We start from the raw sequence: 57,671 nt of genomic DNA on the forward strand, positions 1-57,671 counted from the left end.
TGTGTATATATTGCTCACGCACCGCCGCTCCCCGCCCCGGGGGGGCGGCTGTAGCCCCTCCGCCCCGCTGGGGCAGGGCGGGGCCGCCCCCCCAACCGCGGGGGGCGGCCGGGGCCCCGGCCCCGCCACAGTCGTGTGGTGCCGTCAGCGACGGCATCGTCGTCTCAGGCCGCCTCGCGCCAGGCCCCGTGTAGCCGTGGCCCGGCCGCCCGGGCCGCGCTCAGGCTGGCCCAGGCGGCGAGTTCCAGCAGACGGCGGTCGGCCGGGTCGGACCGCCGGTAGCCCGCCACCATCGAGTCGGTGACCCGGTACGAGCAGAGTGCGATGGTCAGGGCGAGCCGACCGGCCGGCCGGTCCCGTACCGGGAGCCGGTCCACCGCCACGTCGACCTCCGGCAGACCGGCCGGCCGTCGCCCGGCGAGCAACTCGGGCAGCAGCCGACGGACGGAGGCGGGCACCGCCGACTCGGCGGCGTCGTCGACGGCCGCGTAGGCCCGGGTGAAGGCCGTGTGCAGGGCCGTGCCCGGCTGAGCCCAGGCCAGGTCGGACGGCGGCGACGCCGGTGGCAGCAGGTGGAGCTGCTGTCCCGGGACGCCGCCGCGACGAGCCAGCCGGCCCATCGTGACCGCGGCCGACCAGCGGACCGCACCGGCGGCCGGTGACGGCACGGCCGGCAACGGCGACGGCGCGAGGAAGACGTTCACCATCCGGTTGAGGTAGTGGAACAGCACCGCCACGCCGACCAGGTGAGCCAGCTCGGCGGCGTCCAGCCGGGCAGCGGTCGCCGGTGGGCCGACGCCGTCGTGCCGGAAGAAGGTCACGAGGTCCCGCAGCCTCGGTTCGGTCATCTCACCGAGCCGGTCGTCGGCGACCACGGTGGCGTCCGGCCCCCGAAGCAGCCCCCGCAGCGCGCTCACGTGCACCTGGACGCAGTACGGACAGCGATTGGCCAGAGAGACCGCCGCCGCCACCGCCTCCCTGGTGCCCCGGTCGGCCGGACCGTCGACGAGCAGGGCCTCACGCAGCATCAACCAGCAGGCAGCCAGCACCGGTGGTGCGGCGGCGTGCAGGGTCACCGGCGGGGCGAACAGCCCGAACTCGCGGGCGAGCTGGCGATAGACGTGGCGCACCAGCGGGGACGCCCCCCGGGCCGCGACAGGGCGCAGATGTGTGATGTGGCGTTGGGTGATCCGGCTGGTCAGCCGAGCGAACAGGATTCCCATGATGTCTCCCGTGGCAGCCGTACCGCACTCACGCGGCCAGCGGCGGCGGTACCGCCGGTGTGCGGACGCCGTCGGGACCGGGCGCACCGTACACCACGGCGACGCCCCGCTGCCGGGCTGCGCTCACCACCCCGGGTACGGCGCGCTCGGCCAACGCGGCGATGGTCAGAGCGGGATTGACGGTCAACGCACCAGGCACCGCCGAGCCGTCGGTGACGAAGACGCCGGGATGACCGCGTAACTCGTGGCGGTCGTCCAGAGCAGAGGTCTCCGGATCGTCGCCCATCCGGCAGGACGACAGCGGATGCACGGTGTAGGCGCCCACCAGGTCGTTGGTCCATGGCCTGACCCGGGCCAGACCGTCGCGTTCCAGGATCTCCCGCACCTCGGCGTCGGACTCGGCCCAGCCACGCAGCGTGTTCTCGGTCGGGTCGTACCGCAGTGAACCTCGGCCGAGCATCTGCTGGGTCATCCGCTCGGCGTTGCCTCGTTGCGGTGGCGCGCCGAACACCCCCTCGTTGTCGTCCTCGCTCATGGTGAAGACGGTCAGCCAGGAACGCCACCGGCGCAGCATCTCCTTCTTCTCCCGGCCGAACCAGCTCGGGCCGGTGGCACCGGGCACCTGGGCCAGGACGGTGCCCAGCCCGGGTGGGAAGTACAACTGCTCCAGGGAGAACCGGCGGTACTCGGGCAGTGAGTCGTCGAGCCGGTCCCAGGTGGCCACACACGGGCCCCGGCCGATCTGGTACGCCTCGTACGCCGTGCCGTCGCCCCGGTCGAGCCCGAGCAGGTCGCGAGCCCGCTCCTCGTCCACCACGGCGGTGTTCAGACGTTCGCCGTTGCCGGAGAAGTAGCGACCCACCGCCGCCGGCATGGCGCCCAGCGCTGCCGCCGACCGTTGCAGGATGACCGGAGTCGCCCCGGCACCGGCCGCCAACACCACGATCTTCGCCTCGATGACACCCGAACCCTGGGTGAGGCGGTAGTCGCCGTCGTCGACGATGTCGTAGTGGACCCGGTAGGCGCCGGTCGGAGTCCGTGTCAGCCGCTGCACCTCGTGCAGCGGCCGGATCCGCGCACCGTGGGCGAGCGCGGCAGGCAGATAGTTGAGCAGCAGTGACCGTTTGGCGTCGAACCGGCACCCGGCCATCATCCAGTTGCAGTTGGTGCAGCGCGGCTTGTCGATCGCCGAGGGAACGGGATTGGCGGTGCGCCCGGCACGAGCGCAGGCCGCGGCGAAGAGGCCACCGGCGAAGGGCACGTCGTCCCAGGACTGCTCGGTCACCGGCAACGCGTCGCTGACGACGTCGTACCACGGGTCCAACGTGTCCCGACTGATCGCGGTCGGCCACATCCGACGCCCGAGACCGCCGGTGCGGTCGAAGACGAACCGGGGGGCACGCGGCATGGTGGCGAAGTAGACGACGCTGCCGCCGCCGACGCAGTTGCCGGCGAGCACGCTCATCCCGTCGCCGACGGTGAAGTCGAAGATCCGGGTGTACGACGAGCCGAGGAGGAAGTCGTGCTGGAACTCCTCGCTGGCGAGCCACGGGCCCCGCTCCAGCACCACCACCCGCGCGCCACCGGCGGCGAGGTGGTACGCCGGGATCGCGCCGCCGAAGCCGCTGCCGACGATCACGACGTCGGTCTGCTCGATGCTGGTCATGCCGGACTTCCCGTCGCCGTGGTGTGCGGGTGGACGCAGGCCAGCCGCCGCTGGTAGGAGAAGTGCGGAAAACGCCAGAACCCGTCCGGATCCGGTCTGCGCAGACCGAGCAGCGACAGCCCGGGATGCCCCTGTTCCAGCGCCTCGCCGGTGGGCAGGTGTGGGGCACTGTCGAAGGCCATCGTGCAGAACAGGGCGACGCCGAACCACACCTCCCGCTCCGGATGTGCCGGGTCGGTCAGTTCCTGCACCAGAGCGGTGCGGGCGTCGAAGTCCAGGGCGACGAACGGCGGCACGGCCGGGTCCAGGGCGAACCGCCCGACCCGTGCATGCTGCTGCGCGTGCATGTTGAGCAGACCGGCCATCCCGTCCAGCGCCTCGGTGAGCCCCAGGGCGGGATGCGCGAGGACCGCCAGCGCTCCCGCCTGCACCGCGCCCGGATCGTCCTCGACACCGGCGATCGCCCGGTCGTCGGGTGAGCGCTTGACACCCGGGACGATCGTGTCGGCGAACGCCTCCAGCGTCACCGTCGTCGCCGGATCGGCCGGCGTGGTCGCGGCCATCACCGGTCCCGCCGGGGGCAGTCCGGCGCCTCTGCCGTCCGCACCGAGGCGAACTGTCCCGGGCGGCGGCCCGGCCCCGCCGGCCCACGATAGGCCTGGGCGATGTCCAGCCAGTGCTCGGCGTCCGCGCCGGACGCCCGCAGGTCCAGGTCGTCACGGTGCCGTCGCCGGGTGACCAGCAGACACAGGTCGACGGCGGAACCCTGGACGAGTTCGGCGCCCTGCGGCCCGAGTGCCCAGAACTCGCCGGAGGGCGCGGTCAGTTCGTACCGGAAGCCTTCACCCGGAGGCGTCAGGCCCCGGCTGTGGTAGCCGAAGTCCCAGGTGCGGACGGCGAAGTCGACGACGTGCCGGATCCGGTCGGTGCGCTCGGGCACCCGGCCCAGCGCATCGGCGACGTCCTGACCGTGCGCGAACAGTTCCATCATCCCGGCGGCGGCCAGAACCGGGGCGGGCAGCGGACGCACGAGCCAGGGCACGACGTGCCCGGCCGGCACCCCGGCGAGCGCCTCCACCGCGAAGGTCCACTCCTCGCGCCAGCGCCCCCGCAGCGCCGCCGTGCCGCCGTCGAGGTAGCGCGACAACGCGGCGGCCACGTTGGCGTCGAAGTCGTCGCTGAGCCGTGCCGTGAGCGCACGGAACGCCTCGGCGTCGGAGGCGGCCACCGCCGCCATCCGGAAGACCGCGCTGAGATGCGCGACCTGGTGTCGGATCTCCCAGCCGGGCGCCGGGGTCGGCCGAGCCCAGTCGTCGGGGCCCAGGGTGTCCAGCAGCTCGTCGAACTCCACACAGTCGTCCGCCAGGTCGGCGAACACGTTTGACTTGTCCATCTTGGCCCTTCGCTGGTCGACGTGGCCCCGTGCATCCCGCCGGCCCCGTGGTCACGCTGACGTACGGCCGGAGGCGTCGGGGGAGTGCGCGAGGTTCAGCCTGCCCACGGCGCGGTACGTCGTCCTCTCCCGCTGTGCGCACCTGCCCGGCGACGAGGTCGTCTCGCCCACCGGCCGCCGGACTCCTCGTGGCCTGCTCGTACGCGGGCACTGGGCACGGCGGAAGAAGATTCACCCGCAGCGGTGGCCCACGATGGAACGGCCGTCGATAGCTGACGGTCACCGGTCGACCTCGGTAGGAGAGCGGGAGCCATGCCCACCATCGTCGGTTCGCTACGTCGTCACCTCCTGGCTCCATCGTGGCGGGAGGTGAGCTTCGCCGCGCGGGGCTTCCCCGCCGCCGCGTCCGCGACGACGCGAGCACTGGAGGCGATCCCGCGGGCGGTCGTGTGTGGATTCGAGAGCGGCATCGACTCGGGTGACCTGCACGAGATCGAGCAGCGGCTCGCGCTGGTCGACCCCCACCTACGGGGCTTCGCCTACGAGGGCGCCACGATGGCGTTCACCGTCCGCGACGCGATGTCGATGTTCCGCAGCCGTCGTACCCGCGACCTGCTCCTCGGGCCGGGACGACCACACGTGTTCCTCAACTACATCGGCATCGGGTTCGCCATGGCGCGGCTGCCCCGGGCGACCTGGCGGCGGATCCTGCCGGACCTCTCCGGCCTGCCGTACCACCCGACGATGAGTTGGCTCGCCGTCGACGGATACGGCTTCGACCTGGCCTACTTCGACGTCGACCGGTGGGTGGGCAGGGGCGAACGCCCCCGGCCGTATCCGTGGGCCGGAGCCCCGGACTACTTCCTGCGCGCCGTGGACCAGGGCGTCGGCCGTGCGCTCTGGTTCGTCCACGGCGCTCGGCCCGACGACGTGGCGACCTCGATCGGACGCTTCGCCGTCGCACGCCGGGCCGACCTCTGGGCCGGCGCCGGCCTGGCGGCCGTCTTCGCCGGCGGCTGCGACCCGGCCGGGCTGGCGACACTGCGCCGGCAGGCCGGTGGGTACCGGCCGCACCTGGCGCAGGGTGCGGTCTTCGCGGCCCGGGCCCGGACGTTCTCCGGTGCGGTGCCGCCGCACACCGGGCAGACCGTCGCGGCGCTGACCGGCCTGTCGGTCGACGCCGCGTCGGCACTGGCCGACGAGGTCGCGGTCGACGGTCTCTCGGCCGAGCGTGCCGAACCGCCGTACGAGGTGTGGCGCCAGCGGGTCCGCTCGCGCCTGGCCACCGACGGGGCCGTCGCACCGGAGTCCTGACCATCCCGGCGGGTCGACGGCCCGCCGCCATCCACGTCGCGCAGGCGGACCGAGGGCATACCCGGTCCGTCCGGTCGACGCTGACCACACGAGGGGTAACTGTGGCTTTCATCGGTTCGCTGCGCCGAGCCGTCCTGACGCCGGACCCAGCCGAGACGCAGATGAGCGTGCGCGGCTTCCACACGCGGTCCGAACCGGCACGCGACCTGCTCGAAACGATCGGTCGGACCTTCCTCGAAGGGTACGGCGACGCGGCCGAGGCCCGCCGGGTCGCCGAGGTCGGGCCCGCGCTGGAACGGGTGCCGACCCGGTTCCGTGGCTTCGCCTACGAGGGCGCGGCGATGGCCCTGGCCGTCCGCGACGGCCTGCCGTTCGGTGGCGGGCTGGTGCGTCAGTTCCTCGCCGGCGCCGGCAGCCCGCACGTCTACATGGCCTACGTCGGCATCGGCTGGGCGATGGCCCGCCTGCCCCGGATGCGGTGGTCCCGGCTGTACGCACCGGACCCGTTGCTGCGTTGGCTCGTGCTCGACGGGTACGGCTTCCACCAGGCGTACTTCCACACCCACAAGTACGTGATCGAGCAGTACCGGCACGACCGGTTCCCGTGGCCGGTCGACGACGACTCCGGGTACGCCACCCGGGTCATCGACCAGGGGATCGGACGTGCCCTCTGGTTCGTCGGTGGCACCGACGTGGTCCAGATCAGCCGGCTCATCGAAGGGTTCGCCGAACACCGCCGGGCCGACCTGTACAGCGGCGTCGGGTTGGCCGCCACCTACGCCGGCGGTGCCGACGGGGCCGAACTACGCGAGTTGTGGCGGCGTGCCGCCACGTACCGTCCGCACCTCGCCCAGGGCGCGGCGTTCGCTGCGGCGGCCCGAGTCCGCGCCGGGCTCGTGGTGCCGCACGTGGAGTTGGCCACCCGGCTGTTCTGCGGCCTCTCACCGGCCGGCGCGGCGGCCGTCACCGACCGGGTCCGGCCGGGCCTGTCGCTGCCCGGCGAACCACCGACGTACGAGATCTGGCGGAACTGGATTCGGGACACCTTCGTCGTCGGCCAGCGCGATCACGTCGCGGACAGCCGCTAGCACTGCGGTCGCGGCCGCGACCAGATCGGAGACACCGCCACCATGACAAGGATCGCCATCGTCGGAATGGCCTGCCGGTACCCGGACGCGTCCTCGCCGACCGAGTTGTGGGAGAACGGCCTCGCCGGCCGGCGCGCCTTCCGCCGGCTCCCCGACGGTCGGATGCGTCTGGACGACTACTGGTCGGCCGACCCGGCCACGCCGGACCGCTTCTATGCCCGCAACGCCGCCGTGTTGCAGGACTGGGAGTTCGACCGGGTCGCCTTCAAGGTGGCCGGCAGCACCTACCGGTCCACCGACCTGACCCACTGGTTGGCGCTGGAGGTCGCCGCCGCCGCGCTGGCCGACGCCGGTTTCCCCATGGGCGCGGGACTGCCCGCCGAGCGGACCGGTGTCGTGGTCGGCAACAGCCTGACCGGCGAGTTCAGCCGCGCCAACCAGCTACGACTGCGCTGGCCGTTCGTGCGCCGGGTCCTCGCCCCGGTCCTGTCCGAGCTGCCCTGGACGGAGGATCGGGTCCGGGACTTCCTCGACCGTGTCGAGGCCGACTACAAGCGCCCCTTCCCGCCCGTCGACGAGGACACGCTCGCCGGCGCCCTGTCGAACACCATCGCCGGCCGCATCTGCAACCACTTCGACCTGCGCGGCGGCGGCTACACGGTGGACGGCGCCTGCTCGTCGTCGCTGCTCTCGGTGACCACGGCATGCCGATCCCTGGTCGACGGAGACGTGGACGTCATGGTGGCCGGTGGGGTGGACCTGTCCATCGACCCGCTCGAGACCATCGGATTCGCCCGAACGGGTGCCCTCGCCACCGGTGAGATGCGGGTGTACGACCGTGGCGCCAACGGGTTCTGGCCCGGCGAGGGCTGCGGCATGGTCGTGTTGATGCGCGAGCCGGACGCGCGGCGCGCCGGGCACCGGATCTACGCCACGGTGGCCGGGTGGGGCATCTCCTCCGACGGTCGTGGCGGCATCACCCGGCCGGAGATCGGCGGTTACCGGCTGGCGTTGCGACGGGCGTACGCACGGGCCGGGTTCGGGCTGGAGACGGTGGCGCTCTTCGAGGGGCACGGCACCGGTACCCAGGTCGGCGACGACACCGAACTGTCCGCGCTGTCCCAGGCCCGCCGGGCGGCCGACCCCACCGCGCCGCCCGCGGTGATCAGCTCGATCAAGGCGATGATCGGGCACACCAAGGCCGCAGCCGGAGTCGCCGGCCTGATCAAGGCGGTCCTGGCGGTGCACCACCAGGTGCTGCCCCCGGCGCTCGGCTGTCCCGAGCCCCATGAACTGCTCACCGGCACCACACGCGCCCTGCGGGTGCTGCGAGCCGCCGAGCCCTGGCCGGCCGGCGCCCCGCTGCGGGCCGGCGTCACGGCCATGGGCTTCGGCGGCATCAACACCCACGTCGTGGTGGAGAACTCCCGGGCCCGTCGGCCGGGTGGGCTCGATCCGCGCGCCGCCACGCTGGCCGTCGGAGCCCAGGACGCCGAACTGCTGGTACTCGACGGGGTCTCCTGGGCGGCGTTGCGGGACCGCGCGGAGCACCTCGCCGCGTTCGCCGGTGCCGCCACGTACGCCCAGTTGACCGACCTCGCCGTGACGTTGCGACACGAGCTGCGCGACCTGCCCTACCGGGCCGCGGTCGTGGTGGTCGACCCCGAGGACGCCGAACGCCGGCTCCGCCAGGTGGTGGACGCGCTCGACCGGGGCCAGGAGTCGCCGCCGTTCGACGAGGGCCGGGTGTTCCTGGGCCGGGTCGCCGGCCGGGGCCGCATCGGCTATCTCTTTCCCGGCCAGGGTTCCGGTCGGCGTAGCGCCGGTGGCGCGCTGCGGCGGAGGTTCCCGGTGGTGGACTCGATCTACCGGCAGGCGGCGCAGCCGGGTGACGCCGATCCCGTCGCCACCGAGAACGCCCAACCGCGCATCGTCACCGGCTCGCTCGCCGGCCTGTCCGCGCTGACGCTGCTCGGCATCGAGGCCACTCTGGCCGTCGGGCACAGCCTCGGCGAGCTGACCGCACTGCACTGGGCCGGTGTGATGGACGAGGCCGAGCTGCTGCGGATAGCCACCGTGCGGGGGGCGGCCATGGCACGGCACAGCGCGCCGGGATCCATGGCGGGCATCGCCGCCCCACCGACCATCGTCGACCGTCTCGTCGACGGGCTGCCGGTGGTGCTCAGCGGGTACAACGGCCCCACGCAGACGGTCGTCTCCGGCGAGGTCGCCGCAGTGCGTGAGGTCTGTCGCCGGGCGACCGCCGACGGCATCGCCGCCACCCCCCTCGCCGTCTCCCACGCCTTCCACTCGCCACTGGTCGCGCCGGCCGCCGACGTGTTCGCCGCCGCGCTGCACGGTGCCGGCCTCGGCCCGGTCGGCCGGCGGGTCGTCTCCACCGTCACCGGCGAGCCGCTGATGGCGGGCGCCGACGTGCCGTCGTTGCTCCGCCGACAGATCACCGAGCCGGTGCGGTTCAGTCAGGCCGTCACGGTGGCCGCCGACGAGGTCGATCTCTTCGTGGAGGTGGGGCCCGGACGGGTGCTGTCCCGCCTCGCGGCCGAGACCGGCGCCATCCCCTCGGTGTCACTCGACACCGATGACGAGTCACTGGTGAGCCTGCTGCGGGTGGTCGGGGCGGCGTACGTCGCCGGTACGGCCGGGATGTCCGCCGCGCTCTTCGACGATCGACTGGCCCGCCCGATCGACGTCACCGCGCCCGCGGCGGTGCTGACCAGCCCGTGCGAGGTGGTGCCCGTGGCGACCGTGGCAGGGGGCGAGGGCGACGCGCTCGGTCCGGTCGGCCCTGCGCAGACCGCGACGCCGCCGGAGCCGGTCGACCGATCCGGGCCGGCTGCACTCGATCTGCTTCGGCAACTGGCCGCGAGTCGCGCGGAACTCCCCCTCGAGATGGTGGGCGCGGAGAGTCGGCTCCTGGACGACCTGCACCTGAGCTCGATCACCGTCGGCCGTCTCGTCAACGAGGTGGCCGAGCGGATGGGCCTGGGGGCGGTGACCATGCCGCTGAACTTCGCGGCGGCCTCGGTGCGGGAACTCGCGACCGCACTGGAGGAACTACAGGCGACCGGGGGAACCGCCGCCACCGTGTCCGCCCCGCCGATCCTCGGCGCGGAGAGCTGGGCACGGGCCTGGGCGGTCGTCCTGGATCCGAGTCCGCTGCCGGGCCCGGTCGTCCCGCCCGAGTCGGGTGGCTGGCGACTGCACGCCCCGGCGGACCATCCCTTCGCCGCAGCCCTCCTGGACCGACTCGTGGCGGGGCGTACCGGATCCGGTGTCCTGGTCTGCCTGCCGCCGGACTGTACGGAGACCGACCTGGACCGGGCGCTGCACGGTGCCCAGGAGGCGATGACCGATGCCGGCGTCGACCGGTTCGTGCTCGTCCAGCACGATCGCGGCGCTGCGGGCCTGGCGAAGACCCTGCGCATGGAACATCCCCGGTTACGGGTGACGGTCGTTCATGTCCCGGCCACCGCCGACGCGGTCGACCACGTCGTCGGCGAGGTGCGGGCGACCGAACGGTACGTCGAGGCGTACTACGACCCCGACGGGACACGGCGGGTACCGACGTTACGGGCCATGCCCCTGCAACCGGAGCGGACCACGGCGCCCCTCGACGAGTCGGACGTCCTGCTGGTCACCGGGGGCGGCAAGGGCATCACGGCCGAGTGCGCGTTCGCCCTGGCCGTGGAGACCGGTGCCCGTCTCGCCCTGCTCGGCAGATCGGACCCGGCGACGGACTCGGAGCTGGCGGCGAACCTGGAGCGGCTGGCCCATCACGGCGTCGCCGCCCACTACGTACGGGCCGACGTCACCCAACCGGCACAGGTGAGTGCCGCCGTCGCCGAGGCCGTCCGGACGTTCGGTCCGGTCACCGCGGTGCTGCACGGCGCCGGCACCAATGAACCGGCGGCGCTGGGCAACCTCGACGCGGCGGCGCTGCGACGCGCCTTCGCCGCCAAGGTGGGCGGGCTACGAACGGTGCTGGACGCCGTCGGCCCCGGCCACCTGCGCCTGCTGGTCACCCTCGGCAGCATCATCGGCCGAGCCGGTCTGCGCGGTGAGGCCCACTACGCGACCGCCAACGAGTGGTTGGCCGACCTGACCCGGTCGTACGGGCAGCGGCACCCGAACTGTCGATCGGTCTGCCTGGAGTGGTCGGTGTGGTCCGGGGTGGGGATGGGCGAGCGCCTCTCCGTCGTGGACACGCTGGCGCGCGAGGGCGTCACACCGATCACCCCCACCCAGGGCGTCGAACTGCTGCGCCGGCTGGTGAGCGACCCGCAGGTGCCGCCGGTGGTGGTGATCAGCGGACGCACCTCCGGCATCGACACCGTGCGCTACGAGCAGGTGGAACTGCCGTTGCTGCGGTTCCTGGAACGGCCGCTGGTGCACTACCCCCGGGTCGAGCTGGTGACCGAGGCGGAACTGAGCATCGGCAGCGACCTCTACCTGCCGGACCATCACCTCGACGGTGACCTGTTGTTCCCGGCGGTACTCGGCATGGAGGCGATGGCCCAGGTCGCGTACGCCCTGACCGGGCGGCCCTCGACGCCGCTGGTGGAGGACGCGCAGTTCCTCCGCCCGATCGTCGTGACGCAGGACGGAGCGACCCGCATCCGTGTCGCGGCGGTCGCCACCGCGCCCGGAGTGGTGCAGGTGGCCGTCCACAGCAGCGAGACGCGGTTCGGGGCCGAACACTTCCGGGCCCGCCTGCGGTACGAGGAACTCGCCGTGCCCGACGGCCCGCCCCGGCCGGTGCCGGCGGACGTGCCGGAGGTGCCCCTGCGTCCGGCGACGGAACTCTACGGCGACCTCCTGTTCCAGGGCCACCGGTTCCAGCGCGTGGCGCGGTACCACCACGTCGCGGCCCGCGAGGTCGACGCCGACCTGCTGCCCGCCGAACACGACTGGTTCGCCGCCTTCCATCCCCCCGCCCTGCTGCTGGGCGACCCCGGCATCCGGGACGCGATGATGCACGGCATCCAGGTGTGCGTACCGCACGCCACCCTCCTGCCGACCGGTGTCGCGCGAGTCTGGGTGTCGCCGGGCGTCAGCGGACCGGGACCCTACCGGTACCAGGCGGTCGAGCGGTCCCGCGACGGCGACACCTACGTCTATGACGTGGTGCTGCGTACCGCCGACGGTGTGGCGGTCGAACGGTGGGAGGGGCTGAGCCTACGGGCGGTACGCCAGGGTGACGGGCGCGGCCCGTGGCTCGCGCCGCTGCTCGGGCCGTTCCTGCAACGGGTGGTCGGTGAACTGACCGGCGCCGAGATCGCGGTGGGGGTCGAACCCGACGACGCGGGGTCGGGGGACACCGGCGACCGGATCGCGATCCGCCGGTCCCGGTCGGCCCGGGCGTTGGCCCGCGCCGTCGGGCGGAGACGGCCGGTGCGGTACCGCGCCGACGGTCGGCCGGAGATCGACGGCGGTAGAGAGGTCTCCTTCGCGCACGGCGCAGGTGTGACGGTGTGCACGGTGGCGGGCCAGACGACGGCCTGCGACGTGGAGGCGGTGGTGCCCCGTACGCCGGTGGAGTGGCGTGGGCTGCTCGGCGCGCACGCGGAGCTGCTGCCGCTGTTGACCGGTCCGGACGGCGGCGATGACCGGGACGTGGCGGCCACGCGTGTCTGGGTGGCCATGGAATGTCTACAGAAGGCGGGCGAACCGCTGGTGGGAACGCTGACGGTCCGTCCTGCTGCGCGGCCCGGTTGGGTCGTGCTCAGCGCGGGGGCGATCACCGTGGCGACGTTCGTGACGGCGCTGCGGGACGTGTCCGAGCCGGTGGTGTTCGGCCTATTGACCCGGGAGGGCTGATGTCCCGCTACTTCGAGTACCGGCACGTGGTCGGGTTCGAGGAGACCAACCTCGTCGGCAACGTGTACTACGTGCATTACCTGCGATGGCAGGGCCGATGTCGGGAGTTGTTCCTGCGCGAGCGCGCCCCCGAGGTGCTCGACGACCTGCGGGTGGATCTCAAGCTGTTCACCCTGCGGGTGGACTGCGAGTTCTTCGCCGAACTGGCCGCCCTGGACGAGGTCTGCGTCCGGATGCGACTGGTCGAGCTGGCGCAGACCCAGGTGGAGTTCGGGTTCGACTACCTGCGTCTCGCCGGCTCCGACGGCGAGCGGCTGGTGGCGCGGGGGGCGCAGCGGGTGGCCTGTATGCGAGGTCCGAACAACCGCACCGCACCCACCCGGGTGCCGGAGGCACTGGCCCAGGCGCTGGCACCGTACGTCCGGGCGGAGGCATCGTGACGGGCCGCCCGGACGGCTCCCTTCCCACCGGTCGTGAGCTGCGGCGGGTGCTGGGCAGCTTCGCCACCGGTGTGACCGTGCTGACGGTGGGCGGTATGCACCCGCACGGGATGACGGTGAACTCCTTCACGTCGGTCTCCCTGGACCCGCCGCTGGTGCTCGTCTGCGTCGGTCGGTCCACGGTGACGCACACCCTGCTGGAGGACGCCTCGGGCTTCGGCCTCTCGGTGTTGGCGGCCGGTCATGCCGGCATCGCGCGGTTCTTCGCCGATCCCCGGCGTCCGGTGGGTCCCGGCGAGTTCGCGGGGATCCCGACCGTGCCGGGGGCGCGCAGCGGAGTACCGCTGATCGCCGACGCCCTGGCGTGGTTCGAGTGCGAGCCGTGGCGGCACTACGACGGCGGCGACCACACGATCGTGGTGGGCCGGCTGCGTACCGCCGTCCGGCGCGCGACCACCGGCGCTCTGCTGTTCCACGACGGGGTGTTGGGCACGACGGACCACGAGCGGAGGACACGGGCATGACGGCACGGGAACGACGGCCGGCGGCACCGCCGGGACCACCTCGGCGAGCGGCACTGCGGATGCTGGCGGTGATGACCCGCGATCGACTGGGGATGATCAGCGATTCGGTGCAGCGGTACGGCGACGCGGTGCGGATACCGGTGGGCCACAAGAGCCTGCACGTGTTCAACCATCCGGACCACGCGCAGCACGTACTGGCCGACAACGCGGGCAACTACCAGAAGGGCATCGGCCTGGTGCACGCCCGGCGGGCGCTCGGCGACGGCCTGCTGACCAGCGAGGGCGAGCTGTGGCGCAAGCAGCGCAAGGTGATCCAGCCGGTGTTCCATCCGCGTCGGCTGGCCCACCACGCCGGTCTCATCGCGGCCGAGGCGCAGAGACTTGTTCACCGGCTTCGGCAGTGCGTGGGCGGGGTCCCGGTGGACGTGGTCACCGAGTTCACCGGTCTCACCCTGGGCGTGCTGGGCCGTACCCTGCTCGATGCCGACCTCAGTCCGTTCGGGACCGTCGGCGAGGAGTTCGCTGCGGTCCAGGACCAGGCCATGTTCGAACTGGCCACGTTGGGAATGGTGCCCGCCTGGTTGCCGTTGCCCCGCCAGATGCGCTTCCGGCGGGCCCGCCGCGAGTTGCAACGGGTGGTGGACCAGTTGGTGGCGGCCCGGGCCGAGTCCACCGACGGTCGGGACGACGTGCTCTCACGCCTCATCGTGTCCACGCGTGCCGAGACCGATCCCCGGGTGGCCCGCGGTCGGCTCCGCGACGAACTGGTCACGCTGTTGTTGGCCGGTCACGAGACCACCGCCAGCACCCTCGGTTGGACGCTGTACCGCGTCGATCGGGAACCGGCGGTGCGGCACCGGTTGCGGGAGGAGGCACAGACGGTGCTGGGCGGGCGGTTACCCGGTTACGAGGATCTGCATCGGTTGCGCTACACCACGATGGTGGTCAAGGAGGCGATGCGGTTGCACCCGCCGGTCTGGCTGCTGCCCCGGATCGCCACGGGCGCCGACGTGGTGGGCGGGTATGCGGTGCCGGCCGGGGCCGACGTGGTCGTCCTGCCGTACACCCTGCACCGGCACCGGGAGTTCTGGACACGGCCGGAGCGGTTCGACCCGGAGCGGTTCGACCCGGCCAGGGCGCCGGACCGTCCCCGGTACGCCTACATCCCCTTCGGTGCAGGTCCGCGCATCTGCGTCGGCAGCAACCTCGGTCTGATGGAGGCGGTGTTCGTGCTGGCGATGATCGCTCGGGAGTTCCGGCTGTCGACGGCACCCGGACACCAGGTCGTCGCGGAGCCGATGCTGTCGTTGAGGATCCGCGGCGGGTTGCCGATGCTGGTGCGTGCGGTGGACGCGGTCGACTGACGACGGTCGCCCTCCTGCCCGCGTCGGAACCTGAGTACCGTCTCGGGAGGCAGGTCGAGCAGGGAGAGCAGGGCCGGCGGGTCGAGGTCACGGTGCGGACGGACGAGCACCGTCGTGCCCGACAGGTGACCACCGTCGGTGACCCGGAGCGGTCCGTACCGGGCCACCCCGGCGTGGTCGGTCGGATGCTCGCCGTCGGGCGGGCACGGGCCTCTTCCCAGCGAGTGCGCGACGAGGTACCAGTCGCCGGCGCTGACCTCGGTGAGTCGGTAGGGTCCCGGGCGGCTCAGGATGGCCCAGCTCACCGGGGGGCCCTCGGCGATGGCGTCCGGGAAGAGCCCGATGAAGATCGGTCTGGTGAAGCGCGGGCAGAAGGTGCTGACCTCCCCGCTGACCACGGCGCTGCCCGGCGGCGACCCGCCCTGTCCGATCGGTGGCAGGGGATCGAGGAACCGCCGTCGGTACGCCATGGGTGACACTCCGACGCTGCGATGAAATCGCGTGCTGAAGGTTCCGAGGCTCGTGTACCCGACGGTGGTGCTGATGCTCGCCACGGTCATCGACGTGCTGGCGAGCAGCCGCTTGGCCTCCTGAATGCGGATCGCGGCCAGAAACCGGCCGGGCGAAATTCCCGTCATTCTGCGGAACAGGCGCGAGAAATGGAATCTGCTGAACATCGCCGCGCTGGCTATCTCGTCGATTGTCAGCGGCTCTCCCAGTCTCTCACGCATGGTCCACAACGCGCGTCGGACGGCTATTTCGTCCACCAGCATCAGATCACCCGGGGAGCCGGTCGAATGTCTGTCTGGAGCGTGCGTGGTCGTTCGCCGCCCCTAATCGTAAGTGCATGGTGTATTCTTTCGGGTTTTCTATATTTATTGGCGTCTTGTGGAACTTAGATGCTATCGCTCGCCATTCGAATGGGCAACTGCCGATTTTCTGCGGTTGTGGCGGTGCGCTCGAATGCGTTACGGCGAGTAACAGATAGTGGCACTAAATGCAGTTTCCGGAGAGGTGCTGCCAAAAGCGTCGCAAGTGGACGCTCGCATGGCCTCTGGAGTGCGGGGACCTGGCCGCACCCGTGCGGTCGGAGTGTTGTCTCTTAACCACGCTCCGTGATCGGGGTGTCGGTGCGCGGGTTTGGAGTCCCGGCGGGACGGGAGCCGCAATCGGCATGACATAGCGGGCGAAAGAGCAAATTAACCGGGAATCCGACAAATGCTGTGGACGTGGCTCAGTGCGGCCGTCGCCCAGACCGGCGGTACGTGAACGAGCGGAACCGCCGCGGTTAATCGGCGAATCCTACCCGAGGGCGAGCCTGCCATCGACCGGCCACGACATGCCACCGCTCACCGGCAGCCGCGGTGGGCGGATCGCGGACGCGGATGCGGATGCGGTCATTCGGAAACGTGTCGAGGCCCGTCACGCCCGGACTGGTCGCCACCGCAACGTGCGAGAAGAACTGCATCACGCGCGTCGGCCATGATGTTGGTGGTTCGGGGCCACTCCGATGATGCGGTTGTCGTCACCAGGTCGACACATTCGTGGCCACGTCGTATTCGCGGGGGAACGGAAACCTCGACGGATCCTTCGGGCCCTGTGGCAGCTCTCGTCACCGGTCGGCGGCTACGCATAACGGCGGACGCTCAGGAGAGGTGAGGCGGATCGACCGTCGAATGCCCCGGGCCGACACATTCCAGCGCGGCACGCGACGTTGTCGTGACGACGCTGCCTACCTTCGAGGGGGAGCTGTTGGTATCGCACCCGGTCGGCGTTCTACGCCGGCTCATTCCCGTACTCACGGTCATCGTCCTGGTGATCGCCACCTACCTCGTGGCGCGGCTGCCACTGGCATCGCCGACCGAACGCGCGCGCCTGGCGGAGCGGTTCGACTTCACCGAACTACCGATCATCCTGCCGGACGGGCTGCCGGAGCGCAGCGTCCGGACGGTCAACCCCGAGTACCAGCACATCCGGTCCTGGGTGTCGTCGGTCGGCGCCGCGGTCGCCATCAACGACCTCGACGGCGGCGGCGTGCCCAACGACATGTGCCTGGTGGACACCCGCAGTGACAGCGTGATCATCACTCCGGCACCGGGCAGCGCAAACGTGTACCAGCCGTTCGTCCTGACCCCGGACCCGCTGCCCACCCACCGTGCGATGGCGCCGATGGGCTGCGTGCCCGGGGACTTCAACGAGGACGGCTGGACCGACCTGCTCGTCTACTACTGGGGCCGCACCCCGGTGCTCTTCATGAACCGTGGCGGCCGGGCACCACTCGTCGCGGAGCGTTTCCGGCCGACCGAGCTGGTGCCCACCCGGGACCGTGGTGACGGGGTGTACGACGGCAAGCTCTGGAACACCAACGCCGTGGCCATCGCGGACTTCGACGGTGACGGACACGCCGACATCGGCGTGTTCAACTACTTCCCCGACTCCCAGGTGCTCGATCCGGACGGGCGTGCCGGGATGCAGATGAACCACTCGATGTCCCGGGCCCGCAACGCCGGCGGTGCGCACATCCTGCGCCGAACCGCGGCCCAGGGCGGCGACGAGCCCTCGGTCACCTACACCGAACAGGCCGCGATCGCACCGGCGGTGGCCAGCGGATGGACCCTCGGTGCGGCCTCGGCCGACCTGGACGGCGACCTGCTGCCGGAGCTGTACCTCGCCAACGACTTCGGCAACGACCGCCTGTTCCACAACCGTTCGGAGCCCGGCAGGATCCGCTTCGAGCTGGTCGAGGGCAAGCGGGACGCGTTCACGCCGAAGTCACTGGTCCTCGGTCACGACTCGTTCAAGGGTATGTCGATCGAGTTCGGCGACCTGCACGGCAGCGGGCGTTTCGACGCCTTCGTCAGCAACATCACCACGTCCTGGGGGCTCGAGGAGAGCACCTTCGTCTGGCGCAACATCGCGTCGAGCCCGGAGTCGGCCGGCGAGATGCTGCGTGCCGGACGAGCGCCGTACGTCAACGAGGCGGCCGAGCGCAATCTCGCCTGGTCGGGCTGGGGCTGGGACACCAAGATGGCGGACTTCGACAACGACGGCGAGGTCGAGATCGTGCAGACCAACGGCTTCATCCGGGGCACCCTGAACCGGTGGGCCTGGCTACAGGAGCTGGCCATGGCCAACGACCTCATGTTGCGCAACCCCCAGATGTGGCCGAACTCGCGGCCGGGCGACGACATCGCCGGCTCCCAGCCGATCGCCTTCTGGACGCCGGAGGGCAACGGGCGCTACGCCGATCTGGCCCGGGAACTCGGCATGACCGACGACACGCCGAGTCGTGGTGTCGCGGTCGCCGATGTCGACGGCAACGGCAGTCAGGACTTCGCCGTGGCTCGTCAGTGGGGCCGGCCGAGCTTCTACCGCAACACCGCCGACAGTCTCGGTGACTTCCTGGGCCTGCGGCTGTACCGGCCCGCCAGCTCACCGGACGCGATCGGTACGCCGGCCTACAACGCCCAGGTGCGGGTCCGTACGCCGGACGGACGTGTCCGGCTGGCCCAGCTCGACGGCGGCGGCGGCCACTCCGGCAAGCGCAGCTTCGACGTGGTGTTCGGGCTCGGTGAGATCGGCGACCAGCCCGTCTCGGTCGAACTCGCCTGGCGCGACCTCGACGGTGTGCGGCACACCCGGACGCAGCAGATGACCCGCGGTTGGCACAGCCTGATGCTGACCGACCAGGTCAGGGAGGTGAAGGCGTCATGAGCGCCCCGTCCATCCACCGCACCGACCGATCAGCCGTTCCCGCGCGCGTCGGTGGCGACCCTCCACCGGTGCCGAAGGAGACCGGGTCGGCGGCGAAGGACCCCCGCTACCTCGCGTTGCGGAACTTCGCCATCTCGATGACCGTGTTCAACATCCTCGGCTACACGGTCCTCGGCTTCGAGCAGCCCTGGGCGTGGCCGATCTTCGCGTTGCTGATCGGCTATGCGGCGGAGATCGGGATCGAGCTGATCACGGCTGCCGCGTACCGTCGTTCGCCGGAATTCGCCGGGCGTGGCGCCCGAGGCATGTTCGAGTTCCTGCTGCCGACCCACATCACCGCTCTCGCCGTGAACATGTTGTTGTACGCCAACGACCGGTTCTGGCCGATCGCGTTCGCGGTGGTCGTGGCCATCGGCCAGAAGGCCGTGCTCCGGGCGCCGGTCAACGGGCGGATGCGGCACTTCATGAATCCGTCCAACCTCGGCATCACCGTTGCCCTGCTGATGTTCCCCTGGGTCAACGTCGCGCCGCCGTACCATTTCACCGAACACGTTCCGGACGTGATCAGCATCGTCGTGCCACTGGTCATCATCACCTCCGGCACCGTCCTGAACGCGATGCTGACCAAGAAGGTCCCACTCATCCTGGGCTGGGTCGGCGGCTTCGTGATCCAGGCGCTGGTCCGGCACTGGACGCTGGACGTGGCGTTGTGGGGGGCGTTGGTGCCGATGACCGGAGTGGCGTTCGTCCTGTTCACCAATTACATGATCACGGACCCGGGGACCACGCCGACCAGGGGTTGGAACCAGTTCGCGTTCGGATCCGGGGTGGCCGCCGTCTACGGAATCCTGATCGCCCTCAACGTCGTGTACACGACGTTCTTCGCACTGACCTTCGTCTGTCTCGTGCGGGGACTCATGTGGTGGGTCGCCTGGCTGCGCCGACCGCAGGAGGGCGGGCCGGTCGACGCGGGTCGCCCGCCGGAGCCGTCACGTAGGTGAGGGGAGGCCGGCCGGGGCGACGGATGCCGTCCCGGCCGGACCCGGGCACGTGCTGACCCCGCAGCTCGGCGCGGCGAGGAGTACGCGGCGGCCGACGGTGGCGATCGACGTTCGTGTGCTGTCTAATGGGATGTTCGTCTCCGTGCACGTCCCGCGCGCCGATGGTCACCGTACGTGGATATCCCGTACGCGTGCAGCGTCCGGAGGGCACCCCACTCCGCCCGCACGGTGCGTCACATCCCGTGCGCGTCAGGCCGACCAGCCGCGCATCCTGTTAACAGGTCCGTCACGAGCCGCAGTGGGCTTAACATCAGCGACCCCTCGGAAACGTGGCCTGCTCCATGACGCGTTGTGACGGTAGCGGGTCGTTTCCCTTTCTGCGCCGGCCTTCGTTCACGTGAGTTGCGACACCTGGCGCTTCTTCGAGCGTGCGGAATTGACCGCACTTTTCAAGATGCCTGGTTCTTCTCCGCAACGCGAGGATTACCGCAATCGCAGGCTCAGGGCGTGCCGATTTCAAGGGAAGCGGATGATGTCAGCTGTCAATGTGGGCGTTCGACATACGGCGACTGCCCCTCTCGATCGGGTCGCAGGCGAGGCGGCGGCTGATCCGGTCGGCGGCCGGACGGGCCGCGAAGCCGGCGGCGGCCGGTGAGAAGGGCAGAAGTCGGTCCAGCTCCAATTGCATTGCACCAGCGCCGAGATTTGTGGCCGGTGCGGAGCACTCTTTCGAACGTGCGCCCGGCTGACTGCCGGCGGTGACGCGTTCCGGGGCGCAATTTCTTTTCGTCCCCACAAACCGTCGCCAAAGGCCTGCCGTGGCAGGGGAGGCGTAGTGAGCAGCCATTTCGTTGATGCGGTCGAGCGGTCGATCGCGTTGATGCGGGACAATCTCGGTGAGCAGTTGACCGTGGACGATATGGCGCGCGCCGCCATGTTCAGCAAGTTCCACTACACCCGGGTGTTCCAGCGCGTGACCGGCGTGTCGCCGGGCCGGTTCCTGTCGGCGCTGCGCCTGCAGCGCGCGAAGTCGTTGCTGCTGTCGACGACGATGAACGTCGCCGACATCAGCGTGCACGTGGGATACAACAGCGTCGGCACCTTCAGTTCGCGATTCACCCGCAGCGTCGGGCTCTCACCCACCGAGTACCGCCGGCGCGGGGGAGTTCTGCGGTCGATCGTGCGGGCCGAGCCGGACGGTGCCGTCCCGGCCGACGGCGTCGTCTCGGGCGTCGTCTCGGGCCACTCCTCGACACCGCTCGACGCGGTGTTCATGGGGCTGTTCAAGAGTCGGATCCCGGAGGGGCGTCCGGTGAGCTGCGTGGCCCTGACCGGCCCCGGCCGCTTCACGCTGGACGGCGTTCCGGAGGGTATGTGGTACCTGCTCTGCCACGGCCTCGGCACCGTGCCGGACGGAGGCGGCGGCTCGCTGCCCGACCCGGCCGCCATGTTCGGCTGCCACGGACCCTTCCGGGTCGGCCCGCAGCAGTCCGTCGATCTCGTCGTGCGGCTCCGGCCGGCACGTCTGTGTGATCCGCCGATGCTGGTGGCGCTGCCCGACATCCGCACCGTCGCCACCGTCCGCCAGGCGCGCTGGACCGGTGTCGCCCGCGCTGCCTGAGCACAAGCTCGGCCGGGCGGTCTGCGCCCGGTGTTGCGGCCGATCTCAGTGTCGCCCGCCGTCGACGTGGCGATCGCGTCGCGCGACGGCGGGTGTGTCGTCGCGGCTCAGTCGAGCCGAATGTCCATGGGAGGCATATGTGAACAACGATCCCGCCGGTCGGGCCGAACTGGTGCGACGCGCGGCCGACCTCGCGCCGACGTTGCGGGGCTTCGCCGCGTGGCACGAGGAGCACCGTCGACTGCATGACGAGTCCATCGCCGCGTTGGCCGGTGCCGGCATGTTCCGGCTGCGGACTCCGTTGCGCTTCGGCGGCTACGAGTCCGACACCCGTACCCTCGTCGACGTCGCCACCGAACTGGCCCGGGGCGACGGGTCGGCCGCCTGGACCGCCTCGGTCTACTGGATCCCCACCTGGATGGCGTCCCACTTCCCGGACCACGTCCAGAACGCCGTCTTCACCGGCCCGGACTCGCTGATCTGTGGGACGTTGAGCCCCAGCGCCACGGCGACTCTCGCCGAGGGGGGCATCGTGGTGAACGGCAAGTGGGGCTTTATCACCGGCGCCCGACACAGCGCCTGGCAGGTCGTCATCGCCGTCCTGCTCGCCCCGCAAGCCGAGCCGATGCCGGTCATCGCGTTGGTGCCCACCGGCGAACTGTTCATCGTCGACGACTGGCACAGCGCGGGACTGCGGGGCACCGGCAGCGTCAGCACCGTCGCCCAGGACCTCTTCGTGCCTGCGGACCGGTACCTCCCACTGGGCGCGGTGCTGCAGGGCCAGGGTGCCTCGCGGGCCAACCGGACCAGCCGGATCTACCAGGCGCCGCTGCTGCCGGTGGCCGCCGCTTCCTCGGTCGGGGTCGCGCTCGGACTGGCGAAGGGAGCGCTGGAGTCGTTCGTCCAGCGTCTCGGAGATCGCAAGATCACCTACACCGACTACGCGAGCCAGCGCGAGGCGCCGATCACCCACCTGCGACTCGCCGACGCGGCCACCCGAATCGACGAGGCCGAGTTCCACGCCCACCGCCTGGCCGCCACCGTCGACCGCAAGGCTGCCGAGCAGGAGACCTGGACGACGCGTGAGCGGGTGCTCGCCCGTGCCGACATGGGTGCGGCCGTCGAGCGCGCCCGGGAGGCGGTCGCTCTGCTCGCCGACGCCAGCGGCGGGTCCTCCGTCTATCTCGACGTACCCGTTCAACGCATCCAGCGCGACATCCAGGCACTCGGCCTGCACGCGCTGATGCACCCCGACACCAACGCCGAGCTGCACGGTCGTCTGCTCAGCGGACTCGAACCGAACAGCATGTACGTCTGACCGGATCCCGGTCCCGATCCTGAGGAGCACCATCGTGTCCGCAACCAGTGCCAGCTTCCGGCCCAGCCCGGTCGACCAGGCCGGCGTCGCCGCGCTCCCGGGCCGCATCGTGGCGGCGTGGGCCCAGCACGACGCCGACGCCTTCGGCGCGGTCTTCGCCGAGGACGGCACCATGATCCTGCCGAACCTCTACCTCAAGGGCCGTGACGCCATCGTCGCCTACATGCGCGACGCCTTCGCCGGGCCCTACCGGGGCACGAGCGTCACCGGCCAGCCCATCGACGTCCGCTTTCTCAGCGCGGAGGTCGCGGTCGTGCTCACCGAGGGCGGGGTCCTTCTGCCCGGCGACGACGCGGTCGCGCCCGAGCGGGCGATCCGGGCCTGTTGGCTGATGGTCCGGCGGGACGGCGCCTGGCGCCTCGCCGCGTACCAGAACAGCCCCGGCGGCGCCTAACCTGCTGTCACCACGGCCACCGCGCTGACCTCGGACGACCGGGGCGCGCGGTGGCCGTGTGTCGTTCCCGCAGCCCTCCGAACAGTGGGCGCGGTGCCGACCCGGGCGGGCACAGCGTAAGGGGGCGGCTGTCCCGCCCGCCCCCTCGTGCACCTGCCAGCACCAGTCATCTACTACCAGCAGGGCGTAACCCAATTGCATTACATCGATCTACGGTATTCACCTTCGACGATGCGCATCCGGGTGTGCCCGACCGCACAGGGCACAGCGAGAGGTGCCCGTGGACGAGACCCGAATGAATGATTGCCCCACGGCGCTGACCAGGGGTGGACGGCCCGACCAACGGCGAGAGGCGGGATCCGATGGGTGAGATGCGGCGGGTGCCTGGTGGGGCGTTCCAGCAGGGCAGCCCGGACTGGGTCCTCGACTGGCTCACCGAGGCCGACCAGCCGCTGCCCCGCTTCTGGTTCGCCGACGAGACGCCTCAGTTCACCACCGTGGTGGCGCCCTTCCGCATCGACCGGTTCCCGGTGACCGTCGCCGCGTACGCCCGGTTCGTGCGCGACACCGGGTACCGCACGGAGGCCGAACGACGGGGCTTCGGCCTCGTCTACACCGCACAGGGCTGGGTGGAACTCGACGGGGTCAGTTGGAGGTCACCCGGAGGTCCGGGCACCGGCGGTACCGAGTTCGACGACCACCCCGTCGTCCACGTCTCCTTCACCGACGCGCAGGAGTTCGCCGCCTGGTGCGGCAAGCGCCTGCCGACCGAGACGGAGTGGGAGCTCGCGGCACGTGGACCCGATTTCCGGATCTGGCCCTGGGGCGACGAGTGGGACGTCCAGGCCGCCAACACGGCCGAGTCGCACGCCGGTCCGCTGACCTCGCTGGCCGCCTGGCAGCGGTGGTGGCGCGGCGAGTGTGCGCGCGCGGGACCGGTGCCCAGGACATCACCGGTCGGCGCCTTCTCCGAGCGGGGCGACAGCCCCTTCGGCTGCGCCGACATGGCCGGCAACGTCTACGAGTGGACCTCGACGTCGTCCCGGCTCTACGCGGACGGCGTCCGCTGCGACCCCACGGTGCGCATGGCGATGGGCCGCTACCGCGTGATCCGGGGCGGCTCGTGGATGAACTTCCGTTACCAGGTCCGCTGTAGCGAACGGATGCATGGCGACCCCGATGGGTGGTCCAGCTTCGCACACGGGTTCCGCTGCGCGGCCGACCTCTGAGACCGAGGAGAGACATGGTCAGGATCGTGGTACCCGCCGTGTGGACGCCCCAGGGCAGGACCGACTTCGAGGGCACGACCGGCCCACTGGACGCCGTCATCCAGGACTTCGCGGCCCGCCACCCGGAGTTCGGCCGGCGACTGCTCGACGCCGAGGGGGTTCCGCTGCGCTACGTCAACATCTGCGTCGACGACGAGATGATCCCGCGGCACCAGCGCGCCGCCGCGACCGTCGGCCCCGAGGCGGTCGTCACCATCCTCTCGCCGATGGCCGGCGGCTGATGACCGGCGACCCGCCACTCGCCGACTCCGCCGACCCGGCCCGGCAGGTGGTGATGAACACGTACGGCCCACCCGAGGTCCTCGCCCTCCGCGAGGCGCGACTGCCCCCGCTGGCGGCCGGCGAGTGTCTCGTCCGGGTCGCTGCGGCCGGCGTCAACGTCGTCGACCTCTACCAGCGCGTCGGCACGTACCAGGTGGACCTGCCGTTCACCCCGGGCATCGAGGGCAGCGGCACGGTGCTCCGGGTCGGTACCGACGTGACGGACGTCGCCCCGGGGGACCGGGTCGCCTGGATGGGACGACCCGGGGCCTACGCCACGCACTGCGTCGTGCCCGCTGCCCGCCTGCTGCCGGTGCCCGAGGGCGTGAGCCTGGCGGGCGCGGCCGCCGTCCTCATCCACGGCATGACCGCACATCTCCTCGTCACCGAGGTGTATCCGCTGGGTGACGGCGTCGTCTGCGTGGTGCACTCCGCAGCCGGCGGAGTCGGCGGTCTGCTCTGCCAGCTCGCCGCCCGCCTGGGCGCCACGGTGATCGGGACGGTGTCCCGCGACGACAAGGCCGCCGCCGCGCTGGCCGCCGGAGCGCATCACGTCGTCAACCGCCGCACGACCTCCTTCGCCGTCCGCGTCCGGGAACTGACCGGTGGCCGAGGTGCGGACGTGGTGTACGACGCGATCGGTCGCGACACCGTCACCGACGGCCTGGCCTGCCTGCGCCCAGGCGGTGCGATGGTCCTCTACGGCCAGACCAGCGGGCCGGTCGACCCGGTCGACCCGGGCCTGCTGAACTCGTTCGGCTCGCTCTTCCTGACGAAGGCGTCGTTGAGCCACTACGACCGGACTCCCGATCAGACCCGCCGACGCGCCGCCACCGTCTTCGACGAGGTGCTGGCCGGTCGGCTGCGGATCCGTACCCACGCCGCCCTGCCGCTCTCCGCCGCCCCGGCGGCCCACGTGGCGCTGGAGTCGCGTCGCACGCTCGGCAAGATCCTGCTCCTGCCCTGACCGACCGCCGGGTCGGCCGTCGCGGCCGACCCGGCGGGTCGACGTCCCGGGGGCCGCGACGCTACCCGGTTCACCGGTACGCCTCGGCCCGCCGCCCGAACCGTTGGGAGAACTCGTGAAGGCCCTGGTGTTGTCCGGAGGATCGGGTACCCGCCTTCGACCGGTCAGCCACTCGCTGCCCAAGCAACTCGTCCCGCTGGCCAACCAGCCGCTGCTCGCACACGTGCTGCGGGGCGTGCGTGATCTCGGCATCACGGAGGTGGGCATGGTCGTGCCGGCCGGGACGGCGCAGATCGAGAAGACGCTGGGCGACGGCTCCCGGCACGGCGTGACCATCACCTATCTACCGCAGGACGCGCCGCGCGGGCTCGCCCATGCGGTGGCCATCGCCCGGGTGTACCTCGACGACGAGGACTTCCTGCTTCACCTGGGCGACAACCTGCTGCCCGACGGGCTCGGCGACCCGGCGGCGGAGTTCCGTCGCCGACGAGCCGCGGCCCACCTGCTCGTGCAGAAGGTGACCGACCCCCGGCCGTACGGCGTGGTGGAGCTGGACCGGATCGGCCGGGTCACCCGCCTGGTGGAGAAGCCGCGTCGCCCGCGCAGCGATCTCGCCCTCGTCGGCGCCTGCTTCCTCACGCCCGTCGTGCACCAGGCGATCGAGGCGATCCGTCCCGGTCCACGCGGTGAGTTGGAGTTGACCGACGCCGTGCAGTGGCTGGTGGACCAGGGCGTCGTCGTCCATGCCAGCGAGTACGCCGGCTACTGGCGGGACATCGCCGACAGCGATGACGTCCTCGCCGCCAACCGGCACCTGCTGGCCGGGGTCGAGCCGGTCCGGGACGGTGACGTCGACCCGTTCAGCGTGCTCGGTCCCCGAGTCCGGGTGGAACATGGCGCCCGGGTCGTCCGCAGCCGGGTCGACGGGCCGGCGATCATCGGCGCCGGGTCGGTGATCGACGGCAGCCATCTGGGGCCCTACACCTCGATCGGCCCGGGCTGCGTCGTCCGTGACAGTGACGTGTCCAGCACCGTCGTGTTGGACGAGGCCCGGATCTGCGGGGTGCGCCGGCTGGTGGACTCGCTCGTCGGGCGGGCCGTGACGATCGAGCGGGGCGACCCCCGCCGCGGCTGCCGCGTCGTCTGCGGCGACGACGCCCGTGTCGAGATCCCCGGATGACCCCCTGCCGGGTCCCCGCCCCGGGCGCCCGCGGTGGACCGGACGGGAGCCGGCCGGTCCGGCGACGACGGACGGCCGCGCCCGGACACCGGGCGCGGCCGTGCGTCGGCGGGCGTTCAGCGCGACCGGCTGCCCCCGGCGGCGTCGGGCTGCGGCCGGACCGCCACGTCGACCCGCCGTCGGGGGCGCGACCAGCGACGCATCGCCGGCTGCTCGACCAACTCGTACAGGACCGACGCCAGGACCAGACAGAGCAGATACGTCGCGACCAGCACCACGATCCCGGTGCCCAGGCCGAACGTCGCCCGGCTGTACATGCCGGTGACGCCGTTCTCACCGGTGAAGGCCGCGTGGACCATGAACATCACGGTGATGTGGATGACGAAGAAGGCGTACATCCGGTCCCCCATCCACACCATCAGCCTGCTGTTCACCAGCGTCCGCCGTCCCCGCACGTCGGCCATCGCGAAGGCGGGGATCAACAGCGCCATCGGGATGAGCGGAACGAAGGTGTAGCCGTAGAAGACCGGCACGTCCAGGGTCACCAGGTAGAAGCCGAGAGTGAGAAGGGACGCGGGCAGGGCGCGCAGGCCGATCCACCGACCGGTGAGGACGATGCGCGCCATGATGATGCCGACCACGAACTCGAGCGCCCGGGTCAACGGGAAGTAGAAACCGAACCAGTGCTGCGGCCAGGAGACCTCGGGTGCCACCATCGACGGCGGATGATCAGGCAGCAGGTTGCCGGCGATCACCGGCACGAGGGCCGCCAGCGCCGTCACGCCGATCGCCCAGGCCCACAGCCGGCTCGGTGAGATCTTCTTGACCAGGACGTAGAGGAACGGGAACGCCGCATACGCCAGCACGTCGATGTTGGCCGACCACATCGGGCCGTTGAGGTTGCCGAACAGGAACGCCTCGCTCGGAAACCAGGAACTGATCAGGAACAGCCCAGCCGTGGCCTCGACCGCCTGGATCGAAGCGCCGGTCGGGATCAGCAGGAGCAGGATGACGGCGTACACCACCACGTGGTTGGGGAACAGCTTGAAGAATCGGCGACGCCAGAACGCCCGGGCGCTGTCGGTCGACGACGCGGTCCAGGTCACCACGAAACCGGTGAGGACGAAGAAGAAGGCGAGTCCGAACATCCCGGCGTTGGCGCCGTAGTGGATGTAGTCGAGCATCACCTCGGGGTCGGTGAAGAGGCCCAGGGCGAGCCCGTGGGTGATGAACACCGACAGGCCGGCAAGGGCCCGAAGTCCGGTCAGCGACGGCAGACGGGAGCCGCCGATCCCCGGCGGGACCTCCGGCCGTACTCCGGGCTGTGTGATCGTCATGGAGTGACCTCCGCTAGGGAACATCCGTCGGTGCCGCCGACGGTCGGGAACGGGGAGCCGGGTACGCCGCCCACCGGCCGGGCCTCGACGTCCTGTCGCGGCGGGAGCGGTGGGCGGCGTCGCCGGTGTCGCGGGCGGGCGTCGCTCAGGCCGCGGCGCGGGAGTTGCGCAGCACCCGCAGCACCATTCCGGGACGCATCAGCGCCTCGAGCGGGTCGACCAGTCCGGCCGAGCGCATGAACTGCTCGGTCACGGCGGCGTCCCGGGTGGCCGCCACCTGGACGCGGTACATGTAGGCCTGCATCAGCTTGAGCATCGGGGTCCGTGGACCCTCGACACCGGGGAAGCTGAGATTGATGCCCTCGGTCATGTCCCAGGCCGGATCGATGATTCGGCCGACCTGCCGCATGAACTCCACCGAGTCCGGCGCACGGCCACCGCGCAGCGTGTCGCGCAGGGCCAGGGCCTGCAGCGCGGCGAGGCTCTGGGCCTGGGCGAAGACCGGGTTCGGGGTGCAGACGGCGTCACCGAGCACGATCAGACGCTCGGGAAGTCGCGCCATCCGGTCGAATCGGCGCCGCAGCGTGGTCGGGAACCGGAACAGCACCGGGTCGTTCAGCGGCTCGGCCTCGACGATCGCCTCGTGGATCTCCTTGGCGGCCAGGGTCTTGACGAAGGCGGTGAAGCCGTCCGGGTCGGTGGGCGGATGATCACCGAGCAGACCGTATGCCGTCAACTCGACCAGACCGCTGTCCGTCTTGGTGAAGATGGCACCACGGGGAAGCCCGGGGTTCGCCACCGCGATGATCGAGTGGTCGGTCCCGAACGGGTCGGTACGCAACCGGTAGTGCCGCGTCACGTACCCGAGCCCGATCTTGGTGCCCTCCTCGTCGACCCGGGGGTAGCCCAGCGACTCCAACCAGAGCGGGGTCCGGGAGCCACGGCCGGTGGCGTCCACGACCAGGTCGGCCTCCAGCGTCTCCTCCGCGCCACCGTCGCGGCGCTGGACCCGAGCGCCGGTGATCCGGGACCGGTCCGCCGACGTGGCCAGGCCGGTGATGTCGTACCGCTCCCGGAAGGTGACGTTACCGAGCGCCTGCACCCGGTCGCGGACGTGCGCCTCCATGATCGGGCGTCGGGCGCCCACATTGGTCAGGCCGGCACGCACCTGCTTGAGCGGCTTGCCGTTGAAGTACCAGCGCACCGTGCCGGACAGGTCGGTCTGTGGGCACCCGGCACTGATCATCTGCGCGGTGATCTCCGGGAAGAGTTCCTCCATGGCGCGGGCGCCCCGGGCGAGAAGCCCGTTGATATGGCGTGCTTGGGGCGCCCCCCGGCGTGCTTCACGTACGCCGAGGAGTTCGTCGCGGTCGACGATGACGACCTCGCGGTAGCCCTCGGACAGCGCGCTGGTGGCGAACAATGCGGTGATGCTGCCACCCAGCACGACGGCGCGTTCTCCGACGAATCTGCTCATGAACGGTCGTCTCCCTTACGTGATGAACGATTTCGGTGACGTCACGAAAATCGTTTCGGTGCCCGGACGAGGTCGGCTCGACACCCCGGCTGCTCTGTGTGGGATCGTGTCAGCCGGTGTGGTCGCCGAGCATCTCCCTGACTGCCCTTGCCGGTGGTGGACCTCGCTGGTCGCGGCCGACGCAGACGGCGGGACAGTGTCTCGGAACAACGCGCAGGAATGGCCGGAACAATGCGACCGGAAAGACGTTCTCGCCCTGACCGCGAACCGTCCGCGACGGTGGAGTCGGGGGAGGGAAACCGCTAGCGGGTGGTGGCGGATCCGGATTCGGCGCTGCCCGGCCCGGCTGGGCCGTGGAGCAGATCGACGGGTCCGCCGCCACCGCCGCCACCGCCGCCACCGGCGTCGGAGGCCATCTCCTGCAGCCAGGCCAGTGCCGTCCACAGTGGTGCGGGGGCGATGCGGCAGGGGCGCCGCCGCGCGTCGCGCCGACGTCGGACGAGCCCGGCGCGCTCCAGCACCCGCAGGTGGCGGCTCACCGCGGGCATCGTCATCGCGAACGGGGCGGCGATCTCGGTGACGCTGGCCTCGCCATCCACCAACCGGACGAGGATCGCCCGTCGGGTCGGATCGGCCAGCGCCGCCATGATCCGACTGAGTTCGTCGCTTGCCACAGATGCTGACCTTCCGTTCTCAGACCTCCTGGGGAGGCATCCCAGGGACGGTGGCGCAACCGGCCCCCGGGGCTCGGCGGGGGCCCGGCCGCCCGGCCGGGTGGTCACGAGCAGGTGGCCTCCGCCAGGAACCGCTCGATCCACTCCGGTCTGCGGGGACTGGTGCGCATGCGGGCATGTCGACTGCGTGCATCGCCGGCGACGGTCGCGTCGATGCCCAACTTCGCGGTCGTCCGGCCCTCCGACGAGGGGTCGAGCCCGCTCCCGGCGGCCCGTGGCACCACGAGCACGTCCCGGTCCGCCTGGACCCGGGTGGCGACCGCCCAGCCCACCTGTTCGTCGTCGTGGATGTCCACGTCGTCGTCGACGACGATCGCGTGTTTGACCGCACCGGTCGCGCCGAGCGTGGAGAGGAGGACGTTCATCGAGGACCCGGCGCCCGCCGGGCTCACCGCGACGACGGCGTGCAGCCGGCACGAACCGGCCTCCGTCAGCCGCACCGCCACCACCTCCGGGTGCGCCCACCGCAGTGTCCGCAGCAGTGCTGCCTCCCGGGCGATCCCGCCGAGCAGGAAGTGCTCGCGGCCACCGGAGAGGATGGTCTGACACACGGCGGCGTCCCGGTGCCATCCGGCGGTCAGCTCGATCACCGGTGCGGGTGCGCTCGGCCCGTACGTCCGGGGGAACTCACCGAAGGGGCCCTCCGGCTCCCGGACGTCGGCCCGGAACCGGCCGGCGAGGACGAACTCCGCCTCGGCCGGCACCGGCAGGCCGTTGGTGGGGCAGCAGACCACCGGCAACGGGGTGGTCCGTAGCGCGCTGGCGACCTCGAGGTCGTCCAGCTCCCGGTCCGTCGCCGGAGCCTGGCTGGCCAGGCCGAGCAGGGGATCGACGCCCAGCACGACCGCCACGTCGAGATCGAGCCCGCGCCGTTCCGAGGCGGCCAGGATCCGGTGCAGCCGTCCGGGAAGCACGAGCGTGTGCAGATGCCGTTCGCCGACGGCCAGCATCCGGTTGATCGAGAGGTTGGTAGCGCCGGTGCGGGGGTCCCGGGCCACGATCAGCGCTGAGGTCAGGTACCGCCCGGCATCGTGCTCGTGTTGCACGGTCAGCGGAAGCTTGGACAGGAGCTCCTCGTCGTCGAACCGGTTGGCGAGCACCGGCGCGCTCTGGTCGGACACCGGCACGCAGGGGCGAGGTCGGGCAAGGGCGGCGAGATAACGCGTGGCGGTCTCGTCCGGCAGACAACCCATCGCCTCGGCGAGATCGAAGCGGCTGCGGACGGTGTTGCCGACGAGCGGGAACTCCGATCCGGCGACGTCGCGGAACAGGACCGCCCGCTGCCCGTCGAGGCTCTCGAGGACCGTCGACACCTCCTGGTCGGGCTCGACGCACGAGCGCACCTGCCCGAGGCGACCCTGACGGTTGAGGTGGGACAGCCAGGAACGCAGGTTCTGTTCGACCGGCCACGCCGCAGGCAGACCGGCCGGCACGGCGGGCAGGTTCACCGCCGACCTCCCGGGACGCAGACACCGAAGTGGATGTGCTTGAGCTCGGTGAACTGCTCGACCCCGACCACCCCGCGAGAGCGGCCCACGCCGGAGAGCTTGACGCCACCGCTGGGGGTCTCCGGGTAGGAGTGGTGGTACCCGTTGACCCAGATCGTGCCTGCCTCGATCCGGTGGGCCAGCCGCCATGCCCGGTCCACGTCGCGGGTCCAGACCCCGGCCGCCAGGCCGTACGGCGTCGCGTTGGCCAGCCGGACGGCGTCGGCCTCGTCGTCGAACGGCTCCACGGTCAGCACCGGGGCGAACAGTTCCTGCTGCACGAGCGGCGTGTCCGGCCCGACATCCGTCACCACGGCGGGACGCACGAAGTACCCCGCCAGGTCAGGAAGATGCAGCCGGTGACCACCGTGCACGCTGTGCCGTATCGCGGCGGCGGTCAGCGACCGGGTCAGCCGTTCACCGGCCGCGGGCGACACCAGGGGCCCCATCTGCGTCTCGGGATCGGCGGGGTGACCGACCCTGATCCTGTCGAGCCCGTCGACGAGGCGGTCGCGCACGTCCCGGTAGACCGATCTGTCCACCAGCACACGCGTGCAGGCCAGGCACATCTGGCCGCTCGTCACCACGGTCGCCCGCACCGCCGCGAGGACCGCGGCGTCCAGGTCGGCGTCAGCACAGACGACGAGGGTTCCCTTGCCCCCCAGTTCGAGCAGGGTACGGGTCATGTCGTCGCTGGCCGCCCGGCGGATCTCCGCGCCCACCTCGGTGGATCCGGTGAAGGCCACGGCCCGTACCAGCGGGTGCCGGACCGTGGCACGGCCCTCCTCGGCTCCACCGACGACTAGGTGCGCGACGTCGTCGGGCAGCCCCGCGGCGCGACCGAGCGCCAGGATCCGAGCGGTGACCAGGCTGGTCTGTGGGGCGGGCTTGACCAGCGCGGTCACCCCGGCGGCCAGCGCCGGCGCGAGGTCCCGGAGCAGGAGCAGCAGCGGCCAGTTCCACGGGACGACGAAGGCGGTGACCCCGACCGGCTGCCGGACGAGGTGCGTCACCGTGCCGTCGGGAAGAGTGCCGGCGACGCCACCGAGATGACGGGCCAGACCGGCGTTGTAGGTCAGCGTGTCGACGCCGGCACGGACCTCCTGGGTCGCCTCGGCCAGCGGCTTGCCGGTCTCGGTCACGAGCGCGTGGACCAGTTCGTCCCCGTGCGCGGCCAGCGCCTCGGCCCAGCCGTGCAGGACGGCGGCTCGGCGGCGACCGTCGATCGACCACCCGCCCCGCAACGCCGCCTGGGCCCGCCGCGCGGCCTCGTCGAGCTGCTCCGCCGTGGTGATCGTGACCGGGGCGAGCGGCGTGAGGGTCGTCGGATCGACCGGTTGGACCCGCCCGCGTGTCTCGGCACTCCGCGGCGCCACCCGCCACCAGAGGGAAGCCTCGCCCGGCGTCTGGTGCTCTGCCCGCTCGTACTCGCTCACGCGAACACCTGCCCGCCGTCGACGACGACCGTCTGGCCTGTCACGAACGCCGAAGCGGGCGAGGCCAACCAGAGCAGTGGACCGATCAGGTCCTCGGCGTGCATCGGCCGCGACAGCGCGCGGGCGCGGGCCGCCGCGCCGAGGTACTCGTCGGTGTTCAGCGTCCGGCTGGCGTCGTTGGCCACCAGTCCCGGAGCGACGGCGTTGACCCGGATGTGGTGGACTCCGAGTTCCCGCGCCGCAGCCCGGGTGAGCCCCTCCACCGCCGCCTTCGAGGCGACGTAGTGGGCGAAGCCGACCGCACCGGTGCGGCTCACCACCGACGACACGTTGACGATGCTGCCTCCACCGCAGTCCGCCATCGACGGGGTGACCGCACGGATGCCCAGCCAGGTGCCGCGGACGTTGACCGCGAACACGTCGTCCCACTCCTCGATGCCCAACTCGCCCAGCGGACGTTTGCCGGACAGTGACCGGTAGACGGCCGCGTTGTTGACCAGCACGTCGAGACGTCCGAACTCCGCGATGGTCCGTTCGACGACGAGCTTCCAGTCCGACGTCGAGGTGACGTCGGCGGGCGCGAAGACCGCGCGGCCGGGCCCGGTGCGGGTCACCGCACGGGCCGTACCCAGCGCCGAGCGGGCGGTACGCAGGAGGTCGACGGCGACGACGTTGGCGCCTGCGGACACGAAGGCCCGCACGTACGCGTCGCCGATCGACGCACCCGCGCCGGTCACGACGACAGTGCGTCCCGCGAGCCCGACCAGGGGGCCCGCGCCGTGCGGCAGTTCGCTCATGCCGACTCTCCGACGTGCTGCGGGCGGCCCGGGGGACTCGTCGCACCGAACCTGATGACTCGCGTGTTCCACCCGTTCATCGGGTCCCCTCCGTGTGCTCCGTGGTGCCGCGGCCGGTGGTGTCGGCCAGGGGCGTGAAGTCACCGTCGGTCAGCCGCCGGCGAAGGATCTTGCCCACCGCAGAGCGGGGGAGCCGTTCCACGGCGATGACCCGCTTCGGGCGTTTCAGCGACGGCAGACCGGAGGCGGTCCGCACGAAGCGCTGCACCTCCCGGACCGCCTGCGCGGGGTCGAGGCCGGGGCGTACGACCACGAACGCGGTGACGGACTGGCCCCAGCGCTCGTCCGGGAGCCCGACCACGACGGTGTCGCTGACCGCGGGCACGGCGCACAGTGCTGCCTCGATCTCCGCCGGATAGACGTTCTCCCCGCCCGTGATGATCATGTCGTCGACGCGCCCCTGGTACCAGAGGTCTCCGCGTTCGTCCCGGACGGCGAGGTCGCCGGTGTGGTACCAACCGCGCCGGATCGCCGCCCGGTCGGCCTCCGGCCGCCGCCAGTAGCCGGAGAATGCCTCCGGGGAGTCCATCGACGCGATCACCTGTCCCGGCTCACCCGGCCCCACGACGTCGTCCGGACCGGCCTCGGGGTCGTCGGCGACGATCCGGACCCGGGAGAACAGGCCCGCGCGTCCGGCGCTGCCGGGCCTGGCCGCCGCGTCCGGCTCCACGGTGAAGGTGAAGATCTCGGTGCTGCCGTAATGGTTGACGAAGGTCTCCGGACGCACCGCCGCCACGAGTCGACCTGCGAGGTCCGGGGTCATCGGTGCACCCGCGTACCCGAGCCGGCGTAACGACGTGAGCTCGGGTAGCCGGCCGGTGCCCAGCAGCGACCAGAAGACGGTCGGCACGAGGTACAGCGTGGTGACGCCCTCCCGGGCCACGAGTTCGGTCGACTCGTCCGCGTCGAACCTGCGCTGGGGCACCCACGTGCCACCGACCAGCAGGCTGGCGAGCAGCGAACGCAGCCCCATGGTGTGGAAGAGCGGCATCACGCCGAGCGTGACGTCCTCCGCGCGGAGCCCCGACTGGAGAACGTGCGCCACCGTGGCGGCGTGTTCGGCGGCGTGGGTCCGAGGCACTCCCTTGGGACGGCCGGTCGTGCCGGAGGTGTAGAGCAGCACGCTGAGGTCGTGGCCGGCCACGGTGACCGGCAGCCGCCCGTCGGGTTGACCGGCGGCGACCGAGGCCAGCGTGACCCCGTCGGATTCCGTGTCGTCCGGGCCGCCGACGGCGATCCGCGCGGGCGGGTCGCGCAGCGCGTCGCGGGCCCGGTCGCAGCCGTGGGAGGTGCCGGCGTCGGTGACGACCAGCACGGGTGCGCAGTCGCGGAGGCAGTGCTCGACGTCGGCTGCGGCGAATCGGGTCGACAGCGGCACCGCGACCGCGCCGAGCTTCTGCACGGCCAGGTAACAGCCGGCCAGGGCGGTGCCGTTGGCCATGTGCAGCGCCACCCGGTCGCTGCGGCGTACGCCGAGCGCGGTCAGCGCCCGAGCGAGCTGGTTGGTGTACGCGTCCCACTGGCGGAAGGTCATCGGCCGATCGCCGCCGATCGCCCGCCGTTGCGGGTGGCGCTCTGCCCCCCACGCCACCATCCGTCCGATGTCCATCGCTCAGCCGAGGTTCTCGACGGCCTGGCGGATCCGGCTCAGCCCCTCGTCGAGGATCTCGTCCGGTGCCGCGTAGGTGATCCGTACGTGCCCCTCGCCCCGATCACCGAACGCCGTGCCGGCGACCACTCCCACCGCGTACCTGTCGATGAGCAGGTCGGTGAACTGCTGTGCGGTCAGGCCGGTACCCCGGATGTCGGGGAAGACGTAGAAGGACCCGTCCGGCGCGGGGCAGGTGACGCCGGGCAGGGCGTTCAGCGAGGCGACCATCCGATCGCGCTTGACGCGTAGGCGGTCACGGGTGGCGACCACGTGGTCCTGCGGGCCGGTCAACGCGGCCAGGGCGGCCATCTGCACGAAGGCCGGTACGTTGGTCACCGAGTTCTGCTGGAAGATGTCCATCGCGGTGATCAGGTCCCGGTTCGCCACGCACCAGCCGATCCGGAACCCGGTCATGATGTAGCTCTTGCTGAACGTGTCGACCAGCAGCGTCCGGTCGGCCATCCCGTCCACCGCCGCGATCGTGTGGTGCCGTGCCGGTGGGTACACCATGTGGCTGAAGATCTCGTCGGAGATCACCATCACGTCGTGCCGCCGGCACAGTTCCCCGATCTCGGCGAGCCGGTCCACGGTCATGCCGTTGGGCCGCTGCGGAGAGTTGATGATCAGCACTTTGGTGCGGGTGTTCATCAGCCGTGCCAGGTGGTCGAGGTCGAAGTGGAAGTCCGGTTCGACCAGCGGTGCGTACACCACGCGACCGCCGGCGTAGGTGATCCAGAACTCGTCCGGCGGATACCCGGGATTGGGGAAGATCGCCTCGTCCCCGTTGTCGACGAGGGTGAGCAGGCTCTGGGTCAGCGCGTGCTTGGCACCCATCGTCACCAGCACTTCCTCACGCGCGGTGGGCCGGCCCCGACGCGTCGCCTCCGCCGCGATGGCGTCGCGCAGTTCCGGTAGCCCGGGCCCGGGCACATAGCGCACGTGTCCGTCGTGCACGGCCCTGGCGCAGGCGTCGAGGACGTGCGGCGCGGGCCGGAACTCCTCTCCCTGGAAGTCGCCCTTCTCCAGGTGGATGACCCGGGTGCCGGTCTCCCGTTCGAGTTGCTCGGCCCGGCGCATGGACGCCCACTGGCGTGGCAGGACGAAGTGCCTCGTCCTGCTGGACAGGGGGCTCCGCGTCGTCGGCGGTGGGGGGTACGGGGTGGTCACCCGTGATCACTCTCCTCGATCGGACCGGCGTGCCGCGCCGCGCTGGCCTCGGCAGGCGACGTGCGGCTCACGATCCCAACTGTCGGTGCGCGCGTTCATCTCCGTACGTGCGCTCGTCGTCGCCGTCGGGAGTGCTGAAAGCCGCAGGTGCGGCCGGACCTCGCCGCAATCCGGAAGGTGCGGCGGCCCGGCGCCCGGTGCCACGGTCATGGGCGACGTCACGGCCGATGCGATGACGGGCGCGCCGGTCGCGCGGTCTGATCCGCACCCGGATGGCAATCCTGAGGAGAACAGACGTGCAGCCATTCACCATCAACATCCGACAGTCCGAGCTCGACGACCTGCGGCGTCGGTTGGCGCAGACCCGTTGGTCCCCGGATCTGCCCGAGACGGGCTGGTCGCGCGGGGTGCCGCTGTCCTACCTCAAGGAGCTCGTCGCGCACTGGCTGACCAGCTACGACTGGCGACAGGCCGAGTCCCGGCTCAACCGGCTGCCACAGTTCACCACCGTCATCGACGGAGCGACCGTGCACTTCGCACACGTGCGTTCGCCCGAGCCGGACGCGCTGCCGTTGATCATGACGCACGGCTGGCCGGGGTCGATCGCGGAGTTCCTCGACGTGGTCGGCCCCCTGACCGACCCGGTGGCGTACGGCGGTTCCGCCGAGGACGCCTTCCACCTGGTGCTGCCGTCGATCCCGGGATTCGGCTTCTCCGGTCCGCTGGCTGCGCCCGGCTGGACGGTGAACCGGGTGGCGGCGGCGTGGGTGGAGCTGATGCACCGCCTGGGCTACGAGCGATACGGCGCCCAGGGTGGGGACTTCGGCTCTCCGATCTCCCTCGCCGTGGGTCGCCTGGCACCCGAGCACGTCGTCGGCGTGCACAGCAACATGCTGACCGTCTTCCCCTCCGGGGACCCCGCCGAGCTGGACGGCCTCGGCGAGCAGGACCTGGGACGGCTGGGCCGGTTGGCCAGTTTCGACGCCGACGGCTCCGGCTACCGCAAGTTGTTGTCGACGCGTCCCCAGACCGTCTCGTACGCGCTGAACGACTCGCCGGCCGGCCAGTTGGCGTGGATCGTCGAGCGCTTCAAGGAATGGACCGACGCCGACCTGCCCGATCAGGTCATCGACCGTGACCTGCTGCTCACCAACGTGATGATCTACTGGCTGACCGGTACCGCGGGTTCGTCGGCGCAGATGTACCGCGAGATCACCGAGGAACAGCGCGCGGCGACCGAGGACCCGCACGGCGAGATGCTCTCCGGATATCGGGAGCAGCCACTGAACGTGCCGCTCGGGGTCGCCGTGTTCCCGCAGGACTGCATCGTCCCCATCCGCCGGCTCGCCGACCGTGACTTCCCGACCGTCACCCGCTGGACGGAGTTCGACCGGGGCGGGCACTTCCCCGCCATGGAGGTGCCCGAGCTGTTCGTCGGTGACGTCCGCGCATTCTTCCGGTCACTGGCCGACGCCGCCTGACATCGCGTCCACGTCATTCACCTAGACAGAAGGACCGCCACGTGACGACAGTTGACATGGGAGCCCGAGCGGGCCGCCGGGAGTGGGTCGCGCTCGCCGTGTTGTGCCTGCCGACGCTGCTCACCACGGTGGACATCAGCGTCCTGATCCTCGCGCTCCCGAGGCTCGCCACCGACCTGGGGGCCAGTGCCACCCAACAGTTGTGGGTGACCGACATCTACGGCTTCGTGATCGCCGGGTTCCTGGTGCTGATGGGTACGCTCGGCGACCGGGTCGGGCACCGTACCGTGCTGCTCGGCGGCGCCGCCGGATTCCTGGTCGCGTCGCTGCTGGCAGCGTACTCGACCTCGATCGAGATGCTGCTGGTGTCCCGCACGCTGCTCGGCATCTCGGCGGCGACGGTGATGCCCTGCGTGCTCGCCCTGATCAGCCAGCTCTTTCCGCATCCGGCCCAGATGGGCGCCGCCATGGGCATCTGGGGTACCGCCATCATGCTCGGGGTGATCCTCGGTCCGGTGGTCGGCGGCCTGCTGCTCGACCACTTCTGGTGGGGTTCGATCTTCCTGCTGGGCGTACCGGTGATGGCCCTGCTGCTGGCGGTCGGGCCGGGTCTGCTGCCGGCGGCCCGGCATCCTCAGCCCGGTCGGCTCGATCCGCTCAGCGCGCTGCTCTCACTGGCCGCGTTGCTGCCGGTGGTCTACGGGCTCAAGGAGATCGCGCGCGCCGGTTGGGGCCCGACCTCCGGCGGCACGATCCTGGTCGGACTCGCGTTCGGCATGATGTTCGTGCATCGCCAGCGACACCTCGAACAGCCCATGCTGGACCTCGCGCTGTTCCGTGACCCGGTGGTCAACACCGTCGTCCTGCTCGGGCTGGCGTTCGGCTTCATCACGGCCGGAACCGGCCTGGTGGCCACCCTCTACATGCAACTCGTGGAGGGGCTGAGCCCGCTCAAGGTGGCACTGTGGATGCTCATCCCGGCCGCGGCGATGGTCATCGGGGGCAATGTGGGGCCGGCCGTCGCCCGCTCGGTGCGACCCGCCTACGTCCTGGCCGGCGGCATGGTCCTCGCGGCGGTCGGCGCGGTGATCGTCACCCAGGTCAGCGCCACCGGGGGCCTGGCCACTCTCCTCGTGGGTCTGGTCGTCATGTACCTCGGAGGCAGCCCCAGCGCGACCCTGGCCAACGCGGTGCTGATGTCCTCGGTTCCCCCGCAGAAGGCGGGCGCGGCCGGATCGCTCTCGTCGACCGGCGGGGAACTCGGGGTCGCGCTGGGCGTGGCGATTCTCGGCAGCGTCGCCGGAGCCGTGTACGGCACCGCGGTGCAGGTGCCGGCGGAGGTACCGGCCCCGGCCGCCGGTCCGGCGGGGGAGAGCCTGGTCGGCGCGGTGGTGGCGGCGGAGACGTTGCCGGAGCCGCTGGCGGCCCAGTTGCTCGACTCCGCGCGGGAGGCCTTCACCCAGGCGCTGCACGGCGCCAGCCTGATCAACCTCGTGCTCTTCCTGGCGGTCGCGCTGCTGCTCGCCACCCGACTGCGGGGCCTGCCACCGACCGGGGCCGGACACCCCGGCATGCCGATGCCGGGCGAGGCCCCACCGGCCCACTGACCCCGATCCACGAGCCGCCCCGGCTCGTGCCCGTCCGGGCGCCGTCCCGGACCCCGCCAGCCCATCTCCCAGGGCGATGAGCCCGACGAACTGAGGAAGTAGTCATGCCGCGTCGAAGAATCCGCACCGCCGCTGCGGCTACGGCAGCCGTACTCGTGCTCGCCCTCGTCATCGTGATCACACCGAATCCGGTCTCCGCCCGCTGGCGGCAGGTCGACGTCTGTGTCGCGCACTCCACGACCGGCGGCGTCGAGTTCACCGCCAAGGTGCCCAGGTCGGTGGCGAACTCCCTGCTTCGCCGTACCTCCTCCTATGCCGGCGTGTGTGCCGTGTACGGGGAGTCGGCGACGCTGGGCAACGGCACCGTCCGGGCCTTCACCCAGTCCCGTGACGGGGTGCCGCACGTGATCGGCATGGCGATGACCGAGGACGCGTTGGACGGGTTGCCCGACCACCCGCCGACCGAGGGCCGCTGGTGCCACGACGTGGACCAGAACGGCGAGACCGATCCGCACACCGAGTGCACCGGCGGGTACGAATACCCGTTGCAGCTCAGCGAGGAGTTCCGCGAGGAGGTGGACACGCCGTTCCAGTACGTGCTGACGAACTGGAACCCGTCCGGGCACCTGCCCGAGCACATCTACGACCGGGCGCACTTCGACGTGCACTTCTATCTCACCCCTGACGAGGAGCGTCTCGCCATCCGGCCGGGCCCCTGCGGGATGCTCGTCGACTGCGAGGATTTCGAGGTGGGCCGCCGACCCCTGCCGCCGCAGTATCTGCCGGCCGACTACAGCGACTTCAGCGCGGTCGAGCCCGGCATGGGCAACCACCTGATCGACCTGACCGGGCCGGAGATCAACGGGGAGCCCTTCACGCACACCTTCATCTACGGCTCCTACGGCGGCCGTCTCACGTTCTATGAGCCGATGGTGACCTACGACTGGTACCGCAACGTGATCTCGGGTGCGGCTGCCGGCGGCTGTTTCCCGATCAAGCAGCCTGCGGCGTGGCAGGTCGGTGGGTGGTATCCCAGCCAGTACTGCGTGCGGCACCGGGAGAACCGGTCGGAGCTGGTCACCACGCTTGAGGGCTTCGTGCACCGGGCGGCGGGCTGACTCCCGGTCGATTCGAACTCCGGTGGTGCGGCGACAGTGCGGTCGTCGCACCACCGGTCCGACGTCGTCCCGACATCGCGGGTGTCACGCGCCGACTTCGGTATGCTCACCGCGGGTATCGACGTCGATGCGGAGGCGATTGTGGGCAAGGTCGACAACACCGTTAACCGGACCGACGAGGTCGATGCGTTCATGGAGAACCTCGACCACCCGTTCAAGGCCGAGGTCGAGATGTTGCGCGAGGGCATCAAGTCGGTCAACCCCAAGATCGTCGAGCAGATCAAGTGGAAGGCGCCGTCCTTCGCCTATCAGGGCGAGTATCTGGTGACCTTCAACCTGTGGTCGAAGGAGCGCGTCCACCTGGTGTTCCACAACCCGATGGTGGTCAACATCGAGAGTGAACTACTGGAGGGCGACTACGCCGACGGTCGCCGGATGCTCTACTGCTACGACATGAAGGACGCCAAGGCGAAGAAGGCGGAGCTCAAGCGGATCGTCAAGCAGTTGGTCAAGTTGATCGAGAAGTGATGATCGTCCTCATTCACACGTCGAAGGTGATGCGGGCGACGCCGTCGAACAATCGCGCCCTGACGACACCGATGCTGCGCGAGTCGGCCGAGGAGTTGGCCGACCACCTGAGAACCCTGTCGGTCGAGCAACTGGCCACCGTCATGGAGATCTCGCCGGCTCTGGCCACCAAGACCCGTGCGCTGCTCGCCGACTGGGGTGTCGAGCCCGACCGGCAGTCACCGGCCATCGACAGCTTCGCCGGTGACATCTACAGCGGCCTTCGTGCGTGCGACTTCTCCGAGGGCGACCGGGCCTACGCCGACCAGCGGTTACGGATCCTCTCCGGGCTGTACGGGATCCTCCGGCCACACGACGCGGTACGGCCGTACCGGTTGGAGATGGGGTACCGGCTGCCCGACCGCCGCTACGCCGATCTCTACGACTTCTGGGGTGACCGGATCGCCGCATGCCTGCCTCCGCAGGGCGCGGTGGTGAACCTCGCGGCGGCGGAGTACCACCGGACCGTCACGCGGTTTCTCGCCCGGGAGCGGTTCGTCACTCCGCGTTTCCTGACCGTGCACCCGAAGACGGGTGAGCCGCGGTTCGTGGTGGTGCACGCCAAGATCGCCCGCGGGGCGTTCGCCCGGTGGCTGCTGACCAATCGGGTCGACGAGCCCGAGGCGATCACCGAGTTCGCCGAGATCGGTTACCGCCACGACCCGGCGCTGAGCCGACCCCGCGAACCGGCGTTCGTCTGTAAGGAGTTCGAGGGCAAGGGACTCAGTGTCCGCCTGCACGAGCAGAGGTGATCCCGCACCATCGATCACTCCCGGCAATCTGGGAGTTACCTTCCGCATTTGCGGTGTCTACTGTGGTCCGAAAGAGTTGCATGGCATCGCTCTGGAGGATCCATGTCCGTCACCACTGCCGGGGCTTCTACCGGATTCCTGTCCTCTCTCAACGGCCGCTTCCACCGCACCGCCCTGACTCTGTACATGCTCGTCGTGGTCGCGCACTGGGCCGAGCACCTGGTGCAGGCGTACCAGATCTGGGCGCTCGGATGGCCACGACCGGAAGCCCGCGGCGTGCTGGGAATGCCGTTTCCCTGGTTGGTCAGTTCGGAGTGGCTGCACTACGGCTACGCCATCGTGATGCTGGTCGGCCTCTTCCTGCTGCGCCCCGGTTTCACCGGGCGGGCCAGGGCCTGGTGGACGGTGGCCCTCGCCCTCCAGTTCTGGCACCACATCGAGCACGCGTTGCTGCTCGTCCAGGCGCACACCTCCTTCCGCTTCCCCGGCACCACCGTCGCGACCAGCCTGCTGCAACTCGTTGTTCCCCGGGTGGAACTGCACCTGTTCTACAACTCGGTCGTGTTCATCCCCATGCTCATCGCCGCCTACCTGCACCTGCGGCCCAACGCCGCGGAGCGCGCGGAGATGGCCTGCACCTGCGCACCCGGCATCGGGCGGAGCCGCACCTCGCCACCCGTCGCGGCCGTGGGTCACTAGCCGTCCGCTGATGTCCACCCCGGCTCGGATCTACGCCGGCGCCGCCGCGGCCGTGGCCGCGCTGGTCGCACTCCTCGCCCTCGCCGCCCACATCGAGTCCGTGTCAGCGGCCGACTCGCCGCTGACCGTGATCTCGATCGCTCCCGCCGACGGTGCCGTGCTGACCACGGTGCCGACGGCGGTCCAGATCCGGGTCTCGGCCCGACCCGACGTGGAACTCTCCCACATCAGCGTGTACGACGGCGCGTCGTCCCGCCGCGACACCGGCGCGATCAGACCGGACGGCGACGACGGCCTGCGTCAGGCCATCGCCCTCGACGGTCCGGCCGCGATCGCCGTCGCCTACCACGTCGTGTCCCTCGACGGACGCGTGGTCTCCGGCATCGTCCGGTTCACCGTCGGTGCCACCGACGGGTCGGTCGATCCGCCACCGACCGCGCACGCCCACAGCGTCGACCCGATCGGGGCGGCGCTGCTGATCGTCGACGGTGTCGCACTGCTCATCGTCCTGCTGCTGCTGTTCCGACGGCGGTCCGGAACCACCCGCTCCTGAAACGCCGGCCGGGCCGCACGCACGGAGGTGCCCCGGCCGGCGACTCTGGCGACGCTGGCGGTAGCCCGGAAGCCGCGCCGTGCCGACTCGTCGGCACGGCGCGCCGCCCGACCGTCGAGCCCGCCATCAGGAAGAGGTACATGTCGATGACGCAACTCGGAGCCCGTGCCGTCGTGCTCGGTGGCAGCATGGGCGGCCTCCTCGCCGCCCGAGTCCTGGCCGAATCGTACGCAGAGGTCATCGTCGTGGAACGCGACCAGGTGCTGGGCGTGAGCACTCCGCGTCGGGGAGCACCGCACACCGTCCACGCGCACGGCCTGCACGCGCGAGGACATCTCATACTGGAGGAACTCTTCCCCGGCCTCACCGACGAACTCAGGGCCGCCGGTGTCCCCACCGGCGACCTGGGGGAGATGCGGTGGTTCTTCAACGGCCGGCGGATCCAACCGGCCCGCACCGGCCTGGTCTCGGTCACCGCACCGCGCCCCGTCCTGGAGAACCATGTCCGCAACCGGGTGACCGCCATCGCGAACGTACGCCTGATCGAGGAGTGCGACGTGCTCGGCCTGGTCGCCACCGACGACCACGAGCAGATCGTCGGCGTACGAGTGCTTCGGCGCACCGGCCCGGCCGAGGCGGAGGTGATCGACGCGGACCTGGTCGTCGACGCGACCGGTCGTGGTTCCCGTACCCCCGCCTGGCTGGACGAACTCGGGTTCCAGCGACCCGAGGAGGAACGCGTCAAGGTGGGCCTGGCCTACACCACCCGGCACTACCGCACCCGGGCGGACATGTTCGACGGGGTGCAGTCGATCAATCCGGTGGCCTCCCCGCGTCACCCGCGTGGGGCGTTCTTCGGCCAGGTCGCGCCGGAGGTCTGCATCCTGTCGCTGACCGGAGTCCTCGGTGACCACCCGCCCACGGACCCGCAGGCGTTCCTGGAGTTCGTCCGCTCCCTACCGGTGCCGGACGTGTACGAGGCGGTCCGCGACGCCGAGGCGCTCGACGCCCCGGTCTCCTTCCGATTCCCGGCCAGTGTCCGCCGCCGCTACGACCGGCTGCTGCGCTTTCCCGACCGGCTGCTCGTCGTCGGCGACGCCTTCTGCAGCTTCAACCCGGTCTACGGACAGGGCATGAGTGTGGCGGCCGTCCAGGCGATGACGCTGCGGTCGCATCTGCGGGCGGGGCGGCCACCCGCTCCGCACGCCTTCTTCACCGACCTGGCTCGCGCCATCGATGCTCCCTGGGACATCTCTGCCGGCGGCGATCTCGACTTCCCCGGCGTCGAGGGGCGGCGCACCCTCAAGGTGCGGATCGGCAACGCCTACATGGCACGTCTGCAGTACGCCGCGACCCGGGACCCCGAGGTGACCAACGGCTTCATGCGGGTCGCCGGCCTGATGGACCCGCCGGAGGCCCTCATGCGCCCGGCGATGGTGCGTCGGGTGCTGCGCCACGCGGTCCGCCGACCCCAGCCCGGCCCGTCCTGGCACGACGCGACCCCGTGCGCCGGGCCTGCCGAACGGCCGCGCTGACGACGCACGCCCGTACCGCAGACGTCACGCGACCTGACCGCCCGGAGGACCACGATGGTCAGCCCCGTGCCCAGCCTCGACCCGCACTCACTGCTGATCTTCCTGCTCCAGGTCTGCCTGCTGCTGACGGTCGCGTTCACGCTGGGACGGCTGGCCGTCCGATGCGGCATGCCCGCGCTGATCGGCGAGTTGCTCACCGGTGTGCTGCTCGGCCCGTCCCTGCTGGGCGAGGTCGCACCCGGTCTGCTCTCCCGGGTGCTGCCCGTGGACGCCGGCCAGCTTCACCTGGTCGACGCAGTCGGCCAACTCGGCGTGCTCCTGCTGGTCGGCGTCACCGGTGCGCAACTCGACCTCGCCATGTTGCGCAGGCGAGGCATCGTCGGCGTGCAGGTCAGTCTGGCGGGCCTGGTGCTGCCGCTCGCGATGGGCATCGCCGCCGGTTACCTGGTCCCCGCCGCACTGCTCACCGAGGGCACCGGGCGAGGCATCTTCGCCCTGTTCCTCGGCGTGGCCATGTGTGTGACAGCGGTCCCGGTACTCGCCAAGACGTTGTCCGACATGGGCCTGTTGCACCGCGACATCGGCCAGCTCACGCTGGTCGCCGGGACCGTCGACGACGCCGTCGGGTGGTTCCTGTTGTCGGTGGTCTCGGCCGCGGCCACCACCGGCGTACGCGCCGACGCCGTCACGCTGTCGTTGGTGTACCTGGTTCTCTTCCTGGTGGCGGCACTCCTGATCGGTCGGCCGCTGGTGCGGTGGGTGCTCACGCTGGCCGGCCGGGCCGGCGACGGCGGTCCACGGTGCACGACCGCGGTGATCATCATCCTGCTGTGCGCCGCGATCACCCATTCGCTGCGGATGGAGGCCCTGTTCGGTGCGTTCATCGGGGGCGTGCTGATCGGTCTCGCCCGGACGGCGGATCCACGACCCGACCGGTCCCTGCTGAAGGATCTGGTTCCCCTGCGTACGGTGGTGCTCAGCATCCTGGCCCCGTTGTTCCTGGCCACCGCGGGACTGCGCATGGACCTGACCGAACTGGCCGACCCGACGGTGCTGGTCGCGGCGACCGCCCTGCTGCTGGTGGCGATCGTGAGCAAGTTCGTCGGAGCCTACCTGGGGGCGCGCGCTGGTCGGCTGTCCCACTGGGAGGGCATCGCGTTGGGCGCCGGCATGAACATCCGCGGCGTGGTGGAGGTGGTGATCGCGACCACCGGCCTGCGGTTGGGAGTGCTCTCCGTCGCCAGCTACACCGTGATCGTGCTGATCGCGGTGGTGACGTCGGTGATGGGCCCGCCGATCCTGCGTCAGGCGATGACCCGCGTGGCGCAGACCGAGGCCGAGTCACGCCGGGAACACATGCTCGCGGCCCGGCCGGACGCAACGGTGGTCGGCGAGGGCGAGCCGTAGCTCGCGGTCCCGTCCTGCCGGTGGACCTGCCGATGCCCCCGGCGTCCGTTCCTGTCGGCGTGTCCTCGTGCGGGCCGCGGCGACGGCGAACGCGGGTCACGCACCGGCGCGGAGTACCTCGCTGAGCCGGTCGCGTCGCCGCAGCGCCGCCTCGACCGGTACGACCACGGCCGCCGCCACCACCAGCGCCACACCCACCAGGCCGAGCAGCCACCATGGCAGGACCGTCGCCGGGGCGGTGGCCTGACCGGTGAGCAGCCGCAGCGCGAGCGGACCGAACGTCAGGTGGGCGAGCAGCGCGCCGAGGAGCGGGCCGCACACCGCGGCGACCACGACCGGCGGCAGCAGCTCTCCGGCGGCCACCCAGCGGGCGTCGCGTGGCCGGAGGCCGAGGGTCCGCAGCCGACTGAGAGTCTGCCACCGCTCCTGCGCACCGGCGGCGGCGGCGAGTGTGAGGCCGAGCAGCCCCAGCACCAGCAACACCGCGGCGGCCGTCCACGCCAGCCGGAGTGTCCCGGCGGTCAGCGGCGCCACCCGCTGCGCCTGCCGCACCTCCGTGCGCAGTACGACGTCGGCGGCGACGCCGGGATTCGACACGGCCCGCGCCGCGCCGGGGCCGGTCACCCAGACCGTGTTGGGCACGGCGGGCAGCCCCGCGGCGGCCAGCGCCTCGGCGTCCACGATGACCACGTCGGCGGCGCCACCGACGGACGGCGCAGTACCGACCGTGGTCAGCCGGATCGCCGGGCCGTCGTCGTGGGAGAGCTGCAACCGCGTACCGGTGCCCAGGTCACCGGTGCGCGATCGGACCAACGCGGGCACCTCCCCGGCACCGGGTGCGGTGAGCCGGGCCAGCTCCGGCGCGTCGGGCAGTGGGGTGGTGGCCAGCAGACGCTGGAACGCGGTGGCGTCCACGACGACCAGGCGTGGGGTGTGCAGGGTCGCGTCGGTGAAGACGGGCGCGGCGTCGGTCACCCGCGCGACGACGACCTGCCCCACCCCGGGTGCGGCAGCGATGCGCTCGGCGAGTGCGGGTGTCGCGGCCTCGGCGTCGGTGCCGACGTCGAGGCGGGCGTCGGCACCGACGGTGCTCCACGCGCCGTCGTCCAGACCCCGGGTGATGGTGCTGCCGACGACGAGCGCGAACGACGCGAGTGCGGTGGCGCTGACCAGCACCAGCAGCGGCAGCGCGCGCCCGGCCGTGGTGGCTGCCCGGGCGGCGCCGAACACGGCCAGCGGGCGGCGTGAGCGCAGGGCCCGTCGTAGCGCGAACCTCGCTCCGACGGGCAGCAGCCGCAGCACGACGAGTGCGCCGGCGAGCACGCCCAGCGTGACGGCACTGATCGGGAGGACCAGGTCCCCGCTCAGCTCACCGCCGTCGGAGGCGACGGGCAGGAGTCCGCGCTGGTGCAGGGTGCCGACCGCGGCGACCGCGGCGATCAGCACCGTGGCCTCCACGGCGGCGCGGCGCAGCCGGCCGGTGGCCAGGATCCGACGCCGCGCGGCCGGGTCGGCCGGTTGGCGCCGGTCGCGGCCGGCGCCCGCAGCGGCGCGGACGCCGAACACCGGCCCGGCGACGGCACCGGCCAGGACCACGGGAACGGTCCAGGTCCACCAGACACCCGGGGCGACCGCGCGGGCGAGGACCAGCCCGACGGCGGCGGCCGACAGGGACACCACGGTCGACTCGACGAGCAGTTCCGCACCGAGGTCGGGCAGCGCCGCACCGCGCTGCCGGGCGGCGCTCAGCGCGGGCGTGCGGCGGCGCACCAGCAGGTCGGCGGCGAGCAGCAGGACCAGCACCGTGGCGGTCAGGACTCCGGCGAGCAGTACGGCGGCCTGCGTGAACGCGGCGCTGATCTGGGTACGGGCGTCGCGCAGGACCGTGTCGAGCTGCGACTCCCACTTCAGCGACCCGTCGCGTACGGCTGACGAGCCGGAGGTCGCCTTGAGCTTGACCACCTGACCGGCGAGCGTGGCGGTGGCATCCCAGGTGAGCGCGTCGGGTTCGGGGGCGAAGTGGACGGTGCGCCGTAGTTGGTCCTGGTCGACGGCGAGCCGGGCGTCCGGCAGCGACTCACGGGACAGCAGACCGCCGAACCGGGTGGTGCCCACGCCGTCGGCGCCCGGCATGGGGCGCAGCAACGCCGGGGCGAGTCGCCAGGCGGGGTCGGTGCTGTCCACGGGACGGTAGATCCCGCTGATCCGGACGTCCTTCTCGCCGCCCTGTCCGTCCTGTGCCGGGATGCGCTCGCCGGGGCCGAGGTCGAGGGCGGCGGCGTCGGCCTCGGAGAGACCGACCTGCACCGGCCAGGGCGGTCCGTCGTAGGGGACCTCGACGGACTGTTCGCCGATCGCGCGGCCGGGTGCGCTGCCGGCGATCCAGGTCACCTCCGGGCCGCCGAGCTCATCGGCCAGATAGCTGAGTTGGAAGGTACGCGGCAGGTTGCCGTCGGTGATGCGCAGGATCGGGCCGTGGACGACGGCGATGGGCGGCAGCAGCGCGTCGTCCAGGTCGGGGCCGAGCGTGTGGGCCGCCCGCGTGCGGAAGTCGTCGACCTCGTCGGCGAGGCGGGATATCCGCAACCGTCCGCCGGTCGGCCCGTCGTCGCGTTCCCAGTCGGCGTGCACGAGGACGTTGGCGCCGGTGCCGGCGCGGCGGACCGTGTCCTGGACGGCGTCGTCGGCGGCGCTCCGGAGCAGCGCCGGGACGGCCCCGGCGAGCAGCACGACGGCCGCGACGACGGCGGCGGTGAGCAGCAGCGCCCCGGCGTCGGTCCGGGCCCGGCCCCGGACGCTGGGCCAGTGCGGCGCCGGCCACCGGCGGGTCGGCCACCGCTTCACGGCGCCACCCGCAGGTGCGCGGCGTCGGCCCGACGGACCTGGACGACGACCACGGCGGCGACCGCCAGCAGGCAGCCGGCCAGCAGGACGGCGAGCAGCGCGGCCTCGGTCGGCCAGGGCCAGTGCGGCTGGGCGGTCGGGATCGGCGCGGCGCCGGTGTCGGAGCGGACGAGCAGGGGAGTGACGAGGCGGGTGGCGAGCGCGCCGACGACCGTGCCCGCCACGAGCAGGGGCAGCAGGATGACGCCGTGCTGGCCGACGAGCACGGCCCGGATGCCGCGCCGGGTCATTCCCAGGCCGCGCAGCCGCGCCACCTCCACGGCGCGGACCTGTAGCTCGCAGGTCACGTGCAGGACGACACCGGCGACCAGCAGCAGGACCGAGGCCGCGACGACGAGCCGCAGCGCGGCGGGCAGCGCGGCGTGCAGCGGGCCGCCGGTGAGCCGGGTGGTCTCCGTCTCGCGGGTCGCGACGGTGCCCAGGTGCAGGGCGGTGGCCCGCTCGACGGCGCCGGAACCGGTGGGGTGGCCGACCCACCAGGCGTCGACCGGGAACGTCAGATCGCCGGTGACGACACGGGCGCGGGACAGCATGTCCAGGTCGGCCAGGACGGCGACGGCACCGGGCGCGGACGGCACGGTCGGCACGACCTCGGTGACGACGATCGGGACGGGCGTGGTGCCGACCGTGACGCTGAGCCGGCTGCCGACGTCACCGACCGCGTCGGCGAAGCGGGCGGAGACGGCCACCGGCACCGGGCCGGGGTCGGGGAAGGCGGTGGCCACCAGGGTACGGGCGGCGTCCGCGCCGCCCAGGTCGACGCTCGCCGCCATCCGCAGCGCGGTCTGCGTCGACCCGGCGGCGAGCACGACGGTCGGATCGCGCAGCTTGGTCGGCACCGGCGGCGCGGACGTCGCGGTCCACTCCGATCCGGGCGCCGATCCGGTGGACGGCACGGTGAGGGTGACGGCGATGGCGGTGCGACTGCCGACCGCGGCCTCGGGGTCGGCCGTGACCGGCAGGGACACCGCGACGAGGTGCAGCCCGTCGGCGTTCGCGCACGTGGGCATCCGGTGCTCCCGGCCGTCGAGCGGCACGGGTGCGCCGGTGCAGGGTGTGCGCAGGCCGCTGGCGTCCTGCAGCAGCAGGTGGGGCGTGACGGCGAGCGGGGCGTCGCCGGTCGCGGTGCCGCTGAGCACGAGCGGGGCACCTGCGGCGACGGGCAGACCGGTGACGCGGGTCGGTGGGGCGAGTCGTGCGCCGACCTCGGTCCAGGTGCCGTCGACCCGCCCGCGCAGCAGTGCGTCGGCGCGGGTGGTGTCGACGGCCACCAGGCGCGGCGCGTCGCCGGCGGTGCCGAGCCACTGACCGACGGCGGTACCACGGTCGAGGACCGGACTGACCGTCCCCGCGGTGGCCGCGGCGACGTCCGCGCCGTCGCCGGGCACCGGCGTCGTGCTGAGGGACACCGCCAGGTCGGTGCCGACCGACAGCGCGGCCTGGTCGCGCTGCGACTGGTGCCAGGTGGTGTCGAGGGCGAGGCCGAAGGTCGCCGCCGCGCAGGCCAACCCGACGAGGAGCCCGGCGGCGACCGCCTGGGGGCGGCGGGCCGCCTCGGAGACCGCCAGCGTCGGCGCCAGCCCCCGGGCCCGGTGCGCCAGCCGGTCGGCCCCGCGCAGTGCGGGCAGGACCACCCGCAGCGCCAGGGCGGCGCCGGTGGTGAGCAGCAGCGCCGGTGCCAGCACCCGGACCGCGTCGGCGCGGGGGCTGGCGGCGGTGGGCTGGGCGTACAACTGCCACCATGCGGCGACGGCGAGGACCGCGAGCAGCACGTCGGCGCCGGATCGGGCCAGCAGCGCGCGGCGGGTGCGGCGGTCGCCGGGTGCCGGGCCGGGCCGGACCGCCAGGACGACGAGGACCACGGCGAGGACCAGCGCACCGCCGACTATCGCCACAACCTGGGCGCCGGTGACGCTCGGCCGGGCGGTCAGCCCGGCGCCGTCCAGCGGCGGCAGGTGGGTCAGGCCGGCGTGCAGGGCCGCCGAAGCCGGTATCGCGAGCGCGACGGCGACGACGGCGACGAGCCCGGCCTCGAGTGTCGCGGTGGCGGCGAGTTGACGGCGGCTGGTGCCGAGAGCGGTCCGCAGGGCGGTCTCGTCGGCGCGGATGCCGGCGGTCAGCCGGCCGGCGAGCACGAGCGCCGTCGCGGTCAGGACACCGCCGAGGGCGGCGACGGCGAGCACGAGGGCGCCGGTGGCGCGCCGCTGGTCGTCGGCGGTCCGCAGGGTCAGCGGCAGGTCGGAGGCGACCCGGGCGAGCCGGACACGATCGCCGAGGGTGCCGGTCAGCCGACGGTCGGCGCTGCGCACGGCCCCGGCCACGGCCTGCACGTCGCGGCGGTCGGCGTGGGACAGGTCCGGCTGGGCGGTGATCTCCATCCGGTCCACGGTGGCGCCGCTGGTGAGCAGGTCGGTGAGGTCGACCAGGAACGGGCCGTAGGCGTTGACCGGCTGCCGGAAACGACCGTCCTGGTAGTCGACGGCGGCGCCGGCTGCGGCCAGCGGGTCGCGGTCCCAGCCCCGGCCCGGTAACGGACGGACCACCCCGACGACGGTCACGTCGATGGCCGGGACGGGATCGTGGGCCAACTCGGCGCCGAGGCGTACCCGACGGTCGAGGGTGAGGCCGAGCAGGCGGGCGGTGGACTCCAGCACCACCGCGTCACCACGCTCGCGCGGCCAGCGCCCGGTGACCAGCTCGGCGCGGGTCGGCAGGTCGTCGAGTCCCGACAGGTACGCCTGGGGCCCGACGGTGGTCCCCGGGGCGAGCGCGGGCGGCAGCGCCCGCAGCACCGTCGACGCCCGCGTGGTGGTGGTCACCGGGAACGGGGCGAGCGCGGCGACCACCACGGTGCGGGTGTCGGCGGCGACGGACCGCGCGACCGGGCCCTCGACGGTGCCGGTGTAGACGGTCACGCCGACGTCGGCGGGATCCGCGCGGGCCATGGCCACCTCCACCGCCCGCGCGGCCGTGCGGGTGCTCAGCAGGGTGCAGGTGCCCAGCAGGGTGGCACCGACCGTGACGACCCCGATCAGGGCCGCCAGCAGCGGCCACTGCGCGCGGGCACGCCGGCTGACCAGCCTCAGCATCGGCGCGTCACCCGGCATCCGGCGTGGGCTTCTCCGGCTGCCCGGCCGCCTCGTCGTGGAGCTGCCCGTCGTGGATCCGGATCACCCGGTCCGCCAACGCCATCATCAACGGATCATGGGTGGACACGAGCGCGGTCACGCCTTCGGACTCGACCACCCCGCGCAGTAGGGCCATCACCGACAGGCCCGTCTCCGCGTCCAGTTGCCCGGTGGGCTCGTCGGCGATGAGGAGCCGGGGCGAGGCGGCCAACGCGCGGGCGATCGCCACCCGCTGCTGCTGGCCGCCGGACAGCTCGGCCGGACGCTGCCGGGCGTGGTCGGCCAGCCCGACCAACTCCAGCAGCAACGCGACCCGCCGCTCGCGGTCGGCCGGGGCGACGCGGGCCAGCCGCAGCGGGGCGGCGACGTTCTCCGCCGCCGACAGCACCGGGATCAGGCCGAAGCTCTGGAAGACGTACGACACCTTCTCGCGCCGCAGCCGGGACAGACCGTCCTCGTCGAGCGCGGTGACGTCGGTGCCGTCGACGTGCACGGTGCCGGCGTCCGGGCGGTCCAGGCCGCCGACGGTGTTCAGCAGGGTGGTCTTGCCCGACCCGGACCGGCCGACCAACGCCACCATCGCACCGGCCGCCACGTCGAACGACACGCCGCGCAGGGCGTGCACGACGGCCGGTCCGGTGCGGAAGCGCCGGTGCACGTCGCGCACACGCAGCAGCGGCTCGCGGCTCATTCGCTGCTCTCCGAGGGGCGGATCGTGATGTGGTCGGGCTCCAGGGCCAGCCGGACCCGCCGGGTCAGCGCCAACGCCTGGCGGAAGTCGCGGGGCACCTGCACCCGCCCGGCACGGTCCATCACGGCGTACTCCTCGGCGATCGTGTGCGTGTCGCCCACCGCGTCGGTGGTGGTGCGGCGCAGCACCTCACTGCTGGTGCGTCCGTCCCGGATCGCGACGGTCCGTTCGACCTGGCCACTGACCTCCGGGTCGTGGGTCACCACGACGACGGTGACGCCGTAGCGCCGGTTGACCTCCCGCAGCACGCCGAACACCTCTGCGGACGTGGCGGCGTCCAGCTCTCCGGTCGGTTCGTCGGCGAGCAGGACCCGTGGCTGGTTGGCCAGCGCCACCGCGATCGCGACCCGCATCTGCTGCCCACCGGAGAGCTGCCCGGGACGCCGGTCGGCGCAGTCGGCGACACCGAGGCCGTCCAGCAGTTCGGCCGCGCGGTCCCGGCGCTCCTTCTTCGCGGTACGCGCCGCCGTCATCGGCAGGTCCACCATCTCCCGTGCGGTCAGGTACGGGATCAGGTTGCTCGCCGTCTGCTGCCGGACGAACCCGACGGTGTGCCGCCGGTAGTCCACCCGGTCCGCGCGGGACATCTCCAGCAGGTTCCACCGGTCGACCCGCACCCGCCCGGCGGTCGGCGCGTCGATACCGGCCAGGATGGACAGCAGCGTCGACTTGCCCGACCCGGAGGCGCCGACGACAGCGACCAGCTCACCGCTGTCCACGGTGAGGTCGAGCCCCTGTAGTGCCTGCACCTCGATCGAACCGGTCTGGTAGATCCGCACCAGGTTCTCGCAGGCGATGAGCGCGTCCCGACCGAACTCGGGCGCCCGCGCGGGCGGCTGCGGTAGCGACAGCGCGGTGCTGGACATTGCTTCCTCCCCCGGATCGTGCCGACGCCGAGCCGCTCGGACAGACGTCAGGCACACCGCCCGGGCACGTGGTGTCGCCGAACCGGTACGCATGGTCGCCGATGTGTCGAGGACCCCGATTGCCCGCGCTGATGCAGATTGAAGCAGTTTCGCAACCGGCGGCTGCGTTGACCATGCCCCAGGGGCGGCTTTCCTGCGTTTCCGGGCCGTGCGCCCCGACCACCCGGCTGCGCTGCGGCCGTTGGTGCGGCAGACTCAACCGATCGTGCGCCACCGGCCCGACCGTGGCCCGGTGGCGGCCCGGACCATCCGGTCGGAGGTGTGACGTGCGGATCGCGTTGTTCGTGACCTGCCTGGCCGACACCATGTTCCCCGAGGCGGCGAAGGCGACGGTGCGGCTGCTGGAACGCCTGGGACACGAGGTCGTCTTCCCCGAGGAGCAGACCTGCTGCGGGCAGATGCACGTCAACACCGGCTACCAGCGGCAGGCGTTGCCGTTGGTACGCCGGTACGCGCGGGTGTTCGATCCGTACGACGTGATCGTGGCGCCGTCGGGGTCGTGCGTGGGGTCGGTGCGGCACCAGCACGCGTCGGTGGCCCGCGGGGCCGGTGACGAGCGGTCGGCCGCCCGCGCCGAGTCGGTGGCCGGACGCACGTACGAGCTGTCGGAGCTGCTGGTGGACGTGCTCGGGGTGACCGACGTCGGTGCCTACTACCCGCGCCGGGTGACCTACCACCCGACGTGTCACTCGCTGCGGGTGCTGCGGGTGGGGGACCGGCCGCTGCGGTTGCTGCGCGAGGTGCGGGGCCTGGACCTGGTCGAGCTGCCGGCGGCCGAGCAGTGCTGTGGTTTCGGCGGCACGTTCGCGGTGAAGAACGCGGACACGTCGACGGCCATGCTGGCCGACAAGATGCGACACGTGCTCGCCACCGGCGCGGACGTCTGCACGGCGGGGGACGCGTCGTGTCTGATGCACATCGGCGGCGGACTGTCCCGGCTGCGCACCGGGGTACGCACCGTGCACCTGGCGGAGATCCTGGCCTCGACCGAACCGGGCGGCGACACTCCTGACAACGCGGCGAACTGGTGGTGAGGTCGTGAGCCGGACCTTTCTCGGTATGCCGGTGACGGCACCACCGGGTGTGGGGCATCTGCGTGGCGCGGAACCCTTCCCGGCCGCCGCGCGGCAGGCCCTGGCCGACCCGCAACTACGCCGCAACCTCGGGCACGCCACGGCCACGATCCGCGCGAAGTCCGGCGCGGTGATCGCCGAGATGCCGGACTGGGAGCAGTTGCGGGCGGCCGGTTCGGCGATCAAGGCCGACGTGCTGGCGCGGCTGCCGGAACTGTTGGAGCAGGTGGAGTCGCGGGTCACGGCCGCCGGGGGAGTGGTGCACTGGGCCGCCGACGCGACCGAGGCGAACCGGATCGTCACCGAGCTGGTCGCGGCCACCGGCAGCGACCGGGTGATCAAGGTCAAGTCGATGGTGACCCAGGAGATCGGCCTGAACGAGGCACTGGAGTCCGCCGGGATCACTCCGGTGGAGACCGACCTGGCCGAGCTGATCGTGCAACTCGGCGAGGACCGGCCCAGCCACATCCTGGTGCCCGCGATCCACCGCAACCGGGCCGAGATCCGGGAGATCTTCCTGCGCGCCATGCCCGGGGTGGACCCGGCGTTGACCGACGAACCAGCGGTCCTGGCGGCGGCGGCCCGCCGCTACCTGCGGCAGACGTTCCTCACCACGCCGGTGGCGGTGTCCGGGGCGAACTTCGCCGTCGCCGAGACCGGCACCCTCGCCGTGGTCGAGTCCGAGGGCAACGGGCGGATGTGTCTGACCCTGCCGCAGACCCTGATCACCGTGATGGGTGTGGAGAAGGTGGTGCCGACCTGGCGCGACCTGGAGGTCTTCCTGCAACTGCTGCCCCGCGCCTCGACCGGCGAGCGGATGAACCCCTACACCTCGATGTGGACGGGCGTGACCCCGGGCGACGGCCCGCAGGCGTTCCACCTGGTGCTGCTCGACAACGGACGCAGCGCCGTCCTCGCCGACGAGGTGGGTCGACAGGCACTGCACTGCATCCGCTGCTCGGCCTGCCTGAACGTCTGCCCGGTGTACGAGCGCACCGGTGGGCACGCCTACGGGTCGGTGTATCCGGGCCCGATCGGAGCGGTGCTCTCCCCGCAACTGACCGGGATCGCCGACAACGCGTCGCTGCCGTACGCCTCGTCGCTCTGCGGTGCCTGCTACGACGCCTGCCCGGTGAAGATCAACATCCCGGAGCTGCTGGTGCACCTCCGCGACCAGACACCCCACCCGCGCGCCGAGGCGGCGGCGATGGCCGCCGCCGCGTACACCATGGACCATCCCGCCCTGTACGCGACCGCACAGCGCGCCGCGCGGTCCAGCCGACTGCTCGGCCGGCGCGGCCGGGGGCTACCGCCGCCGCTGTCCGGCTGGACCGCCAGCCGCGACCTGCCCGAACCGCCTGCGGAGACCTTCCGCGAATGGTGGTCGAAGCGGTGAGCGGCCGGGAGACCGTCCTCGGTCGGCTGCGTGCCGCCGTCGGCGAGCGCGGAGCCGACGTCCGGGTTCCGCGCGACTACCGGCGCGAGGGCACGGTCGACCTCGACCTGCTGGTCGATCGGCTGACCGACTACCGGGCCCGGGTGCACCGCGTACCGGAGGCGCAGGTCGCCGACACGATCGCCGAACTCCTGCCGGCGCCCGCGACGGTCGTCGTCCCACCGGGACTGCCGCCGGCCTGGCTGCCCGCGACGGTGACCGCCCTGCCCGACGACGGGCTGGACAACGCCCGGATCGCCGCCTCGGACGCCGTCGTCACCGCTGCCGCCGTCGCGGTCGCCGAGACCGGCACCGTCGTCCTCGACGCCTCACCCGACCAGGGCCGCCGCGTCCTCAGCCTCCTGCCGGACCGGCACATCTGCGTGGTCCGCGCCGCCCAGGTGGTCGCCGGGGTGCCGCAGGCGCTCGCCCGCCTGTCCCCGCACCGCCCGCTGACCTGGATCAGCGGACCGTCGGCCACCAGCGACATCGAACTCAACCGGGTCGAGGGCGTGCACGGCCCGCGCACCCTGCATGTCATCCTGCTGCCCTGAGCCGCGCAAACCGTCGACGTCCCTGGTCGACGGACCGGTCGACGCATCCCGACCGCCCAGGCAGCCCGTCCGGCCAGCGGCGGCCCGCCTGGTAGCTTCCTGGGCGAATCCGCCGCCACCGTTGGAGACCGATGATCGCCGAACACGTCCGCGACGCGGCGGCCACCGCTGTCGTCTTCGGATTCTTCGCCACCAGTTGGTTCGGCTGGGCACAGGAATCACCTCCACCACCCTGGCGCAAGCCACTCGTCGCCGCCTCGGTCGCAGCCGTGCTCGTACTCGTGCTCGGGGCACTCGTGGCCTGGCGACACTGGTCGGACGGCACGGCGTTCACCGCAGGGACCAGCCGCACCTTCGGCATCGTGGTCGGTGTCGAATTC

45 protein-coding genes and 1 pseudogene (1 of these 46 running past the window's edge) are annotated in these 57,671 nt (G+C 71.8%); 29 read left to right on the forward strand and 17 right to left on the reverse strand.

Going from position 1 to position 57,671, the window contains the following annotated elements:
- Positions 1-164: 164 nt before the first annotated feature.
- Genes ACIBMZ_RS15610 through ACIBMZ_RS15625 form a run of 4 tightly spaced genes read right to left on the reverse strand, consistent with a single transcriptional unit; the run spans position 165 to position 4,282 of the window.
- On the reverse strand, positions 165-1,223 hold the full coding sequence (locus ACIBMZ_RS15610; RefSeq protein WP_396694186.1) for a carboxymuconolactone decarboxylase family protein: 1,059 nt from the start codon (positions 1,221-1,223) through the stop codon (positions 165-167).
- A 28-nt stretch (positions 1,224-1,251) separates the two neighbouring features.
- Positions 1,252-2,889, reverse strand: coding sequence for a GMC family oxidoreductase N-terminal domain-containing protein (locus ACIBMZ_RS15615; protein ID WP_396694188.1), 1,638 nt, complete (start codon positions 2,887-2,889; stop codon positions 1,252-1,254).
- The gene (locus tag ACIBMZ_RS15620; RefSeq protein WP_396694190.1) at positions 2,886-3,452 is read right to left on the reverse strand and encodes a DUF5987 family protein; all 567 of its coding nucleotides are present in this window, start codon (positions 3,450-3,452) and stop codon (positions 2,886-2,888) included. Before ACIBMZ_RS15620 ends, ACIBMZ_RS15615 begins: the two co-directional genes overlap by 4 nt.
- Complete coding sequence (locus tag ACIBMZ_RS15625) at positions 3,452-4,282, reverse strand: TIGR03084 family metal-binding protein (protein WP_396694192.1); 831 nt, start codon at positions 4,280-4,282, stop codon at positions 3,452-3,454. The genes ACIBMZ_RS15620 and ACIBMZ_RS15625 overlap by 1 nt, the downstream gene beginning before the upstream one ends.
- A gap of 312 nt (positions 4,283-4,594) precedes the next feature.
- Here ACIBMZ_RS15625 and ACIBMZ_RS15630 point away from each other — a divergent pair, with 312 nt between their 5' ends.
- The 7 genes from ACIBMZ_RS15630 (at position 4,595) to ACIBMZ_RS15660 (ending at position 15,345) form a co-directional block, all read left to right on the forward strand.
- Positions 4,595-5,596: a DUF1702 family protein gene (locus tag ACIBMZ_RS15630; RefSeq protein ID WP_396694194.1), complete on the forward strand. Its 1,002-nt coding sequence runs from the start codon at positions 4,595-4,597 to the stop codon at positions 5,594-5,596.
- A gap of 101 nt (positions 5,597-5,697) precedes the next feature.
- Positions 5,698-6,684, forward strand: a complete 987-nt coding sequence (locus tag ACIBMZ_RS15635; RefSeq protein ID WP_396694196.1) for a DUF1702 family protein — start codon at positions 5,698-5,700, stop codon at positions 6,682-6,684.
- A gap of 42 nt (positions 6,685-6,726) precedes the next feature.
- Positions 6,727-12,522: a type I polyketide synthase gene (locus ACIBMZ_RS15640; protein WP_396694198.1), complete on the forward strand. Its 5,796-nt coding sequence runs from the start codon at positions 6,727-6,729 to the stop codon at positions 12,520-12,522.
- Positions 12,522-12,962 carry an acyl-CoA thioesterase gene (locus tag ACIBMZ_RS15645; protein ID WP_396694200.1) on the forward strand — a complete coding sequence of 147 codons (441 nt, stop codon included), beginning with the start codon at positions 12,522-12,524 and terminating at the stop codon, positions 12,960-12,962. The genes ACIBMZ_RS15640 and ACIBMZ_RS15645 overlap by 1 nt, the downstream gene beginning before the upstream one ends.
- Positions 12,959-13,486, forward strand: coding sequence for a flavin reductase family protein (locus ACIBMZ_RS15650; RefSeq protein WP_396694202.1), 528 nt, complete (start codon positions 12,959-12,961; stop codon positions 13,484-13,486). Before ACIBMZ_RS15645 ends, ACIBMZ_RS15650 begins: the two co-directional genes overlap by 4 nt.
- The gene (locus ACIBMZ_RS15655; RefSeq protein ID WP_396694204.1) at positions 13,483-14,850 is read left to right on the forward strand and encodes a cytochrome P450; all 1,368 of its coding nucleotides are present in this window, start codon (positions 13,483-13,485) and stop codon (positions 14,848-14,850) included. Before ACIBMZ_RS15650 ends, ACIBMZ_RS15655 begins: the two co-directional genes overlap by 4 nt.
- A gap of 342 nt (positions 14,851-15,192) precedes the next feature.
- On the forward strand, positions 15,193-15,345 hold the full coding sequence (locus ACIBMZ_RS15660) for a hypothetical protein (protein WP_396694812.1): 153 nt from the start codon (positions 15,193-15,195) through the stop codon (positions 15,343-15,345).
- A 14-nt stretch (positions 15,346-15,359) separates the two neighbouring features.
- Here the strand turns inward: ACIBMZ_RS15660 and ACIBMZ_RS15665 are convergent.
- Positions 15,360-15,623: pseudogene (locus ACIBMZ_RS15665) on the reverse strand (helix-turn-helix domain-containing protein); the annotation flags it as partial.
- Between the two features lie 979 nt (positions 15,624-16,602).
- Between ACIBMZ_RS15665 and ACIBMZ_RS15670 the strand changes: the two are divergent.
- The 9 genes from ACIBMZ_RS15670 to ACIBMZ_RS15710 all read left to right on the forward strand — a co-directional run bounded on the left by ACIBMZ_RS15670 (position 16,603) and on the right by ACIBMZ_RS15710 (position 26,655).
- A complete protein-coding gene (locus ACIBMZ_RS15670) occupies positions 16,603-18,564 on the forward strand; it encodes a CRTAC1 family protein (protein ID WP_396694791.1) in 1,962 nt (653 codons plus the stop codon).
- Positions 18,561-19,565, forward strand: a complete 1,005-nt coding sequence (locus ACIBMZ_RS15675) for an enediyne biosynthesis protein (protein ID WP_396694206.1) — start codon at positions 18,561-18,563, stop codon at positions 19,563-19,565. Before ACIBMZ_RS15670 ends, ACIBMZ_RS15675 begins: the two co-directional genes overlap by 4 nt.
- 835 nt (positions 19,566-20,400) lie before the next feature.
- Complete coding sequence (locus ACIBMZ_RS15680) at positions 20,401-21,186, forward strand: helix-turn-helix domain-containing protein (RefSeq protein ID WP_396694208.1); 786 nt, start codon at positions 20,401-20,403, stop codon at positions 21,184-21,186.
- Between the two features lie 139 nt (positions 21,187-21,325).
- The gene (locus ACIBMZ_RS15685; protein WP_396694210.1) at positions 21,326-22,504 is read left to right on the forward strand and encodes an acyl-CoA dehydrogenase family protein; all 1,179 of its coding nucleotides are present in this window, start codon (positions 21,326-21,328) and stop codon (positions 22,502-22,504) included.
- 34 nt (positions 22,505-22,538) lie between these two features.
- On the forward strand, positions 22,539-22,958 hold the full coding sequence (locus tag ACIBMZ_RS15690) for an SgcJ/EcaC family oxidoreductase (protein ID WP_396694212.1): 420 nt from the start codon (positions 22,539-22,541) through the stop codon (positions 22,956-22,958).
- Positions 22,959-23,320: 362 nt separating this feature from the next.
- Entirely contained in the window at positions 23,321-24,187 is an 867-nt protein-coding gene (locus ACIBMZ_RS15695) for a formylglycine-generating enzyme family protein (RefSeq protein ID WP_396694214.1), read from the forward strand.
- A 14-nt stretch (positions 24,188-24,201) separates the two neighbouring features.
- Positions 24,202-24,468, forward strand: a complete 267-nt coding sequence (locus ACIBMZ_RS15700; RefSeq protein ID WP_396694216.1) for a MoaD/ThiS family protein — start codon at positions 24,202-24,204, stop codon at positions 24,466-24,468.
- Positions 24,468-25,475, forward strand: a complete 1,008-nt coding sequence (locus ACIBMZ_RS15705; RefSeq protein WP_396694218.1) for a quinone oxidoreductase family protein — start codon at positions 24,468-24,470, stop codon at positions 25,473-25,475. Before ACIBMZ_RS15700 ends, ACIBMZ_RS15705 begins: the two co-directional genes overlap by 1 nt.
- A gap of 115 nt (positions 25,476-25,590) precedes the next feature.
- On the forward strand, positions 25,591-26,655 hold the full coding sequence (locus ACIBMZ_RS15710; RefSeq protein WP_396694219.1) for a glucose-1-phosphate thymidylyltransferase: 1,065 nt from the start codon (positions 25,591-25,593) through the stop codon (positions 26,653-26,655).
- 116 nt (positions 26,656-26,771) lie between these two features.
- Here ACIBMZ_RS15710 and ACIBMZ_RS15715 read toward each other — a convergent pair whose 3' ends face one another.
- The 8 genes from ACIBMZ_RS15715 to ACIBMZ_RS15750 all read right to left on the reverse strand — a co-directional run bounded on the left by ACIBMZ_RS15715 (position 26,772) and on the right by ACIBMZ_RS15750 (position 36,801).
- Positions 26,772-27,992, reverse strand: a complete 1,221-nt coding sequence (locus ACIBMZ_RS15715; RefSeq protein WP_396694221.1) for an acyltransferase family protein — start codon at positions 27,990-27,992, stop codon at positions 26,772-26,774.
- 145 nt (positions 27,993-28,137) lie between these two features.
- Complete coding sequence (locus ACIBMZ_RS15720) at positions 28,138-29,469, reverse strand: FAD-dependent oxidoreductase (protein WP_396694223.1); 1,332 nt, start codon at positions 29,467-29,469, stop codon at positions 28,138-28,140.
- 302 nt (positions 29,470-29,771) lie between these two features.
- Entirely contained in the window at positions 29,772-30,143 is a 372-nt protein-coding gene (locus tag ACIBMZ_RS15725; protein ID WP_396694225.1) for an ArsR/SmtB family transcription factor, read from the reverse strand.
- Positions 30,144-30,247: 104 nt separating this feature from the next.
- A complete protein-coding gene (locus ACIBMZ_RS15730) occupies positions 30,248-31,651 on the reverse strand; it encodes a UbiD family decarboxylase (RefSeq protein ID WP_396694227.1) in 1,404 nt (467 codons plus the stop codon).
- Positions 31,648-33,126, reverse strand: a complete 1,479-nt coding sequence (locus tag ACIBMZ_RS15735) for an aldehyde dehydrogenase family protein (RefSeq protein WP_396694229.1) — start codon at positions 33,124-33,126, stop codon at positions 31,648-31,650. Before ACIBMZ_RS15735 ends, ACIBMZ_RS15730 begins: the two co-directional genes overlap by 4 nt.
- Positions 33,123-33,923, reverse strand: coding sequence for an SDR family NAD(P)-dependent oxidoreductase (locus ACIBMZ_RS15740; protein WP_396694231.1), 801 nt, complete (start codon positions 33,921-33,923; stop codon positions 33,123-33,125). The genes ACIBMZ_RS15735 and ACIBMZ_RS15740 overlap by 4 nt, the downstream gene beginning before the upstream one ends.
- 76 nt (positions 33,924-33,999) lie before the next feature.
- Positions 34,000-35,592 carry a class I adenylate-forming enzyme family protein gene (locus ACIBMZ_RS15745; RefSeq protein ID WP_396694232.1) on the reverse strand — a complete coding sequence of 531 codons (1,593 nt, stop codon included), beginning with the start codon at positions 35,590-35,592 and terminating at the stop codon, positions 34,000-34,002.
- Between the two features lie 3 nt (positions 35,593-35,595).
- Positions 35,596-36,801, reverse strand: a complete 1,206-nt coding sequence (locus ACIBMZ_RS15750) for a pyridoxal phosphate-dependent aminotransferase (RefSeq protein WP_396694234.1) — start codon at positions 36,799-36,801, stop codon at positions 35,596-35,598.
- A gap of 296 nt (positions 36,802-37,097) precedes the next feature.
- On the opposite strand from ACIBMZ_RS15750, the gene ACIBMZ_RS15755 reads away from it, so the two are divergent.
- From ACIBMZ_RS15755 to ACIBMZ_RS15795, 9 genes are all read left to right on the forward strand, one after another.
- Complete coding sequence (locus tag ACIBMZ_RS15755) at positions 37,098-38,282, forward strand: epoxide hydrolase family protein (RefSeq protein ID WP_396694236.1); 1,185 nt, start codon at positions 37,098-37,100, stop codon at positions 38,280-38,282.
- A gap of 41 nt (positions 38,283-38,323) precedes the next feature.
- Entirely contained in the window at positions 38,324-39,889 is a 1,566-nt protein-coding gene (locus tag ACIBMZ_RS15760; RefSeq protein ID WP_396694238.1) for an MFS transporter, read from the forward strand.
- A 104-nt stretch (positions 39,890-39,993) separates the two neighbouring features.
- The gene (locus ACIBMZ_RS15765; protein ID WP_396694240.1) at positions 39,994-41,007 is read left to right on the forward strand and encodes a hypothetical protein; all 1,014 of its coding nucleotides are present in this window, start codon (positions 39,994-39,996) and stop codon (positions 41,005-41,007) included.
- Between the two features lie 141 nt (positions 41,008-41,148).
- A complete protein-coding gene (locus ACIBMZ_RS15770; RefSeq protein WP_396694242.1) occupies positions 41,149-41,535 on the forward strand; it encodes a DUF1801 domain-containing protein in 387 nt (128 codons plus the stop codon).
- The gene (locus ACIBMZ_RS15775; protein WP_396694244.1) at positions 41,535-42,326 is read left to right on the forward strand and encodes a YaaA family protein; all 792 of its coding nucleotides are present in this window, start codon (positions 41,535-41,537) and stop codon (positions 42,324-42,326) included. The genes ACIBMZ_RS15770 and ACIBMZ_RS15775 overlap by 1 nt, the downstream gene beginning before the upstream one ends.
- A 102-nt stretch (positions 42,327-42,428) precedes the next feature.
- Positions 42,429-43,025, forward strand: coding sequence for a hypothetical protein (locus ACIBMZ_RS15780; RefSeq protein WP_396694245.1), 597 nt, complete (start codon positions 42,429-42,431; stop codon positions 43,023-43,025).
- Positions 43,026-43,035: 10 nt separating this feature from the next.
- Entirely contained in the window at positions 43,036-43,578 is a 543-nt protein-coding gene (locus ACIBMZ_RS15785) for a copper resistance protein CopC (RefSeq protein ID WP_396694247.1), read from the forward strand.
- Between the two features lie 146 nt (positions 43,579-43,724).
- The gene (locus ACIBMZ_RS15790) at positions 43,725-45,113 is read left to right on the forward strand and encodes an FAD-dependent oxidoreductase (RefSeq protein ID WP_396694249.1); all 1,389 of its coding nucleotides are present in this window, start codon (positions 43,725-43,727) and stop codon (positions 45,111-45,113) included.
- Positions 45,114-45,167: 54 nt separating this feature from the next.
- The gene (locus tag ACIBMZ_RS15795; RefSeq protein ID WP_396694251.1) at positions 45,168-46,520 is read left to right on the forward strand and encodes a cation:proton antiporter; all 1,353 of its coding nucleotides are present in this window, start codon (positions 45,168-45,170) and stop codon (positions 46,518-46,520) included.
- 96 nt (positions 46,521-46,616) lie between these two features.
- On the opposite strand, the gene ACIBMZ_RS15800 is transcribed toward ACIBMZ_RS15795, so the two are convergent.
- The 4 genes from ACIBMZ_RS15800 to ACIBMZ_RS15815 are packed head-to-tail and all read right to left on the reverse strand — an operon-like array spanning position 46,617 to position 54,169.
- Positions 46,617-49,364: an FtsX-like permease family protein gene (locus ACIBMZ_RS15800; RefSeq protein ID WP_396694252.1), complete on the reverse strand. Its 2,748-nt coding sequence runs from the start codon at positions 49,362-49,364 to the stop codon at positions 46,617-46,619.
- Positions 49,361-52,513: an FtsX-like permease family protein gene (locus tag ACIBMZ_RS15805; RefSeq protein ID WP_396694254.1), complete on the reverse strand. Its 3,153-nt coding sequence runs from the start codon at positions 52,511-52,513 to the stop codon at positions 49,361-49,363. The genes ACIBMZ_RS15800 and ACIBMZ_RS15805 overlap by 4 nt, the downstream gene beginning before the upstream one ends.
- A gap of 7 nt (positions 52,514-52,520) precedes the next feature.
- Positions 52,521-53,243 (reverse strand): ABC transporter ATP-binding protein, encoded by a 723-nt coding sequence (locus tag ACIBMZ_RS15810; RefSeq protein ID WP_396694256.1) that lies wholly within the window; start codon positions 53,241-53,243, stop codon positions 52,521-52,523.
- A complete protein-coding gene (locus ACIBMZ_RS15815) occupies positions 53,240-54,169 on the reverse strand; it encodes an ABC transporter ATP-binding protein (RefSeq protein ID WP_396694258.1) in 930 nt (309 codons plus the stop codon). The genes ACIBMZ_RS15810 and ACIBMZ_RS15815 overlap by 4 nt, the downstream gene beginning before the upstream one ends.
- 326 nt (positions 54,170-54,495) lie before the next feature.
- Between ACIBMZ_RS15815 and ACIBMZ_RS15820 the strand changes: the two genes are divergently transcribed.
- The 4 genes from ACIBMZ_RS15820 to ACIBMZ_RS15835 form a co-directional block, all read left to right on the forward strand.
- Complete coding sequence (locus ACIBMZ_RS15820; protein WP_396694260.1) at positions 54,496-55,263, forward strand: (Fe-S)-binding protein; 768 nt, start codon at positions 54,496-54,498, stop codon at positions 55,261-55,263.
- A gap of 25 nt (positions 55,264-55,288) precedes the next feature.
- The gene (locus tag ACIBMZ_RS15825) at positions 55,289-56,698 is read left to right on the forward strand and encodes a LutB/LldF family L-lactate oxidation iron-sulfur protein (RefSeq protein ID WP_396694793.1); all 1,410 of its coding nucleotides are present in this window, start codon (positions 55,289-55,291) and stop codon (positions 56,696-56,698) included.
- Positions 56,680-57,291 (forward strand): lactate utilization protein C, encoded by a 612-nt coding sequence (locus ACIBMZ_RS15830; RefSeq protein ID WP_396694262.1) that lies wholly within the window; start codon positions 56,680-56,682, stop codon positions 57,289-57,291. Before ACIBMZ_RS15825 ends, ACIBMZ_RS15830 begins: the two co-directional genes overlap by 19 nt.
- Before the next feature lie 131 nt (positions 57,292-57,422).
- Positions 57,423-57,671, forward strand: the start of a protein-coding gene (locus tag ACIBMZ_RS15835) for a hypothetical protein (protein WP_396694264.1). 285 nt of this gene lie beyond the right edge of the window; only the first 249 of its 534 coding nucleotides appear in the window; its start codon is at positions 57,423-57,425; its stop codon lies off the right edge, out of view.

The organism is Micromonospora sp. NPDC049900, assembly GCF_044461025.1.
Lineage (GTDB): Bacteria > Actinomycetota > Actinomycetes > Mycobacteriales > Micromonosporaceae > Micromonospora.

Excerpts from the sequence above, each read along its gene's own strand:
- ACIBMZ_RS15705 (WP_396694218.1), top strand. The coding sequence starts at position 24,468 with ATGACCGGCGACCCGCCACTCGCCGACTCCGCCGACCCGGCCCGGCAG.
- ACIBMZ_RS15625 (WP_396694192.1), bottom strand. The coding sequence starts at position 4,282 with ATGGACAAGTCAAACGTGTTCGCCGACCTGGCGGACGACTGTGTGGAG.
- ACIBMZ_RS15700 (WP_396694216.1), top strand. The coding sequence starts at position 24,202 with ATGGTCAGGATCGTGGTACCCGCCGTGTGGACGCCCCAGGGCAGGACC.
- ACIBMZ_RS15610 (WP_396694186.1), bottom strand. The coding sequence starts at position 1,223 with ATGGGAATCCTGTTCGCTCGGCTGACCAGCCGGATCACCCAACGCCAC.
- ACIBMZ_RS15805 (WP_396694254.1), bottom strand. The coding sequence starts at position 52,513 with ATGCTGAGGCTGGTCAGCCGGCGTGCCCGCGCGCAGTGGCCGCTGCTG.
- ACIBMZ_RS15815 (WP_396694258.1), bottom strand. The coding sequence starts at position 54,169 with ATGTCCAGCACCGCGCTGTCGCTACCGCAGCCGCCCGCGCGGGCGCCC.
- ACIBMZ_RS15715 (WP_396694221.1), bottom strand. The coding sequence starts at position 27,992 with ATGACGATCACACAGCCCGGAGTACGGCCGGAGGTCCCGCCGGGGATC.
- ACIBMZ_RS15740 (WP_396694231.1), bottom strand. The coding sequence starts at position 33,923 with ATGAGCGAACTGCCGCACGGCGCGGGCCCCCTGGTCGGGCTCGCGGGA.
- ACIBMZ_RS15640 (WP_396694198.1), top strand. The coding sequence starts at position 6,727 with ATGACAAGGATCGCCATCGTCGGAATGGCCTGCCGGTACCCGGACGCG.
- ACIBMZ_RS15775 (WP_396694244.1), top strand. The coding sequence starts at position 41,535 with ATGATCGTCCTCATTCACACGTCGAAGGTGATGCGGGCGACGCCGTCG.
- ACIBMZ_RS15810 (WP_396694256.1), bottom strand. The coding sequence starts at position 53,243 with ATGAGCCGCGAGCCGCTGCTGCGTGTGCGCGACGTGCACCGGCGCTTC.
- ACIBMZ_RS15825 (WP_396694793.1), top strand. The coding sequence starts at position 55,289 with ATGCCGGTGACGGCACCACCGGGTGTGGGGCATCTGCGTGGCGCGGAA.
- ACIBMZ_RS15655 (WP_396694204.1), top strand. The coding sequence starts at position 13,483 with ATGACGGCACGGGAACGACGGCCGGCGGCACCGCCGGGACCACCTCGG.
- ACIBMZ_RS15780 (WP_396694245.1), top strand. The coding sequence starts at position 42,429 with ATGTCCGTCACCACTGCCGGGGCTTCTACCGGATTCCTGTCCTCTCTC.
- ACIBMZ_RS15765 (WP_396694240.1), top strand. The coding sequence starts at position 39,994 with ATGCCGCGTCGAAGAATCCGCACCGCCGCTGCGGCTACGGCAGCCGTA.
- ACIBMZ_RS15645 (WP_396694200.1), top strand. The coding sequence starts at position 12,522 with ATGTCCCGCTACTTCGAGTACCGGCACGTGGTCGGGTTCGAGGAGACC.
- ACIBMZ_RS15675 (WP_396694206.1), top strand. The coding sequence starts at position 18,561 with ATGAGCGCCCCGTCCATCCACCGCACCGACCGATCAGCCGTTCCCGCG.
- ACIBMZ_RS15695 (WP_396694214.1), top strand. The coding sequence starts at position 23,321 with ATGGGTGAGATGCGGCGGGTGCCTGGTGGGGCGTTCCAGCAGGGCAGC.
- ACIBMZ_RS15660 (WP_396694812.1), top strand. The coding sequence starts at position 15,193 with ATGAAGATCGGTCTGGTGAAGCGCGGGCAGAAGGTGCTGACCTCCCCG.
- ACIBMZ_RS15615 (WP_396694188.1), bottom strand. The coding sequence starts at position 2,889 with ATGACCAGCATCGAGCAGACCGACGTCGTGATCGTCGGCAGCGGCTTC.
- ACIBMZ_RS15630 (WP_396694194.1), top strand. The coding sequence starts at position 4,595 with ATGCCCACCATCGTCGGTTCGCTACGTCGTCACCTCCTGGCTCCATCG.
- ACIBMZ_RS15745 (WP_396694232.1), bottom strand. The coding sequence starts at position 35,592 with ATGGACATCGGACGGATGGTGGCGTGGGGGGCAGAGCGCCACCCGCAA.
- ACIBMZ_RS15620 (WP_396694190.1), bottom strand. The coding sequence starts at position 3,452 with ATGGCCGCGACCACGCCGGCCGATCCGGCGACGACGGTGACGCTGGAG.
- ACIBMZ_RS15830 (WP_396694262.1), top strand. The coding sequence starts at position 56,680 with ATGGTGGTCGAAGCGGTGAGCGGCCGGGAGACCGTCCTCGGTCGGCTG.
- ACIBMZ_RS15720 (WP_396694223.1), bottom strand. The coding sequence starts at position 29,469 with ATGAGCAGATTCGTCGGAGAACGCGCCGTCGTGCTGGGTGGCAGCATC.
- ACIBMZ_RS15795 (WP_396694251.1), top strand. The coding sequence starts at position 45,168 with ATGGTCAGCCCCGTGCCCAGCCTCGACCCGCACTCACTGCTGATCTTC.
- ACIBMZ_RS15790 (WP_396694249.1), top strand. The coding sequence starts at position 43,725 with ATGACGCAACTCGGAGCCCGTGCCGTCGTGCTCGGTGGCAGCATGGGC.
- ACIBMZ_RS15785 (WP_396694247.1), top strand. The coding sequence starts at position 43,036 with ATGTCCACCCCGGCTCGGATCTACGCCGGCGCCGCCGCGGCCGTGGCC.